This is a genomic window from Caldanaerobacter subterraneus subsp. tengcongensis MB4, from assembly GCF_000007085.1.
Taxonomy (GTDB): Bacteria; Bacillota; Thermoanaerobacteria; order Thermoanaerobacterales; family Thermoanaerobacteraceae; genus Thermoanaerobacter; species Thermoanaerobacter subterraneus.
In genome coordinates this window covers 2,066,716-2,124,386 of the sequence record NC_003869.1, presented here as the reverse complement: position 1 = coordinate 2,124,386, position 57,671 = coordinate 2,066,716, and the positions used below count along the sequence as shown (strand labels likewise).

Sequence of the window (57,671 nt, the reverse complement as noted above, 5' to 3'; positions counted from 1 at the left end):
TTGCAAAGTCTATAAATGCAAGCTTTAGGAGGATTCAATTTACTCCTGATTTGGTACCTTCAGACGTAGTGGGAGTGACAGTTTACAATCAGCAAAAAAGGGAATTTGAATTTAAGCCAGGCCCTATAATGAGCAATATAGTCTTAGCAGATGAGATAAACAGGACTTCTCCTAAGACGCAGTCAAGTTTGCTTGAAGCTATGGAGGAAAAGCAGATTACTGTGGATGGAGTCACATATCCTTTGCCGAAACCTTTTATGGTACTGGCTACACAAAATCCGATTGAGTACGAGGGGACTTTTAAGTTGCCGGAGGCCCAGCTTGATAGATTTATGATAAAAATAGAGATAGGCTATCCAAGTGAAGCAGAGGAGCTAGAGATTTTGGCGAATTTTGAAGAAAAAAATCCCTTGGAGGAGCTTAAGCCTGTTGTAAACGCTGAGGAAGTAATAAAAATGCAGGAGGAAGTAAAGAAGGTTTACGTAGAAGACATTGTCAGAAATTATATAGTGAATTTGGTATCGAGCACCAGAAAGAGCAAAGCCATAAGGTTGGGAGCTAGTCCAAGAGCTACTTTGAATCTGATGAGATCAGCTCAGGCAAGAGCTTACTGTCAAGGAAGAGATTATGTACTGCCAGATGATGTAAAAGCTTTAGCGGTTCCAGTGCTATCTCATCGAATCATATTGAGGAATGAGGAAAAGTTTGAAGGGCTTGATGAGAGGATGTTCATAAAAAATATAGTGGATACTACAAAAGTGCCGGTGGTAAGAAGATATGCGTAGTAAATTGATGATTTTTTTCCTTTTGCTTTTGACGCTTACTTTTGCAGTCTTTACTGCAGGTAAAATAATTTTTTTATTGACCTACGAATTTGCTATTTTCATTCTTTTAAATTATCTTTATTTGCGTTATGTTAAAAATTCCCTTGATTTATATATAATAGCTCACGAAGAGAAATTCACTGTAGGAGAAGAGGCGGAATATGAGATAAATCTCATAAATAATAGCTTTTTGCCGGTATTTAATGTAGAAATAAGGGATTACTCTACTGTAAGTGGTAAGTTTGGACTGATGGAGGGCTATTTGGCAAGCTTCAAAAATAAAAAGTTTAAGAAAAAGTTTACACTCCCCAGAAGGGGAATATATTTTGTAGGGCCTTTTGAGTTAAAAATTCAGGACCCTTTTGGAATTTTTACTAGAGTGAAATTTTACGATTTCAAAATAAAATTAAAGGTTTTCCCTAAGGTGAGGGATATAAAGCCTAGTTTAAAGGCGGCCCAACAGCTGGGGATTGTTGAGGCAAAAAACAGAGCCTTTGAAGATTATACCAACATGCTGCAGCTCAGGAAATATGTCCCGGGAGATAGCATTAAAAGAATTCATTGGAAGGTGTCGGCTAAGAAAGGTGAGCTTTACGCTAAAGAGTTTCAGATATCCGCCATGAGTGAGGTTTATTTGCTGTGGGACCTCAATAAAGGCCATTTTTTAGACGATGTAGATGGCAAGCTGGATGAGGAATGTGCTGAATGCATGGTTTCTGTAGCTAAATACTGCCTTCTTGCTGGAATTCCCGTGAATTTGCTTGATTATCCTTCAGGGCAAGTTCAGGTGAGAGGGCGGACTATAAGGGATTTTGGAGCTTTTATGGAAGCGAGTATTAAGAATTTTCCTGTCTACGATAAGGGCATATTAGATTTTGAAGGATTAGATGTGGTTATCCCTAAGGATGCAACTCTTGTCTTAATAACGCCCTATCTTGACAGCTTTGTTTTAAATAAGTTACATGAACTTCAAGATACAGGAGTAGAAGTGCTCATTTACTATGTAAATGATTATGGAAAAATTAAGGACAAGATTGATAAGATAAGAGTAGGAATGGTATTTTGGAGGCATAAAAATGGGGAGAAGGTTAAAGGAAGTTTTGTATGAATATTCCATTAATATAGCTTTGTCTTTAGTCGTGGTTTTTTCAGCTCTTGAGGGGTTTAAATTTCATTTTCCTTGGTTTTATGTCTTTCTGCTGACAGCAGTTTCTACGATCTTTTTCCTTTTTTTGTTAAAAAGGCCTTTGCTCATAGTCCTTTTGCTGATTATAATTCTTATAGGAGATTTTGCCCTCTTTTTCGGTTATAGGGATATTTTGGTGAGTATATTTCTTTACATTGAAGGTTTTGTCAAATGGATAAACGCATACATGAATTACGCGCCTTCTTCACCTGCTTTTAGCGCCCTTACAGAGAAGTACAAAGTCTTTACATTATTTGTAACTGTAGGAATTGTGACTTTTTTAATAAGCGCGATGAATGGTTTGATGAGAAGCTGGTTTTTAACGTTGCTTTCAGGTATGATATTTTTTGTAGTTCAATGGTACAACTATGTGGATAAAGCCTATTTTTACTTGATGGTTTATGTGCTCCTTTGCTTTACTGACATAGGGGTTAAAAATTATTTCAGGAAAAACGGCTTGAGGGGTCCTCTTTCTGCTTTTTTGGCTATTGTGATGCTTTTCTCTTCCATAAGCGCTTTTGGCGCTGAACTTATGCCAAAGGCCTTTAGCCCTTTGAAATGGGATAGATTAGAAAACTGGTTTTACGATACTTTTCCGTTTACAAGGGAATGGAGGAATGGGGAGGGAAAACCCAAAGGGACTCCTGCAGAAGATGTTTTTGTGTCTTTTGCAAGTGACTTAGGGGGAGCCGCAAAAGTTTCAAACTCTGTAGTGATGGAAGTGGAGACAAAAGAAAGCACTTATTTGAGGGGGATGGTGTATGACCAGTATGTCACCTCTCCTTCAGGGAAAAGCAGATGGACAAATTATGTTCAGCAGTATCGCTATGAGAATGTAGGTGGTGTGATTCCAGTTACTTTTAGCAGGAATGTCAAGTACCAAATAAAGAGTCTAAAAATTATTCCTGTAAATATCAAATCGGACATTCTGTTTTCTCCATGGCAACCTTATAAATTGAGCGACAGTTTTTACTATGAAGAAGAAAATCTTAATTTAAAGGCAAAAACTTCCCATGCCACAGGAGAGCCTTACTTTGTAATATATTTGACTCCATCGATAGATTTAAAAGACTTAAAAGAAAAAGGAAGTACGAGTTTGAGTGAGGAAGAAAGGAAAAGATATCTTTCTTATCCTTCTAATCTTCCTGAAAGAGTGAAAGAACTGGCTTATTCCCTCACGAAGGATAAGCAAAATCAGTACGATAAAGTAAAGGCGGTAGAAGAGTATTTGAGGAAATTTCCATATTCTCTCGATGTTCCCCCTACGCCGCCAGGCAGAGACTTTGTGGATTATTTTCTCTTTGACCTCAAAAAAGGCTACTGCACTCACTACGCTACGGCTATGGCTGTTATGCTGAGAACCGTAGGAATTCCTACAAGATATGTAGTAGGGTTTAAACTGCCGCCTGCTCCAGATAAAAATGGGAAATATATAGTGACAACAGCAGATGCGCATGCGTGGGTAGAAGTCTATTTTGATGACTACGGATGGGTTACTTTTGAGCCAACGCCTCATTATCCTTCTATCGAATTTCCTATCTTTTTATCCTCTACATCTTCTGATTTGCCTAAAGAGGATATTTTGCCTGACAACAGAAGGGAAGAGGACTTTAAAAATATTGAGGAAGGGATGAGCCAGAGCGAGAAGGTGACAGGTAGTGAAAATGCACCAGTAGATAAAAAGAAAGAGATTAAATTGATAGAAGTTTTAGGGGCTTTTCTATTGATAATGGCATCTAGTATATTTGCATTGTACTTTAAAAAGAAAAAAACTCTGGATAAGGACGAAAAGTATCTCGTTATATATTACTATGACAAAATAGTAAGAAAGCTTTCTAAAAGAGGATTCACAATGAGGGATTCGGAGACGACTTTGGAGTATCAGGAGCGCGTTGCAAAAGAAGGGTATAAAGATTTTGAGCAAATTACCAGAATATACAATAAAACCGTGTACGGTTCTAAGAGACCGAGTTTAGAAGAAATAAAAAGAATGAAGGAGTTTTTTGACAGTTTAAAGAAGGAACATAGTGTAAAATTATCGTAGGATTTTTAAAGTGAAAAAACAAGAGACAACCCCTGTGATAAAATAGATTGTGGAAAACAAAAAACACGAAAGGGGTGTCTCTTGTGAAAAAACATATTTTTGAGGATATTATACTACAAAATGCTCTAAATTTCACTAGGGAAATGATGAATGTTTTTGAGGATTTATTAAAGAATGGAATGAATATTACAGAGCTTGTAGCAAGGATAAAAGAACTTACGGACAAACTAGGTAGAGAGGCAATAGAAGCAATTATTGAGGAGTTAGATAGGATAATAAAAGAAGACAAGAGAAGGAAAGAAAAATGGGTAGTAGAGAGGAAAGATAAAAAGAGATTAACGACAGTCCTTGGGGATATTGAATATGAGAGGACATATTACAAATCAAGGGAGGATGGTAGATATACATATTTAGTGGATGATGCATTAGAGATAGGACGGCACGAGAGGATAGAAAAGGGAGTAAAAATAAAGTTAGTAGAAAATGCGATAGAAGAATCATACGAGAAAAGTAGCGAGAAAGCATGTCCAGAGAAAATAAGTAAACAGACGGTATTAAACGCAATAAGGGAAATAGGAGAAGTAGAGGTGAAGAGAGAAATAAAAGAGAAGAAGGAAGTAAGGGTTTTATACATAGAAGCAGATGAAGACCATGTACCTTTACAAGATGGCAGCAGTGAAACACCGCGATTGATATACATACATGAAGGTAGGGAAGAGAAAAACGGAAGGAACGTACTGAAGAATGTGTATTACAAGGCATACGTAGGAGAGAAAGCAGAAGACATATGGATAGATGTAGCGAATTACATAGAAGAAAATTACAAGGAAGAGAAGATAGAGAAGATATACATAGCAGGAGATGGAGCACCATGGATAAAAGAGGGATTAGAATGGATAGTAAAATCAAGGTTTGTGTTAGACAGATATCATTTAAACAAATACGTATTAAAAGCAACATCAAAAGAGCCAAAGTATAGGGATAAGATATGGAGAGCAATAAATGAAGGGGATAAAGAAGGAGTGAAGAAAATATTTGGTGAGTTAATAAAGATAGCAAAAGAAGAGAAAGAAAAAGAAAAGATAAAGGAAGCGAAGAGATACATACTAAACAATTGGGAAGGGATAAAGATATACAGTGAAGACGAAGATGTAATAGGGTGCAGTGCAGAAGGGCATATAAGCCATGTATTTTCTGCAAGACTTAGCAGGAATCCATTAGGGTGGAGCAGAGAAGGATTAAAGTTAATGGCGAAATTAAGGGTATTTAGCAAGAATGGAGGAGACTTAAGAGAAGTAGAGTGGGGCAAGAAAAAGAATATAAATGCAGGAAGTTACAAATTAACAGAGAAGCAAATAAAAGAGGCAGTAAGGAGAGTTAAAACGTCTACAAATGAAAAAATAAACAATATTACGGTTTTGAATATAGGGAAAGTAACGCCAATATATAGGGTTTTAAGAGCATTAAAATATGCACAAGTTATATAAAGAACATGATAAAACGAAGCCCTGAATTAATTAAGTTTCAGGGGTTGTCTTAAAAAAATCCTACAGTATCTTGACACTATCAAGAAGGAAAGGAAATTTGACATAAAGAGAATCCTTCGCATATAATTAATTATAGAAGGGCAAATATGTGCCTGAAAGGGGTTTTTTAAAGATGGTACTTAGTTACGAGCCTAGCGTGAAGAGCAGAATCATGGTGTGTATAACACCTCAGAAGAGCTCACGCAGGCTTGTGGAAAGAGGTGCCCAGAGGGCAAAAGAGACCAATGGTGAGTTTTGCGTTGTATACGTTAACAAAAACAGCGATATCTCACAGGATTTAAAAGAAAATGAAGTCTTACTTGAGCTTTTTGATATGGCTCAAAAACTCGGAGGAAGAGTGTCAATTCTAGTTGGAAAGAAAATTTCAAAAACTCTTGCGGAATTTGCAAGAGAGAATAACATAACTGAGATAATAGTCGGAAAGTCCTTAAGGTCTGCACTGGATGTGATACTACATGGGGATGTCGTAAATCCCTTAAAAAAAGAAGCAATGAAAAATAACATAAGGGTAGAAGTCATAGAATAGCTTCTATGACTTCTACCTGATTTTTACTTCATCAATTACTTTTTTTACTCCTTCTACGCTCTCTGCAATTTGACTGAGCAATTTTTTCTCCTCTAAATTTTTTACATATCCTTCCAAGGTTATGACACCGTTGTTTGCTGTTATGATTAGATCTGGAAGATTTAGGTCATAGCGGGAAAGCTTTTGTATTACAGAATTTACAAGAAGGTCATCTTTTCCTCCTTTGCTTGAGTTCATCCTTACCCTCCTCTTTTCCCTTTAAAATAATTTTCCCAGCTAAATTATTTTTTATCCAAATTTGTTGTATAATTAATATGAGTAGCTCATTACAAAAGCTTTGTGAGGTGAATTTTTTGTTCACTGGACTTATAGATATAATCAAGACAATGAGGATTAACGATATAGTGGATATATTGATAATAGCCTATGTCCTTTACCGGCTTATACTTGTCATCCACAAGACAAGAGCGGAGCAACTTTTGAAAGGGCTTGCTGTTTTGATAATAATTACAAAATTAAGTGAGTGGTTACAGCTTCGAACAGTGAATTACATCTTGAGAAATGCTATGACTGTCGGAGTCATTGCTCTTTTGATTGTGTTTCAGCCTGAGCTCAGAAGAGGGCTGGAGTCTTTGGGTAGGAGCGGCTTTTTAGGAAAGAATTTTTTCTTTTTCAATGAGGACGAGAAGGACATGTCTGAGGTAATAGGGGAAATATGCGATGCGGTTCAGTACCTTTCCAGGTCTAAAATAGGAGCTCTTATTGTGATTGAAAGGGAGACAGGGCTTAATGAGATAATTGAGACTGGAATAGCGATGGATTCTAAAATTTCCAGTGAGCTTCTGATAAATACTTTTATTCCAAATACTCCCTTGCACGATGGAGCAGTTATTATAAGAGGAGACAGGATTATGGCAGCGGGATGTTTTCTGCCTCTTACGGACAACCAGAATTTGAGCAGTGAACTGGGGACAAGGCACAGGGCTGGTTTAGGCGTTACAGAAATTTCTGATGCCATTGCCATAATTGTGTCTGAAGAAACAGGCATTATTTCACTTGCTCAAAACGGAAGGCTTTCTCGCCATCTGGACCCGAAGACTTTAAAAGAGGTTTTGTCTAGCATTTTGGACGTGAAGGAAAATAAGAAGCCTGTTTGGAGAAAATGGGGGAACAAACATGCTGACTAAAAATTTTACTATAAAGCTCCTGTCGCTGATACTGGCTTTTTTATTATGGCTTTATGTGATGGGGGAAGAAAATCCGGAAATTCCTTATGAGATTAGCAATGTCCCTGTAAAGTTAGTAAATGTGGATACTCTTGAGAAAAAGGGTTTGACTTTGCTTGAGGAAAAGGGATATACGGTGAATGTGAAGGTGAGAGGGAGAAGAAGCGACGTATTAAACATAGCCGCTCAAAATATAAGTGCTTATGCGGATTTGAGCCGTGTGACCTCTAAAGGAATAAATGTAATCCCTGTGAGGATAGAGGGGCTTCCCAAAAATGTCTCTTTAGTTTCTGTAATTCCTCCCGAGATAAAAGTAGATGTGGACACTATTGCCAAAATTCAGATGCCTGTTACGGTAAAGATAGTGGGAAATGTGATGGATGGATATGCTATGCAGCCGGCGGTTCCGACTCCTGGCGAAGTGATGGTGGTAGGACCAGAGAGCAAAGTAAATCTTGTAAAAAATGTGATTGCACAGGTGAATGTCTCCTACAAAAAAGAGGATATTAAGATATCTGTCCCAGCTGTGGCTGTAGATAGGGAAGGCAAGGAGATAAAAGGGGTTACAGTTACACCAAATCTTGTGGAAGTTTACATTCCGGTAAACAAATCAATAAGAGTTCCAGTGACTCCTAAAATATTTGGCAAACCTCAGGAGGGCTATGTAGTTGCTTCTGTAAATGTTCTTCCAGAGTATGTATACATCACTGGAGATGAGGATGTCCTTAATACCATAAAGTCCATAAGCACAAAACAGATAGATATAACGGGTCTGACAGGACCTGTCACTGAGACGGTGCCTTTTGATTTGCCTGATGGAGTAAAGCTTGTAAAGAGTGACATAACTGCTAAAGTATATATAGATATACAAAAATTGGCTACAAAAGATGTGACTATAACCAATGTAGAAGTGAAAGGGGCAGAGGGTAAGAGTGTAACAGTCCAGAATCCAGAAGTAGTTGTTACAATTTCAGGGCCTGAAAGTGTTGTTGCAGGAGCTACTTCTACAGATTTCACGGCTTACGTCGATGCTTCAAATTTATCTCCTGGTAATTATACTCTGACAGTTAATGTAAATACTAAGCTGAATGTCAATATAATTAAAATTCGCCCTGAAAAAGTTAGTGTGACAATTCAGTAGGCGGGAGTTCCCCGCCTATCAATTTTTCCAAAAATCTATCAATTCCACAAAATATAAAGTTGTTATAAAAAAATTTTAATCAAAAAGAAGGATTTTTGACAAATGTGTAGAATTAAAATATTGTAAGGATAAAAATTTTTTAAGACACTCAAAAAATGTTTGGCGAAAGGGCGGGTGAAGCCTGTTGTTCAAGGTATTGGTCATCAATCCAGGTTCTACTTCCACCAAAGTAGCTCTTTATGAAGACGAGAAGGAAATAGTGCGTTCTGACATCACCCATGATGTAGAAACTCTCAAGAACTATAAAAGTGTGATTGAGCAGCTGGATTTGAGGTTAGAAGCGATAAACAAATGGCTAAGTGAGAATGGCATTAAAGTTCTGGAATTATCTGCTATTGTGGTGAGGGGTGGTTTGATAAAGCCAGTCCAAAGTGGTACCTACGTTGTAAACGATATTATGCTGGAAGATTTAAGAAAAGGGGTAGGAGGGGAACATCCTTCAAATCTAGGCGGAATAATTGGAAGGGCTCTGGCAGACCCATACGGGATACCTGTTTATACTCTCGACCCTGTGGCAGTAGACGAAATGGAAGATGTGGCGAGAATTTCAGGTCTCCCAGAGCTTCCCAGAAAGAGCCAATCTCATGCTCTAAACATTAAAGCCTGCATACACAGGTATGCGAGGGAAAACAATTTAAAAGAAGAGGAACTTAATATGATTGTGGCTCACATGGGAGGAGGAATTTCTGTAGCAGCTATAAAGGGAGGTAGGATTGTTGATGTAAACAATGCAAATCAAATGGGGCCTTTTTCACCTGAGAGGACTGGAAGTTTGCCTTCCATGAAGGTCGTAGAGATGTGTTATTCAGGAAAATACACTTTGGAAGAGATGAAGAAAAAAATTGTCGGAATGGGAGGACTCGTGGCGCATCTTGGTACCAACGATGCCAGAGAAGTGGTAAAAAGAATAGAAGCTGGGGATAAAAAAGCTAAGCTAGTTTTTGAAGCTATGGCTTATCAGATTGCGAAAGAGATTGGCAGGATGGCTGCGGTGTTAAAAGGAGATGTTAAGACAATTATTTTAACTGGGGGGCTTGCTTATTCCAAACCCTTGATAGAGATAATAATTGACATGGTAGGCTTTATCGCTCCAATCACTTTATATCCCGGTGGAGACGAGATGGAGGCTTTAAGAGATGGAGCTTTAAGAGTGTTAAGAGGGCAGGAAACTCCAAAAATTTATGGCTGATGGGGTGTTGGTATGAGGACCTTTGCTGAACTTTACGAGCATGTGAAAAATTTGCCGCCAAAAGTTATAGCTGTGGCTCAGGCAGCTGATGAAGATGTGTTGGAAGCGATTAAAGAGGCTCATGAAAAGGGAATAGTGAGGGCTATTTTGGTTGGAGACAAGGAAAAGATTGAAAGAATTGCTTCCTCTATAGGGATGTCTTTGAAAGACCATGAAATAGTCGAGGCGAAAAGCAACTTAGATGCCTGCCGCGAAGCAGTGAGGCTTGTGAGCGAAGGCAAAGCTGATATACTGATGAAGGGACTTGTGCAGACAGCAGAAATACTGAGGGTAGTTCTGGATAAAGAAATAGGTCTGAGGACAGGCAGGACTTTAAGCCATGTAGCTGTGTTTGAGTCGCCCTACAACAGGCTTATACTTCTTACAGATGCGGCAATGAACATTGCACCGGACTTAAAAGTCAAGATAGACATAATTTTGAATGCTATAGATGTTGCAAGGCAGATTGGAATTGATGCGCCAAGAGTCGCTATATTGGGAGCTGTAGAAACTGTAAACCCAGATATGCAGGCAACACTTGATGCGGCTATACTGTCAAAGATGAGCGAAAGAGGGCAAATAAAAGGGGCTATAATAGATGGACCGTTGGCTTTAGATAATGCTCTGTCTGTTGAGGCTGCCCGCCATAAAGGCATAGTGAGTCCTGTTGCTGGAAATGCTGACATACTGGTAGTTCCTGATATAGAAGCAGGGAATATACTTTATAAGGCTATCACTTATATAGCTCAAAGAAAGATAGCAGGAATAATAATGGGTGCAAAGAAGCCTATTGTACTGACTTCAAGAGCTGATTCCAGCGATGCAAAATTTAATTCCATAATGCTGGCTTCTCTCGCTTCTAATGTTTAAAAAATTTACTGGGGGGTTATTTATGAAAATTTTTGAGCGGATGGAAGTCAAGGATTATGAAAACGTAATTTTTTGTCATGATAAAGCGTCGGGTTTAAAAGCAATAATTGTAATTCACGATACAACTTTAGGCCCAGCTCTTGGCGGAACTAGGATGTGGATGTACAATACAGAAGAAGAGGCACTGGAAGATGCTTTAAGGCTTGCAAGGGGAATGACATATAAAAACGCTGCCGCCGGCTTAAACTACGGAGGAGGGAAGGCAGTAATAATAGGCGATCCTAGAAAAGATAAATCAGAAGCCCTCTTTAGAAGTTTTGGAAGGTATATAGAAGCTCTGAAAGGACGCTTTATAACAGGTGAGGACGTGGGGATCACTGTCCAGGACGTTGAATACATGAGGTATGAGACAAAGCACGTGGTTGGCCTTGCTGAGACCAGCGGAGACCCGTCGCCTGTCACTGCTTACGGAGTGTACAGAGGTATGCAGGCAGCTGCTGAAGAAGTGTTTGGGACTTCCGACTTAAAAGGCAAAAAAGTAGCCATACAGGGTGTTGGAAAAGTTGGCTATACTCTTGCTAAATATCTTAATGAAGCTGGAGCGAAAATAATTGTCACTGATATATTTGAAGATAATGTAAAGAGGGTTGTGGAAGACTTCGGAGCAGAATATGTGAAGCCAGAGGAAATATACGGAGTAGACTGCGATATTTTTGCTCCTTGCGCATTGGGCGGAGTCATAAACGATGAAACAATACCGCAGCTCAAGTGCAAAATCATAGCAGGTTCTGCCAACAATCAATTGAAAGAAGAAAGGCATGGGGACATACTGCAGGAAAAAGGTATTCTTTACGTGCCTGACTATATAATAAACGCGGGCGGAGTTATAAACGTGGCTGATGAGTTAGAACCCTCAGGCTACAACAGGGAAAGGGCTTTGAGGAAGGCTTCCATGATATACGACACGATAAAGAGCGTAATTAAAAAGTCAAAAGAAGAAAACATACCCACCTACAAAGCTGCCGATAGAGTAGCAGAAGATAGGATTAAAGCGATTGCTGCAATAAAGACCAATTACATTTTGAAATAATTTAAATTTAAAATTAAAAATAAAGGCAAGGAGGAGATTTTATGGAGATTTTCAAAATAATGGAGAAATATGATTACGAGAATGTAGTGCTCTGCTATGACAAAACATCAGGGCTTAAAGCCATCATCGCCATTCACGACACTACTTTAGGGCCTGCTTTGGGCGGTTGCAGGATGTGGACTTATGATTCAGAGGAAGACGCTATAAATGATGCTTTAAGACTTGCAAGAGGCATGACGTACAAAAACGCTGCTGCAGGACTTAATCTAGGCGGAGGAAAAGCTGTAATAATAGGAAATCCAAGGACTGACAAGTCAGAGGCTTTGTTTAGAAGCTTTGGAAGGTATGTAGAATCTTTGAAGGGAAGGTACATCACTGCTGAAGATGTGGGGACAAACGTGAAAGACATGGAGTATATAAGGTATGAGACAAAATACGTAGCAGGGCTTCCTGAGACGAGTGGAGACCCATCACCTTTCACAGCCTATGGAGTTTACAGGGGGATGCAGGCAGCTGCTGAAGAAATTTTTGGCACTTCAGATTTGAGAGGTAGAGTCGTTGCAATTCAGGGCATAGGAAATGTGGGATATCACCTTGCTAAATATCTCTATGAGGCAGGTGCTAAGCTCATTGTGACAGATATATTTGAAGAAAATGCAAAAAGAGCTGTGGAAGAGTTTGGAGCAGAGTATGTAAAACCAGATGAAATATATGGCGTGGAGTGCGATATATTTGCTCCTTGCGCACTAGGTGCCATAATAAATGATGAGACAATACCGCAGCTTAAATGCAAGATTGTCGCTGGTTCAGCTAATAACCAGTTGAAGGAAGAAAGGCACGGAGATATCCTCCAGCAAAAGGGAATTCTCTATGTTCCTGACTATATAATAAATGCCGGTGGAGTTATAAACGTAGCTGATGAGCTCAATCCTTCAGGCTACAACAGGGAAAGGGCTATGAGGAAAGTCTCCATGATATACGATACAGTGAAAAAGGTCATTGAAAAGGCTAAAAAGGAAAATGTTCCCACCTATGTGGCAGCTGACAGGGTAGCAGAAGAGAGAATAAAGACTATAGCTGCTGTAAAAGACAACTATATCGTAAGATAATGTTAATCTGAGGAAAGGCAAGAATTCCTTGCCTTTCCTCAGATTTGGATAAAGAAGCCATGTGTACTATAATAGTATTAGAGGCGGAGGGATGGGGTTGGCTTTAATTTTAGTAATAAACCCTGGTTCTACTTCAACGAAAGTGGCAGTTTTTAGGGACAAAGAGCCTGTCTTTACAGAGACTTTGAGGCATTCGACAGAGGAATTGAGCAAATACAAGAGAATAATTGACCAGTTTGAATTCAGGACACAAGCTATCCTTGATATGTTGAAAGAAAAAGGTATTTCTCTATCTCAAATTGATGCAATTGTAGGAAGAGGAGGACTTTTAAAGCCCATAGAGAGTGGGACCTACATTGTGAATGAAAAAATGCTGGAAGATTTGAAAAAGGCTGAAAGAGGTGAACACGCTTCTAATTTGGGAGCTATTATCGCCTACACTTTGGCAAAAGAGCACAACATCCCTGCCTATATAGTGGACCCTGTAGTGGTGGATGAGCTTGAAGATGTAGCGAGAATTACTGGTTTGCCGGAGATTGAGAAACAGAGCATTTTCCACGCCTTAAACCAAAAGGCAATTGCTCGCCGCTTGGCATCTGATTTGGGCAAAAGGTACGATGAGGTAAACCTTATAATAGCGCACCTTGGGGGTGGTATTTCAGTAGGTGCCCATAGAAAAGGAAGGGTAATAGACGTGAATGACGCTCTAAACGGAGAAGGGCCATTTTCCCCCGAAAGGGCAGGGGGGTTACCTGTTCTAGATCTAGTCAAACTTTGCTACAGTGGGAAGTACACTTTTGAGGAGATGAAGAAAAAGCTTATAGGAAAAGGCGGAATAGTGGCACATTTGGGTACAAATGATGTGAGAGAAGTTTACAAAATGATTGAGAATGGGGATAAAAATGCTGAACTCATTTTGGACGCCATGGCGTATCAGACGGCAAAAGAAATAGGGTCAATGGCTGTCGTTTTAAAAGGGAAAGTGGATGCCATAGGGATTACTGGCGGAATTGCTCATAATGAGGATTTTGTGAGGAGGATAAGGGAAAGGGTGGAGTTTATAGCGCCTGTGTATGTATACCCTGGAGAGGACGAAATGCTGGCTTTGGCAGAGGGAGCATACAGGGTTTTGACAGGCGAAGAGAATCCAAAAACATACAGTTAAAGGATGAGGTCAGATGGATTTTAAAAGGCTGACGATTGTAGTAGGGCACTACGGCAGTGGTAAGACTGAGATTTCGATAAACTATGCTGTTTACATCAGGCAAATGGGAAAAGAAGTTGAGATTGTCGATTTGGATGTAGTGAATCCCTATTTTAGGTCGAGAGAAGTGAGGAAAGAGCTTTTAGAAAAATGGGGAATTAAGGTAGTAGGAGTTGAGGAGAAGTACGTAAATGCTGATGTCCCGGTGATTTCGCGCACTGTCTATGGTGCCTTATACAGCACAGAAAAACATGCTGTGTTTGACGTGGGAGGAGATGATGTAGGGGCAATGCCTCTGGGGCAGTACAGGCACATAATATATGAACAGGACCCCGAAGTCTTGTTGGTAGTGAATGTAAACAGACCCTTTACAAAAGATGCTGATTCAGTCATTAAGTATTTAAAGGCGATAGAAGAGGCTTCAAAGATTAAGGTGACCCATTTAGTGAACAATACTCATATGTCTTATGAGACGACAGTTGATGATGTCTTGAAAGGATTAGAGGTTGTGGAAGAGGTCTCTAGTAAGACAGGCATTCCTATAAAAATGGTAACTGTAAAAAGAGACCTGGTAAATCTTCTTCCGCAGATTGATTATCCTGTCTTTCCTTTAGACCTTTATATGAAAACTCCATGGGATAAAATGTGAGAGGAGGAATTTATGTGGCAAAGGTTATTTTCAACGAGGATTTGTGCAAGGGCTGTGAGCTCTGTGTAAATGCTTGTCCCAAAAAGATAATTGAGATGGACTTGAGCAAGATAAACACAAAAGGGTATCATCCTGCCACTATAAAACCAGAAAACATGGACAAATGTATAGCTTGTGGCTTTTGCGCTATGATGTGCCCTGATGTAGTGATAACAGTTATAAAGTAAATGGAGGGGAGAGAAGATGGCAAAGGTTTTAATGAAGGGTAATGAAGCTATGGCAGAAGCTGCTATTCAGGCGGGGTGTAGGTATTATTTTGGATACCCCATAACTCCGCAGAACGAAGTCACAGAGTACATGTCAAAGAGAATGCCGGAGGTTGGCGGAGTATTTTTGCAGGCAGAGAGCGAAGTGTCTGCTATAAACATGGTTTACGGCGCAGGTGGAGCAGGAGCTCGCGTTATGACTTCTACCAGCGGACCTGGACTTAGCCTTATGCAGGAGGGAATTTCATATCTAGCCGGCGCTCAGATACCTTGTGTGATAGTCAATATAATGAGAGGCGGTCCTGGACTTGGAAATATTCAGGGAGCACAGAGTGACTATTTTCAGTCTGTAAAAGGTGGTGGACATGGAGACTACAAGTTAATAGTTCTTGCACCTTCTACCATTCAAGAGATGGCAGACCTCGTGCAAGAGGCATTTGACATAGCGGATGACTACAGGAATCCCGTTGTAATTCTCGGAGACGGAATGCTGGGACAGATGATGGAACCAGTTGATTTTGACAATGTGAAAAAGGCGAGAAGAAATCTTCCGGAAAAGACATGGGCGACTACAGGAAGAGGGAACAGGGAACACAGGAATGTGATAAATTCCCTCTATATAGACCCACCTGTTTTAGAGAAACACAATTATGTGCTTTTTGAAAAGTATGCAAGAGCCGAACAGAATGAAGTCAGATATGAAATGATAGGATGCGAAGACGCAGAAGTTATTTTAGTTGCTTACGGTACTATGGCAAGGGTTGCTAAAAACGTGATGAACATTGCAAGGCGCGAAGGGTATAAAGTAGGGCTCATAAGGCCGATTTCCTTGTGGCCTTTCCCGAAGGAACCTTTCAAAAAGACAGTAGATCAGGTAAAAGGTTATCTGGTAGTTGAGATGAGTATGGGACAGATGGTAGAAGATGTTCAACTGGCTACTGAGTGCAAGAAGCCTGTACACTTCTACGGAAGACCTGCAGGAATGATACCAGAGCCTTCCGTAATGCTTGAGAAAATTAAACAGATTGCAGGAGGTGCAAGATAAATGGCAGTGGTATTTGAAAAAACAAAGGGATTGACAGATGTTCCTTTTTCCTATTGTCCGGGCTGTACTCACGGGATAATTCACAGGTTAGTGGCTGAAGCAATGGAAGAATTGGGGGTTTTGGATAAAGCGATAGGGGTTGCCTCAGTAGGGTGTTCTGTGTTTGCATATGAATTTTTCAACTGCGACATGCAGCAGGCAGCTCACGGGAGAGCTCCAGCTGTTGCTACTGGAATAAAGAGAGTTCATCCCGACAAAGTGGTGTTTACCTATCAAGGGGATGGAGACCTAGCAGCAATTGGTACAGCAGAAATAGTTCACGCCGCTGCCAGAGGAGAGAAAATAACAGTTATTTTTGTGAATAATGCCAATTATGGAATGACAGGAGGGCAGATGGCTCCTACGACATTGGTAGGACAGAGGACTACCACTACTCCATACGGCAGAAAGCCAGAGGTAAACGGTTATCCAATAAGAGTGAGTGAAATGCTCTCAACTTTAGATGGCGCAGCTTATATAGAGAGAGTGGCTGTGTATGATGTAAAACACATCATGCAGGCAAAGAAGGCTATAAAGAACGCATTCTTGGCTCAGATTCAGAACAAGGGATTTTCACTGGTGGAAGTGCTTTCTACCTGCCCTACTAACTGGGGAATGACTCCTGTAGAGGCTTTAAAATGGGTGAAAGACCATATGGAACCTTATTATCCGTTAGGTGTTTACAAGAACACCTTAGAGGAGGTTAAATAAAATGGAAGAAAGAATAATTTTTGCTGGTTTTGGAGGGCAAGGAGTCCTTACAATGGGGCTCATAATAACCTATGCTGGAATGTTAGAAGGAAAAAATGTCTCATGGACTCCTTCCTACGGACCTGAGATGAGAGGCGGTACAGCTAACTGTAACGTTACTGTTTCTGACGATGAAGTGGGTTCACCCGTAATTATAGAAGCTACTTCTGTGGTAGTGATGAACAGACCTTCCTTGGACAAATACGAGTCCTATGTAGTACCTGGGGGAAAACTTTTTGTGAACACTTCTCTGGTAGATAGGAAGCCCCAGAGAAAAGATATAGAGGTTTATGAAGTGCCTGCTAATGAGATTGCAAGCGAGCTAGGCAATCTGAAAGTGGCCAACATGGTGATGCTCGGAGCATTTGTGGAAGCTACAAAGGTTGTAAAGATGGAAACAGTTCTTAAGGCTTTGCCGGAAGTCTTTGGAAAAGGGAAAGAACATATGATGGCTATCAACGAGAAAGCTCTGGAAAAAGGAGCAGAATTGATAAGAAACATGGTTTCCACAAAATAGAGTATTTTAGGCAGGGGACTTCCCCTGCCTAAAGGCTTATTCTAGCAAAGGGGTGGGAATTTGAAGAAGCTCAGTGAAATTTTTGAAAAAGCAAGAGGGGCAAATAAAAAGTTTAGCGTTGCTGGAGCAGAGGATGTGGAAGTGCTTTTAGCCTGTGATGCCGCTAAAAAAGAAGGAATAGGTATTCCTGTTTTAGTAGGAGATAAAGAAAAAATTATTAAAATTTCAAAGGAAGCTAACATATCCCTTGAGGGTTATGAAATAATAGATGAAAAGGACGAAGCAGAAAAGTGTAAAAAAGCAGTTTTGGAAGTAAGAGAAGGCAGAGCTTCTTTTGTCATGAAAGGACTTGTACCTACTGCTACTCTTTTAAAAGCTGTGCTTGACAGTGAAACTGGTATAAGAGGAGAGGGACTTTTAAGCCATGTGATGGTGTATGAAATTCCAGCATATCACAAATTGCTTCTTTTGACAGATGGAGGAATGAACATAAGTCCAACTCTAGAGGAGAAAGTTGCGATATTGAAAAATGCCATCAAAGTGGCAAAAACTTTGGGTATAGAAAATCCAAAGACTGCTTGTCTTTCTGCTGTAGAAGTAGTAAATCCCAAAATGCCATCAACTGTTGAGGCTGCAAAGTTAAAAGAGCTAAATCAAAAGGGAGAGATAGAAGGCATAGTAGATGGGCCTTTAGCTTTTGACCTTGCTGTAAGCAAAGAAGCGGCAGAACACAAAGGGGTAAAGAGTGAGGTTGCAGGGGATGCTGATATTTTGCTTGTGCCTTTTATAGAAGTCGGCAACGCTTTAGGGAAAAGCTTTACTTACTTTGCGAAAGCTAGAAGTGCGGGAATTGTGGTGGGAGCTAAAGCGCCTATTGTATTGGTTTCCAGAGCTGATTCTCATGAAGACAAGTTAAATTCTATAGCTTTGGCTTGCAGTGTCTCTATTTAAAAATTAGATTTTGGGGGGAAATAGATGAAAAAAGTAATGTTAGGAGATGAAGCGGTAGCAAGGGGTGCCTACGAGTATGGAGTTACTTTTGCTGCTGCGTATCCAGGGACTCCTAGCACAGAAATACTGGAAAATATAGCCCAGTACAAAGAAATCTACTCTGAGTGGGCTCCCAATGAAAAAGTCGCAGTAGAAGCGGCTATTGGAGCTTCTATAGCTGGTGCTAGAAGCCTTGCTGCCATGAAACATGTGGGGCTTAATGTGGCCGCAGATCCGCTTTTTACTTTTGCTTATACAGGAGTAAACGGTGGCTGTGTGATCGTAACTGCTGATGACCCAGGTATGCACTCTTCTCAGAATGAGCAGGACAACAGATATTACGCTAAATTTGCCAAAATCCCTATGCTAGAGCCTTCAGACAGTCAGGAATGCAAAGACTTTGTTGGTATCGCCCTGGATATAAGCGAAAAGTATGACACACCTGTGCTTTTAAGGCTCACCACTAGGGTTGCTCACGGTAAAGGAGTTGTGGAATTAGGAGAAAGAAAGCCTGTTGAAATGAAGCCTTATAAAAAAGACATTCCGAAGTACGTTATGGTTCCTGCAAATGCTCAAAAAAGACATGTGGTAGTAGAAGAGAGATTAAAAGTCTTAGAGGAACTGACTGAAAAAATTGAAATAAATAGAATTGAGTGGGGCGGAAGGGATATAGGCATAATAACAAGTGGCATAAGCTATCTTTACGTAAAAGAAGTCTTTGGAGACGAAGTATCTGTTTTAAAACTGGGAATGACTTATCCTCTTCCTTCAAAGCTTATAAGAAAGTTTGCTGAAAGTGTAAAAAAATTGTACGTAGTAGAAGAGCTGGAACCTTATATAGAAGAGCATGTCAGGGCTTTGGGCATTGAAGTAATAGGAAAAGAATTGATTCCCAGGATTGGAGAATTAAATCCTGGCATTATAAGAAAGGCAATAAAAAAAGAAGAGCTTCCTCATGTATCAGTGGAGGTTAAAGTACCAGGCAGACCTCCTATGCTTTGTGCGGGATGCCCTCACAGGGGAGTATTCTACGTTTTAAGAAAGAAAAGAGTTCCTGTTTTAGGGGACATAGGCTGTTATACTCTGGGAGCAGCGCCGCCATTGGAAGCTATAGATACCTGCATATGCATGGGGGCTAGCATTTCAGGTTCTCACGGCTTCCAGAAAGCTATTGAACACAGTGGCAGAAAGCAAAAAATCTTCAGCGTAATTGGTGACTCCACCTTCTTCCACTCTGGTATCACAGGGCTTATTGATATTGTCTACAACAAAGGCAATGCTGTTCCTATAATACTCGATAACCGCATAACTGCTATGACAGGACACCAGCACAACCCCGGTACAGGAAAGACATTGATGGGAGAAGATGCGCCTGAAATAGATATAGCTAAATTGAGCGAAGCTATAGGAGTAAAGAGGGTAAGAGTAGTAAATCCGTTTAAATTAAAGGAAATAGAAGATGCCGTAGATGAAGCTATGAATACAGATGATACGATGGTTATAATAGCGAAAGGTCCATGTGCCTTGATTCCTCCTAAGCCGCAGGGAGAATGCAAGATAGACCAGGAAAAATGCAAAAAATGTGGCATGTGCCTTAGAATAGGATGCCCAGCTATAAGTAAAAAAGATGGCATTTTCAGCATAGACCCTGACCAGTGCACGGGCTGTACTGTTTGCCAGCAGGTATGTCCTTTTGATGCGATAGAATGTGTTTCACATAGGGGCGAGGTGAAATAAAATGGCAGAGGTAAAAAGCGTATTGATGGTAGGGGTAGGAGGTCAGGGCACAATTCTTGCGAGCAATGTACTGTCAGAAGGATTACTTAAAAGTGGCTATGATGTCAAAATGTCAGAAGTGCATGGAATGTCCCAGAGGGGAGGAAGTGTCAACACACAGATAAGGTTTGGGGAAAAAGTCTATTCGCCGGTGATTGAGATGGGAGCTGCTGATGTAATAGTGGCCTTCGAAAAAATGGAAGCTGTAAGGTGGCTCAATTACCTCAAAAAAGGCGGCACGGTGATTGTAAATACAGTTGAGATTCCTCCTCTCTCAGTATTAATAGGGAAAGAAGAATATCCAAAGGATTTGTTGGAAATACTAAAGAGCAATGCCCACACAATTGCAGTGGAGGCTGATAAAATAGCTGAAGGCCTCGGGAATGTGAGGGCCCAGAATATAGTGCTTTTAGGAGTTTTAGTAAAACACTTGGGGCTTATGAACATTGACTGGGAAGAAGTGATAAGAAACAATGTACCTAAAAAATATATAGACCTTAACATACAGGCTTTTAGAAAGGGGCTTGAACTAAATTAAGGGGGCAAAGCCCCTTTTTATTATTTCACAGGAGATGTATAATAGTAATTGAAAAATCCAAAGGGAGAGAAGGGAATGTTTTTACTCTACAGAGTCTTGCGACTGATTGGAATTGCACTTCTCAAGATATTTTACTCCTTTAAAGTGGAAAGAGATGGTAACCTCTCAAAGGGCCCTTACATTTTTGTTTCAAATCATCAAAGTTTGCTTGACCCTGTAGCAGTAGCATGTGCCATCAAAACGCCAATTATATTTTTAGCAAGCTCGGAACTTTTTAATATTTATCTTTTGAAACCTTTTCTTTTGATAGATAAAGCGATACCTATTAAAAAGGAGTCAGCTGACTTAAAAGCCATAAAAAAGGCTTTGGAGAGATTAAAGGAAGGGTATTCAATTGGCATATTTCCAGAAGGAGGCATATCTCCTAAAGGAGTTATAGAAAAAATTTATGAAGGTGCCATGTACCTTGCTTATAAATCGGGTAAACCTCTTGTGCCTGTAGTCGTTCAGGGCACAAAGGAAGTTTTGCCTTTAGGGAAGTATGTACCTAAATTGAGAGGGAAAATAAAAGTTAGAGTAGGAGAACCTATCTCCCCTGATTTGAATAAAGATATAAAAGCAGAAATTGCAGAATTAAAAGAAAAAATAAAAGCCAGAATGAAGGAAATGCTTGCAGAATAAAAAAGGTTTTTTTGCACAATAAAGACAACTGTGATAAAATATTATCGTACGTTTTACAGAAAGGGGATAGAGAATGGGAAGGCTTTTTGGGACTGACGGTGTGAGGGGAATAGCGAACAAGGAATTAACTCCACAACTGGCTTTTGAGTTGGGGCGGGCAGGAGCTTATGTCCTTACAGAGGGAAGTCACAGGCCAAAGGTTGTGGTGGGAAAGGACAGCAGGATTTCAAGCGATATGTTGGAATGTGCTCTTATTGCTGGGCTTACATCTCTTGGAGCAGAAGTGGTAAGTGTAGGAATAATTCCTACGCCGGCAGTAGCTTATTTGACTAGGCTATATAAGGCAGATGCTGGAGTTATGATTTCAGCTTCTCACAATCCGATTGAGTATAATGGAATAAAATTCTTTGATAAGTTTGGCTACAAATTGCCTGATAAGCTGGAAGACAGGATAGAGGAAATTATAAATGAAAAAAAAGAACTTCCTGTTCCTACTGGCATTGGAATAGGCAGAAGAAAAGAAAGCTTGACTTCTCACAGGGATTATATAGAATTTTTAAAGTCTACCATTGATACAGACTTAAAAGGGCTTAAAATAGTGATTGACTGTGCTTATGGGGCAAGCAGCACAGTAGCTCCTATTTTGTTTAAAGAATTAGGAGCAGAGGTAATTGCTTATGCGGCAGAGCTTTTAGGAGAAAAAATCAATGTAGGCTGTGGATCCACGCACCCTGAGAAATTGCAGCAGCTTGTAGTAGAACATAAAGCGGACCTGGGGCTTGCTTTTGATGGAGATGCGGACAGATTAATTGCAGTTGACGAAAAAGGGAATATAGTAGACGGAGACCATATAATGGCTATATGTGCTATTGATATGAAAAGCAAAGGGAAATTAAAACACAATACTGTGGTAGCGACAGTCATGAGTAACATAGGATTTGAAATTGCTTTAAAGGAGCATGGAATTAAGCTTATAAGGACAAAGGTAGGAGATAGATATGTATTAGAGGAAATGATAAAAGGTGGATATTCTATTGGAGGAGAACAGTCAGGACATATAATTTTCATAGATGACAATACTACAGGAGATGGAGAGATAACAGCTTTAAAACTTTGTTCAATAATGAAACATACAGGTAAAAAACTGTCTGAACTTGCTTCTTGCATGACTACCTATCCTCAGGTACTTGTAAATGCCAAAGTGAAAAATGAGCTTAAAGAAAAATATCTAGAAGATGAAGACATAAAGAGAGAAATTGAAAAGCTAGAAAAAGAAATGGAAGGGAAAGGAAGAGTTCTCATAAGACCATCTGGCACAGAACCTCTCATAAGAGTTATGGTAGAGGGTGAAGATTACGCTAAAATCAGCCAGATGGCAAAAGAGCTGGCTGATTTGATAGAAAGAAAATTGAACTGATTTTTTGAAAGGAGGGATGCCTATAGAGGAAGATGTAGAGTCGAGATTTAATGTAAGCTTTAATTTAGAAGCGCCTGGACTTAAAGCCTTAAGGCTTTAAGTTGACGAGGGCAGGGTTTATCGAGACATCGGCGGGTGCCCTGCGGTCTTCCTGCGACCGTTAGAGGACTGGTAAAACCACAGGCGACTGTGGCATAGAGCAGTCCGGGCAGGAAAATTTTATAAACTCACAGTGAGAGGAGACGCAATATGTGTGGGATTGTAGGATATATAGGAGATAAACAAGCAACACCTATACTGCTGGAAGGTTTGACAAGATTAGAGTATAGGGGATATGATTCGGCAGGAATTGCCATTTTACACAATGGCAATATAAATATAAAGAAAGCTAAAGGAAGGCTCAATGTCTTAAGAGAACTGGTTGAAAAAGACTATATGGAAGGTACAATAGGTATAGGGCATACCAGATGGGCAACCCACGGAGAACCTTCTGATACCAATTCGCATCCTCACCTATCCCAGTCAGGCTTAATTGCAGTTGTTCACAACGGGATTATTGAAAACTATCTTCCTCTGAAGAAATGGCTGATAGAAGAGGGTTATAATTTTATATCAGAAACAGATACGGAAGTGGTTGCAAACTTACTCGAATATTACTACAATGGCGATATAGTTGAAGCGCTTAGAAAAGTGCTGGATAGGATTGAGGGGTCTTATGCTCTGGGGGTTTTGTGCAAGGACAATCCGGATATGATAGTAGCAGCAAGAAAAGAAGCTCCTCTTATAGTAGGTATAGGAAATGGTGAGAATTTCATTGCTTCAGATATACCTGCAATTTTAAAATACACAAGAAATGTATATTTCCTCGATGACCACGAAATTGCCATAATCAAAAAAGACAGTGTAGAATTTATAGATGTTTTTGGAAGGAAGATAGGCAAATCTCTCTTTGAAGTGAAATGGGACGTAGAAGCAGCTGAAAAGGGCGGCTATGAGCACTTCATGATAAAAGAGATTCATGAGCAGCCTGCCGCAATAAAAGATACTTTGAGGGGAAGGATAATTAACGATTCCCAGATAGTCCTTGACAATATAAACATCACAAAGGAAGACCTTGAAAAAATAGAAAAAATCTTTATAGTAGCTTGTGGAACTGCATATCACGCAGGAGTTGTAGGGAAATACGTGATAGAGAGTTTTGCACGAATACCTGTTGAGGTAGATGTGGCTTCTGAGTTTAGATACAGGAATCCGATTGTGAATGAAAGAATTCTCACAATTGTTATAAGCCAGTCAGGGGAGACGGCTGACACAATTGCTGCATTAAAAGAAGCTAAAAGGAAAGGCTCGAGAGTCATAGCTATAACAAATGTGGTAGGAAGTTCTGTATCAAGGGAAGCAGATGAAGTCTTGTATACTTGGGCAGGACCTGAAATAGCCGTTGCATCTACAAAAGCTTATACTACACAGCTCATAGCTTTATACCTAATTGCGCTGGACTTTGCCTTAAAGAAGGGGACTATGAGCAGTACAAAGGTTGTAGAGATTATCTCTGAACTTAAAAAACTACCTGACAAAGTTCAATACCTCTTGGACAACAAAGAAGTGATACAAAAATTTGCCTCTGAACATTACAATGTGAAAGACGTATTCTATATTGGTAGAGGTCTGGATTACGCTGTTGCCATGGAAGGGTCTTTAAAGCTCAAAGAGATATCTTACATCCACTCAGAAGCATACCCAGCTGGAGAGTTAAAGCACGGAACGTTAGCATTGGTAGAAGAAGGTACTTTGATAATTGCACTGGCTACACAGGATGACCTCTTCGAAAAAATGTTGAGCAATATAAAAGAGGTAAAGGCCAGAGGAGGATATGTGGTTGCTTTTGCAAAGCAAGGAAACCTGCAGCTGGAAGGAGTAGTGGACAAAGTCATATACATCCCCGACACCTTAAAAGAACTCACTCCTGTGTTGACAGTGGTCCCTCTCCAGCTTCTGGCATATTACATGGCTGTAGAAAAAGGCTGTGACGTGGATAAACCGAGGAACCTTGCAAAATCTGTTACTGTGGAGTAAAATTTAAAGGGATAGGCAGTCTTATACTGCTTGTCCCTTTTTAGTTTATAAAGGCAGTTCTTCCTTCAATAATAAAAAATGCAATAAATTTAATTGGTAGATAAAGGAGGCGTATCTGGATGCAGAGTGTGTATATAAATACACCATTGAGAGAAGTCATGATAGATATTACAAAAGAGGTGGAAGAAGAAGTTAAAAAATCAGGAGTAAAAGAAGGAATTTGTGTAGTTTTTGTGCCCCATACAACAGCTGGCATTACAATAAATGAAAATGCAGACCCAACAGTAAAAGAAGATATTTTATCTGCTCTTGACAAAATAATACCCAATATTTCTTTTAAGCACCTTGAAGGAAATTCTGATGCTCATATAAAAGCTTCATTGGTAGGGAGTTCTGTAACTGTGCTTATAGAAAACGGTGAGCTTGTCTTGGGAACTTGGCAGGGAATTTATTTTTGCGAATTTGATGGGCCGCGAAGAAGAAAAGTGTATATTAAAATTATCCCCTCTTAACCCCTTCGGAGGGGTTTTTATTTTATGGCAATTTCATATATACGCTGGTACATATAGAAATATATATTCATTGAAATAAAGGAATATATATGGTACAATGGGGATGGCAAGGGGGATAAAGATGTTAAAATTTAGGAGAATAATTTTGTGGATTGTGATTCTTTTTTTAGTAATCACAATACCTCTTTTGTCATATGCAAAAAGTTTGCCTAAATTTTCTTTTGGGTCAAGACTTTTGTACACAGGAACTATGGTGTATGACTTCCAGAACAAGTAAAAAAGTTTAAGCCGGATTTCCGGCTTAAACTTTTTTATAGCACAAGTACCAGTCTGTGCAAGTGTACCCTTCGACGTTTTTAAGCCTTTGTTTAAGTTCGGGATAAGTTTTTGGAGGAGGTACAATTACAGGCATTCCAGGATACCAATTAGCAGGAGCCAAAACTTTGTATTTATCCACTGTTTGGAGAGCATCTATTATTCGTATTATTTCCTGTATATTTCTTCCTATTTCTAGCGGATAGTAGAGGATGAGGCGGAGTATTTGCTTATCATCTATTATAAATACTGCTCTGACAGCGCTTGTAGAAGTTTCTGCAGGAGATATCATTCCGTATAGTTTTGCAATTCTCATGTCTTTGTCTTCAATTATAGGGAAGGGAATTTCTACACCTGTGGTTTTATATATATTTTCAACCCAAGCAAGATGAGAAGGATTGCTGTCCACGCTTAAGCCTATTAACTGTACGTTTCTTTCTACAAAACTAGTATAAACCTGTGTGAAGGCTATGAATTCTGTAGTACATACAGGTGTAAAATCCCCCGGGTGAGAAAAAAGCACTACCCATTTTCCGCGGTAATCGGAAAGTTTAATAGGACCAAACGTGCTGTTGGCTTTAAAGTCGGGAGCCGGAGCTCCTATCTGAGGGAGACAGACTCTTGGTATATTTTCTATTGCTTCTGTTTCCATATAATCACCTCTTAGCTTTTACTTGACTACTACATTATATTCGCAAATCAAAAGATATGTTATTGCTAAAACAGCGCTTTATAGGCTATGATAAGTAGAATTATTCCGCTTATTACAGTGCCAAATTGTCCTATTGTAAAAGACCCAATCTTTATGTTGGCAACTTTTGAACCTAGTTTTACTCCTCCCCACACCGATATAAAACTTCCTATTGCTGTAGTAAAGGATATTGCAAAAGGGGAAAAACCTAAAAGCCCTGCTCCTAAACCGTTTGTCAGAGCATTTGCAGAAAGAGCAATTCCTAAAAGGATGGCTTCACCTACACCTATCTCTCCAGATTTGTCTAAATCGGCAATTTCGGGATTTTCTAAAATGCTTTTTATAGATTTTGGGTTAGTACAATCTTTTGAAGGTATTGAATTTGTCCCTTTTCGAGGAAGAGCCATCAGAATAATTCTAAGGCCTATTATGAAAAGCAAGAAGGCTCCAACTATTACAGGTAGAGTCCCGGGAAGAATTTTATTCAGCCATTTGCCAAAAAGTATTCCGGAGAGGCTAAAAAGGAAGGCGATTACAGCTATTATTGTGTTTGAAAAAATGTTTATTTGTATTTTTCTTATGCCATATGAAATCCCTACGCCAAAATTGTCTATACTGGCTGATACTGCAAATCCGAGGATGATCAACCATTCCATATACTTTCACCCCTTTTCTCTAACGCTCTATTTATAATACGCGCTAGAAGGAAAAGGGGTGAATCTAAATAAAGGAATAAATAAGATTTTTCCTAGTTTTTTCTAAGCAAAAGTGTTGTTTTTATAATTTTTAATTGTCAGTAAAGAAAGGATTATACAATATAGCAACACAGAAAAAATTGTGGTTAATATATTTTCTGTAGTAAAAGAATTTGCAAGTGAGATAAGGTTGTAAGGAATGAACTTGGCTATTTTATCAATATTTACTAATAGCGCTGATATTATGTGAAGCATTAATACCAGTAATGCGGCTAATACGCCTTTTTTAAAAATGCTGCTTAAAAACATGAGTAATATTATAACGAAAAAGTAATAAATTGAAATTAATGCGGCTGATATCAATACATTTTTAAAAGCGATGATGTTTTCACTAAAAAGTGTAACTGCATAATAATAATTTATGATAAAACCGGTTATTATAAAAATTGATATTGTAATTGTGTAATGAAATGTCTTCGCTATTATAACAAATGATAGGTTGGCACCTTTAGAATAAGGCAATACCAATTTTTGTGAAGATATTTCATCACTTACAGTTCCCATGAGTGTTAAAAGCACTATTAACAATGATATTTGGTTTAAGTCTTTTATGTAATTTTGTACAGCAGATTTCATGTCGATTTGTATTAGAGAAGCCAAATCACCGTTTATTTTACTTTTAAGTATTTCTGGAAGCAATTTAAGGAGTATGGGGTCAAGTATGGCAAAGAGAATAATCCCAATAAAAAGTAGTAGATACTTGTACTGTCTCCACGATTCTAGCATTTCTTTTTTTAAATACGCTTTAAATGTATTCATTTTGCTTCACCAGCCTTATAAATATATCTTCAAGTGTATTTTCTCTTTGCTGTAGTGAAATAACAGGTATATCAAGCTTTGATAGTTCACTGAGGATATTCTTTTTTGCTAATTCAATGTCATTTATGTAAATACTTACAGTATCATTTTTTATTTTAATGTCAGCAATCCATTTTACATTATTAAGCTTTTTTTTGATGTTATGAGGCAAATTTTCGAAGACAATATCGTATATGGGTAGAGCATATTTTTGTTTTAATTCTTTGATTTTTCCTGAAAAAATAATTTTACCTTTATCGAGTATACCGATATAATCACAGACTCTTTCTGCATCGCTCAGGATATGAGTGGATAATAAAATCGTTTTTCCATTTTTCTTCATTTCCAAAATTTGATTAAATATATCATATCTGCTTTCTGGATCTAAAGCGGATGTTGGTTCGTCTAAAAAAATTATTTCAGGATTATCTAAAAGAGCTACTGCAAGTCCTAATTTTTGTTTCATTCCTCTTGAATAAGTTTGTATTTTTTTATTAGCGGCTTCTTTTAATTTAACTAGATCAAGGAGTTTATCTATTTCTTTTTTAGCTTTTTTGTAAGGAATACCTCTTATTTTACTTATAAAGAGAAGATATTCGCTTCCAGTCATATAGGTATAAAAAGTAGGGCTTTCAGGCAAATAACCTATTTCTTCAAGTGGTTTTCTTTTATTTTTGTCTAACATTTTGCCATTGATGTATATCTCGCCCCTATTATAATCAATAAGTCCTGTTAAAATATTCATTGTGGTAGTTTTGCCAGCGCCATTACGCCCTAATAAGCCGTATATGGTTCCTTTTTCAATTTCAAAACTTATTCCCTTTAAAACTTCATAATTTCCATATTTTTTTGTTAGATTAAAAACTTTTATCATGCTATTCTCTCTCCCTGCCTATAGTTAAAAATATAATGCAACCTAGTATCTCTCCAAAGATTATAATTAAAAGCCACGCCCATTTTGGGAGATATTTAACTTTGTCTTTTGAAAGTCTGTAAATTGAAAATACCGTAAGTCCCAATTGGATTATAAATAAAGGAAGAATGAGTTTTATTAATTCAGGGTTGCTTAATTTATTTAACATGATTTTGCCCTCCTCAAATTATTTTAATTTTGTTGAGCATTCGGGACAGTATGTCCAATCCTCTTTTATTTCGGTTCCACATTTCGGGCATGTTTTCTTTAAAGAAGCACCGCAATAGGGGCAGAATTTGTAATCATTTTTTACTGTTTTTCCACAATTAGGGCATTTGAAATGTCCATACCTCGTTACAAAAAGGTATATGATTAAAGAGGAAGGTATATTTAGAAGTCCGAAAAGTCCCCATGCCCAGTAGTATTTTTCACCACGTTTTTTTGCATCTATAAAAATCCATAAAGCTTGAAGAAATAATAAGGGTATTACAATTATTAGAAAAATTAATGTGTTTTTAGATATTGACATTTTATCATCTCCTTGGAGTTTTTAATTTGTAAAAAGGTATTAAGATTAATGGTAAATTAAGGTACAGGAATATTTGTAGATAAAAGTATATCCGTATATCCAAGTTTGTTATAAACAAGATTGATGATATTAAAAAGACTATTGATGCGGCAATGAAAATAAGGAGTTCGAATTTTTCTTTTCTTTTATTTTCTGTTTGATAAGCTTTTTCTATAATTTTTGTAATGTCTATTTCTAAGGCTGAGGTGTCAACTTGTGTATTTAAAATTTTCATATAATCTAATGCCAGCTCTAATTTTTCTTTGAATCTATTGCAATCATTGCAATTTTCAATATGTGAAATAATTTCTATATTTTCGTCAATTTCACCGTAATGCATATCGATTATTTTGTTTTGTATTTCTTTACACTTTTTTTTCACAGCAAATCCCTTCTTTCCATTTCCTTCATTATCTCTTTTATAGCATTGTGTAAACGCGAACGCACCGTTCCTACAGGACAATCTAGTATTTGTGCAATTTCTTCGTATTTGTAACCATAATAGTGTTTTAAAATAAAAGTTGCTCTTTTCTCATAAGGAAGTTTCATTAAAATGTTCATTAGTTCCTTATATTGAAGGTTTGAAATAGCGGTTTCTTCTATGTTTTCCGTGTTATTTGTAGACATTTCTTCAACAAGTTCAACATTTTTATGTTTTCTTAAATAATCTTTAAATGTATTAGTGGCAATTTTTAAAAGCCATGTAGAGAATTTAGCTTCAGGGGCAAATTTTTTAATATTTAAAATAGCTTTAAGCATTGTATCCTGTGCAATATCTTGGGCAAGTGTAGGATTGCCTGTCATTTTAATGCAATATCCCAGTAAAGTATTATAGTTTTGTAAGAGGAGTTCATTTAGAGCGTGTTTATTGCCATTTTTGGCTTTATATATCAATTCTTTCTCTTCCATCACCTGCCCACCTTTCCTTAAATTAAACGCTAAAAAAAGAAAAAAGTTCACGAATTTATTCTATCAAAAATAAATCCTTGGAAATTAATTTTTATAGTGTATAATTGTATTAGATTTTCATTGTTGTGCAAAGTCTTGGAGGCATTTTAAATGAGTCGATTTCTAAAATTGGTTGTTGTTTTAATTTTTGCATTGTTTAGCATTATTGCAATATTGGCATACCAGATAATTTCCTTTGGGTTTACAGAAAAACCGAAAAAGTCTGATGCGATAATAGTTTTAGGGTGTGCAGTGTATGGGGATGCGCCGAGTCCATTTTTTAAGGAGAGACTTGAAGAGGCTTTAAAGCTATATAAAGAAGGGTATGGCCGTTATATAATAATTTCTGGAGGAAAAGGACCAGGAGAGAGCATTTCAGAGGCGGAAGCTGGAAAGAGGTATTTTCTTGAAAAGGGGGTTGCTTCTAAAAATATTTTGCTTGACAATAAATCTTTTTCTACCTATGAGAATTTACTTTTTTCCAAGGAAATTATGGAGAAAAATTCATTAAAAACTGCAATAATCGTTTCAAATAAATTCCATTTAAAGAGAGCGAGCGTAATAGCAAAGAGGATTGGAATAGATGCGAGTTTTTCGGGAGTTTTTGTAAAAGAATATGTTGGAGATGAGGTTTATGGTTTTTTAAGGGAAGTACTGGCATTGCTGTATACCTACTTAAGGGGATGGTAGTGATGGTTGTGTCCTATTGCAAGCTTTACTTAAGAGCTAACTGGGTGCATTCTTTAAAGGAAAAAAGGATGATTACAAAGAGCATTATAGGAAAAGTGAAAAGTCACTACAATGTGTCTATTTCAGAAGTGGAAAATCAAGACGCCCATAAGTCAATTGTAATAGGTTTTTCTGTATGCGGAAGTGATGCTTTGCTGACTAATAAGATAGTGCAAGAGGTAATAGATTATATTGAGCAGAGCACGGATGCGTATATAGAAGATATAGAAATGGATACCATAAAAGTGTAAAATATAAGTGGCATTTTGTGTCAGTGATTTAGAGTGATAAAGGACACAAAATGCCACTTTTTTTGAAAAGAAATGATTAATAATTAATCTAATTTTTTTCTTCAAAGTATTTTTCTAGGTCAGTTGTGTTAAGACACACCTTTACGTATCCTTCTATGTCCCTTTTCCTTTCTTCGGGGAGTTCTTTTATAGCTTTTAGGAGAAGATCTTCACTTTTGTCTACAGAATATTTCTCTTCTTCTTCCTTTACTTCTGAAGGCATTTCACCGGTCAAAAGCCAGTCAATAGAGACGTTTAATGCGTTTTTTAGTTTGATTAAAGCGTTTGAGGAAGGCATTGACTTATTGTTTTCAAGGTCGCTTAAATTTCCTGGGGATAATCCTGTCAATTTGCTAAGAGCAGGTATTGTCAAGTTGTTTTTCTTTCGGGCGTATCGTATTCTTTCTCCTACAGAATTCATCCCAAATCCTCCTTTGTATCTGAATTACGATATTAGTATTGACAATTTCGCAATTCAGATATATATTTAATGTAGTGTTAATTCTTAATCATAATTAATTTTATCACAAATATTTTGACTTTTACACTGTTCTTTCAAGGGGGTGAAAAAGTGAAAAAGAGAAAGCTTACCGAGTTTGGAAAGCTAGTAAATGATAGATTAGCAGAGCTTAACATGACGCAAAAGGAACTTTCACAGCTTATAGGGACGAGTGAGCCGTATCTTAGCATGATCTTAAGAGGAGCAAGGTCAGGCAAGAAGTACAAAGAAAAGATAAAAAAGATATTAAAACTCTAAAAAATTTTTTCGACATTTTTGATTACATATTTGGATGTAAATAAGATTTTTTCCAATATTCGACTTTATAAAAAGAGGTATAAAAGCAAAAGACAGTCTGACAATTGGCTATTGGCGTAAAAAAGAGATATATTCTGTCGATAAAAAATTTTCGAAAAAATAAAGGATTTTTTAGAAAAAAATAGAATATAATAATATGGATTGTGAGTTAAGAATTAATCCTAAAAAATAAGGCGGAGGGGGTAGTAAAATGTATTACAGGAAAGTGAACGGGTACATATCGACAAGGGAGGCTGAGGACAGGACTATTTTTACACGTTATTCAGTGATTGTGTCTGAAGTAGAGGTTTTTAACGGAAAAGAACAAGTGAAATTGCCGTCTTACGGCATTGAAGTTCTAGAGGAGGTTTTTGAAGGAGAAAAAAGGGTGGAAGTGGTAGAGGAAAAAGTAGCCAATGTAAGTCCTTACTTTGAAAAAGTGGACAAGCTGGCTCAGTTGTTTAAAGAGATGCAGGTTTCTCCAATTCACCTGCCGGAGATTTTGGACGATATGTGGGAGGACTTGATTAGAGATTACGACATACAGGTAAAATTGCACAAGGTGGCGATTTAAAAGAAGGTGTTACGCCTTCTTTTTTTTTGAAGGAATTTGCGAAATAAAAGAGAATAATATTATTGGAGATTTACTGTTGGAGGGATGAGATGGAAATTTTTGTTGGAACAGACATAATGGAAGTAGAAAGGATAAAAAAAATATTGGAGAAAAGGCCGCATTTTCTTGAAAGAATTTTTACGGAAAAGGAAAGGGAGTTTTTAAGGAAAAAGAAAAACCCATGGCCCCACTTAGCAGGATTTTTTTCAGCAAAAGAGAGCGTTTCAAAAGTTTTGGGGACGGGGATAAGAGGATTTAGTTGGCAGGACATAGAGATAATACACAATGAGTACGGTAAGCCCGAAGTCGTACTAAAAGGAAAGGCTAAGGCTATAGCAGCAGAAAAAGGGATAAAAGAGATAAAATTGTCCATTTCTCATACCTCTGATTATGCGATGAGCGTTGCTATTGCAGTAGGAGGTGAAAACAGTTGATAGTGTTAACATCGCAACAGATGAGGGAAGTTGAGAGGATAGCTATAGAAAAGATGGGGATTCCTTCTATATGCTTGATGGAAAATGCCGGAAAAGAAGTGGCCTGGGAAGTGAAACGGGTGATGGAGGAAAATGGATTAAGCAGTGCAGTTGTGATCGCAGGGAGAGGGAATAATGGTGGAGATGGCTATGTAGTAGCTAGGAATCTTTATAATTGGGGGATAGACGTAAAAGTATTTGTGATAGGAAGCATTGGTTCAATTTCCGGAGATGCGAGAGTTAACCTTGAAGCTATACGGAATCTGGGAATCTATGTAGCTGAAGTGACGCAAAAAGAGCATTTGAAGTTTTTAGAAAAGACCCTCAAAGATTCTGATTTAGTTGTGGATGCTATCTATGGTACAGGGTTAAGAGGAGAAGTCACTGGGCTTGCAAAAGAAGTAATAGAGCTTATAAACCAGTCAGAGAAGTTTGTGGTAGCAGTAGATATCCCTTCAGGGCTTAATGCTGATACTGGGAGAGTAGAGGGAGCTGCTGTAAAGGCTCGTATTACTATCACCATGCACTTTTTAAAGCCTGGCCTTTTAATATATCCTGGAATTGAATATGCTGGAGAGGTAAAAATTGCCGATATAGGGATTCCTTCTCGTCTTGCTGCAGAGGTCAGACCATCGTATCACTATGTTGTTTCCCAGGATGTGGCTCTAAAGAGCAGAAACCCGGATACGCACAAGGGAGATTACGGAAAAGTCCTTATAGTTGCTGGGTCGAGAAGTATGACCGGGGCAGCTTTTATGGCAGCTAAAAGCGCTGTTAAGACAGGCAGTGGCCTTGTGCGATTAGCTGTGCCTTTAAGCATCCAACCTGTTATTCAAAGTGCCCTATATGAAGCTATAATTTATGGTCTTAATGAAGAGGGAGGAGTTATTTCTTATAAGTCTTTATCTCAGATATTTGAACTTATAGAACAGAGCGATGCTGTAGCTATTGGCCCAGGATTGACTCATGAGGGAGAGGTTTCTAAGCTTATAGAAGATGTTATAAGAAATACGGAAAAGCCATTGGTGCTGGATGCTGATGCTTTAAATGCGCTGGTAGGGCGATTGGAGGTGGTAAAAGGCAAGAGAGTGATCCTGACACCTCATTACGGAGAGATGGCAAGACTTACTGGTCTTAAAGTTGAAGATATAAAAAACAACATATTTGAAGTGGCAAGGTCTTTTGTGAGGAGATATGAGGTTACACTCGTGCTAAAGGGTGCTAGAACTGTAATAGCTACTCGGGATGGGAGCATATATATAAATAGCACTGGAAATGCTGGAATGGCAACAGGAGGAAGTGGAGATGTGCTGACAGGCATGATTGTTTCTCTTTTGGGGCAGGGCTTTGAAGAGGAAAAAGCAGCAGTTTATGGGGTATTTTATCATGGGAAAGCAGGGGATGTAGCGAAAAAGTCAAAAGGCGAATATGGGATGACAGCAGTGGATATACTAGAGAGTATTCCTGAGGCGTTAAGTGAAGGTTTAAAAGGGTGATAGGTATTGAAAAAAAGGGCATTTGTGCTAATTTTGCTTATGTTATTTTTACTTGCCTCCTGTTCAAGAGAAGAAAAGAAGATAAGAGACCCTTTTGAGAGCATAAAGAGTAAACTTTCAAAAATGGAGAGCTATACTGCAGAGGCTACAGTAGAGTTATATCACAACAAATTTGATACCAGTTTTACTGTATTTCAATTTTACAGCAAAGGGAAATTTCGGCTAGAAGTTTTTGAAAAAGAAGAACAGCCGGACAAGATTGTGGTGTACGATGGCAAAAGAAGCTACGTATATTTTAGAAAAGTGGACCAGATTTTTGTAGCAGAAAATGAAAAAGAAATTCCTCTTTTTTCAATGATTTCGTCTTTTGCAAAAAATTATTTTGAAGCGGGAGGGGAGATAGAGAAAAAGGTTTTAGACAACTCTTACTTAGTTACAGTTCCTATACCAGAAAGAAATGTCGTTATGTACAAAGAGGAGATGATTTTTTCAAAAAAAGATTTAATACCTGTGGAGCTGCGTATTTTTGATATAAACAATGAGCTTTTTGCTAAAATTACCTATAAGGATTTTCAGTATAATCTTAAGCTTCAGGATGACCTGTTTTCTGAAGGAACGATTAAAGAGTCGATGAGATGAACAAGAGGGGGATTTTTGATGTTTGATGAGATAAGGCCCACAAGGGTAGAGGTAAATTTGGACAGTATAGTCCATAATTTTAGGGAAATAAAGAGGGTGGTTGGAGATAGGGTTAAAGTGATGGGGGTTGTAAAGGCCAATGCGTATGGCCATGGGGCGTATCACGTTGCGAAAGCATTAGTAGAAAATGGTGTTGATTATCTTGCTGTTGCTACAGTAGAAGAGGCATTGGAATTGAGAAGCTACGGGATTACTGCCCCTGTCCTAATTTTGGGTTACACCCCTTTAAGCCAGGCAGGAGAGGCTGTGGAGAAAGATGTGACTTTTACCGCCTTTGATTTAAAGTATGTAAAGGAGTTAGGGGAAATAGCCAGTAGGAAAGGAAAAAAAGCAAAAATTCATGTAAAAATTGATACAGGGATGGGACGGATAGGGTATACTGATTTTGATTTAGCAGAAAGAGAAATTGAAGAGATGTCAAAGCTTGAAGGGATTGAATTGGAAGGCATATTTAGTCATTTTGCTACTTCCGACGAAAAAGATAAGGACTATGCGAGGGAACAGTTTGAAAGATTTGCGGATATGCTAAAGCGTTTAGAAAAAAGAGGAGTAAATATCACTTTGAAGCATATTGCTAACAGCGGAGCTATAACTGATTTAAATTATGCATATCTTGACATGGTAAGGCCCGGAATAACTCTTTACGGCAGTTACCCTTCTAATGATGTTAATAAAATTTTAGACTTAAGACCTGCCATGAACTTTAAGACCAAAATAGTCTACATAAAAGAAGTGCCGGAAAATACTTCTATAAGCTATGGAAGAACTTTTATAACTAAAAGGCCTAGCAAAATAGCTACTCTACCGATAGGATATGCGGATGGACTCAACAGACTTCTTTCAAATAACCATGAAGTGCTGGTTAGAGGTAAATATGTGCCGATAGTAGGTAGAGTATGCATGGACCAGACCATGATAGATGTGACAGAAGTAGAGGGAGTAGAGGTAGGAGACGAGGTGGTCATATTTGGAGAGCAGGAAGGAAAGAGGATAACGGCAGATGATATAGCTAAAAAACTTCGCACTATTCCTCACGAAGTATATTGTGGAATATCTAGAAGGGTACCTAGAATATATATTTACAGAGGAGAAGTTTTCGATGTAAAAAATTATTTAAAAATTTAACTTTTATAGTATAAAATTTACAAATCGTTGACATCATATATATGGTGGTATATAATGAATTATATAGGTGCGTAAGGAGGTCCTGAAAGTGGGCGAAACAAAGCGGATTCTCGTCAGTTTGCCTCAAAGCCTGCTGGAAGAAGTTGATGTTCTTGCCGCTATGGAAAACAGAAATCGCAGTGAGTTTATAAGGGAAGCGATGAAATTGTATATACGTGAGAGGAAAAAAGCGCAGATACGAGAAAGCATGAAAAAGGGTTATATGGAGATGGCAGCTATAAATTCTGAACTTGCGGAAATGGGCCTAACCGCAGAAAATGAATGTTTTGCAGGTTATGAAATGAAACTGAAAAAGTGTGATTGATTATGGTAGTGAAAAGAGGAGACTTGTTTTATGCCGATTTAAGCCCTGTGATAGGCTCTGAACAGGGTGGAATTCGGCCTGTACTTATAATTCAAAATGATATAGGGAATAAGTATAGTCCCACTGTGATCGTAGCGGCAATAACATCACAGATCAATAAAGCAAAGCTGCCCACCCATGTAGAGATAAATGGGGCTGAATACGGCCTTCAGAAAGATTCTGTGATTCTTTTGGAACAGATAAGGACTATTGATAAAAAGCGTTTGAGGGAGAAAATAGGACATCTTGATCAGGAAATGATGGAAAAGGTCAATGAGGCTTTACAAATAAGCTTGGGATTGATTGATTTTTAGGGGAACTTGCTCCATTCAAGTTCCTCTTTTTTTGTTGTTGTGATATAATATGAATGGTTATGTATTTATCCTTTCCGTTAAGAGAAAAGGGGAGTGGAAACTTGAATCTTAAAAGGGTGCTTATTTTCACAATAATTTTTTCTTTAATTGTATCTTTAATAGTAGATTTTGGAAGAACGAGGGCTGAAAATGAATACGATACCGTAGAATTTGTGGGGGATTTGAAAAGCCTTAAAGATTTTGCTTCTTTTACGGGAGAAGATTTAAAGTCTATATTGACTAAAATGAAGGAAGCAGGTATGGATGGAGTCGCTGTGAATGAAGTGACTCTGGAGAGCCTCCAGCAGGCAGGGAAAATATCTGTAAGCCTCTTAAAAGATGTTGAAAATCTATATCTTCTTTCTGGCAATCTGGGAAATTTGGCTTTAGAGGACTACCTCAAGGGACTTTCAACTAAAGATATAGAAAAGTATAGCAATTACATTGTAGTGAGTACAAAAAATGCAAATACTTTTAAGTTTTTAAAAGAAGCTTTAACTAAAAGAGTGTCACCGAAAGACTTAATAATCCTTTCAAAAGGGAATGATTTTGCTTTTATAATAAACAAGCCTAAAGAGGTATTTGTGACAAAGGGTTTGGGATTTGATGAAAATGAGCTTTTTTACATAAAATCCCTTGGCTTTGACTTAATACCTCGCGTTGAAAATTTCACGGGAATAAAGGATAGGGATATAACAGAATATGTAAGTATTTTAAAAAAATACGGAGTTAGAACGGTTATTTTCAACGGGACAGATGTGCTTGGAAATCCAGAGAAAATTTCGTATGCAGCTTCACTGTTCAAGGAAAACGGGATAAATGTGGGGATTATTGATGTTCCCATGGGCAAAAAGCTGCAGGAAGGTATGAGTAAATTTGCAAAATTTACCGGTTATAGGGGTATAAAGGTATACGGCCTTTCAGAAAAGGAGACTCAAAAATACGATTGGGAAGAAATTGTAAACAAATGGTTTAGAGGTATCATAGAAAGGAATGTGAGAATTATATATGTGAGAGCTAAGATAGATGATTCTAAAAGCCATCAATACAATATTAAAGAGAATATAGCGATGATTAAGGATGCTACTGACTACATAAAAAGAGCAGGTTTGAAAGTTGGCATTGCCAAGCCACTTCCTGAAGTGCATCAAGGGAAATTCATAGAAGTTCTTATCAGCTTGGGAGTTGTTGCAGCTGGGCTTTTAATTCTAGAATTATTTGGTGTGAGTATAAGGTTATTAGCGATCTTAGGGATAATAGGTGTAATTGGCGTTTCAGGGATTTTGATGAGCAGATTCAACGATTTGGGTGTAAAAACAGTTGCTTTGGCTTATTCTATAGTATTTCCCTCTTTAGGGATAGCTTATTATGTAAACAGGTTAGATGAGTTTTTAAAAGGTAAAGGAGAAAATAATTTTGTTTGGCATGCTTTAAAGATATTTTTTATTTCCCTTGCGATATCCTTTGCTGGAGCTTTGTCCATAGGAGCTATAATGGCAGACAGCAAGTACATGTTAAAAATTGACTATTTTAGAGGTGTGAAATTTTCATTTATACTACCGCTTATATTCTATGTTTTTTACTACATATGGAGAGTGTATGAGACTCACAATTTTAAGGCTTTCTGGAGCAAAATTAAGGAGTTTTTGGATTTGGACTTGAAAGTATGGCATGTGATGGCTTTTGTGATAGCTGCGGTAGCAGGAATTCTCTACATATCTAGAACTGGCAATGAGCCAATAATAAAACCTACTGAACTTGAGCTTAAATTCAGAGACTTTCTTGAACATACTCTAATTGCTAGGCCTCGCACAAAAGAATTTTTAATCGGAGACCCTGCGCTTTTAATTGGCCTTTACACTGTTTTGAAAAAATTCAATGGCTGGGCTTTTGTAGCAGGACTTTTGGGCTCTATTGGTATTTTGTCCATAACCAATACCTTCAGTCATGTGGAAAGTGTGCTTATCATCGCTATAGAGAGGACTTTGTTTGCATGGGTTCTGGGGGCTTTAATTGGATTGATTGGCATCTGGCTGTTAAGCAAGATTTTAAAAAATACAAAAAAGGAGTATTGATATGAAAGCTGTTATATCAGGGTATTACGGGTTTGACAACATAGGTGACGAAGCAGTTTTGAAATGCATTGTGTATGGGTTAAAGCAAAGAGGGGTAGAGGATATAACAGTTCTGTCTAATAAACCTATCGAAACCAGCAGGAAGTACAAAGTCAAAGCTGCGAACAGAAATTCTCTTAAAGAGATTTTCCGGGCAATAAAAAGAGCAGACGTAGTGTTAAGCGGTGGTGGAAGTCTTATCCAGGATAAAACTAGTAGCAGAAGTCTGTGGTATTATCTTGGGATAATGATATTGGGCAAACTTTTAAGGAAGAAAGTGTATGTAGTAGGGCAGGGAATAGGTCCTGTAGAGAAAAAATTTGATAGATGGCTTGCTAGTATTGTTTTGAATAAAGTAGATGGGATAACAGTGAGAGATCAGCTCTCTTATGAGTTTTTGCTGAAGGAATTAGGGATTAAAAGGGAAGTTGAAATTGCAGCTGATTTTGCGATAAATTTTCCTCTTGAAGAAGTTGACGACAGGGTGTTTGAAAAAATTCTTGAAAAAGAGGGAATAGACCTTCTTTCTCAAGAATACCTTTTGATATGCCCAAGGGAATGGGGGAATTTCGAGCTTTCAAGAGTAGAACTGGCGAGGGCGGCAGATTTCATATCGGAGGAATACGGATACAGAATCGTTTTTTTGCCTTTTTATCATGAAGATATAGAAGAAAGCGACAGGATTGCCACTTACATGAAAATGCCTTCTGATATTTTAACAGAAAAGTATGATGTAGAAGAAATTCTGGCTATTATAAAAAGGAGCGAGTTTTTAATCGGCATAAGGCTTCATTCTCTGATTTTCGCTTTTATATCGCTAGTTCCTTTTGTAGGAATATCTTATGACCCAAAAATAGACGGTTTTCTTCATTCTATAGGAGAAAAGAGCGTAGGGGATGTAAATTCATTTACAGCAGAGTCTATTTTAGAAAGAGTGGGGGACATTTTGAAAAACAGAGAAGATTACGTGAAAAAGATGGCTGATTATCTGGAGGAATTAAAGAAAAAAGCAGAAATGAATTTTGAAATACTGTTTAAGTGAAGGTGTAATAATATGGATAAGTTGTATATATTTGGAGTACCAATACATAGGGTTACAATGATCGAAGCAGTTGAAATTTTAAAAGGTTATCTTAAAGAGGATAGGATTCACATAGTGGCAACTCCTAATGCAGAGATCATAATGATGGCTCAGAAGGACGAAGAGTATAAAAAAATCTTGAATGAGACTGACCTTAATGTGCCAGATGGCAGTGGAGTAGTGTTTGCTTCAAGGGTCTTCAATAAGCCTTTAAAAGAGAGGGTTGCTGGGTTTGACCTGATGATGGAATTTGTAAAATGGGCATCTCATAAAGATGTTTCGATATATCTTTTAGGAGCAAAACCGGAAGTTGTTGAAAAAGCACAAAGTAATTTAAAAAATCTTTACCCTTCTCTTAAAATAGTTGGATTTCATCACGGTTATTTTAATGAAAAAGAAGAAGAAAACATCATTGAAGACATAAATAAAAGGGCTGCACAGGTGCTTTTTGTGGCATTAGGAGCTCCTAAGCAGGAGAAGTGGATATATAAAAATAAGGAGAAGCTTAAAGTGAAGATAGCCATGGGGGTTGGAGGAAGCTTTGATGTTATTGCAGGCAAAGCAAAAAGAGCACCAGAAATTTATAGAAAGCTTGGACTTGAGTGGCTATATCGTCTGATACAAGAGCCCTGGCGCTATAAAAGGATGTCAGCACTTCCCAAATTTGCTTTTAAAGTGCTTTTAGCTAGATTAAAAGGAGATTTTTAAGCAAAGGAGGTTCAAAACAGTTAAAATTAATAGTAAAAATGATACAATTTTAATTAGATGATAATAAAAGTTACTAACTATAAAAAAAGTTAAAGAGTTATACGATATAAGTAGAATTAGATTAATAAATTGGGAAAAAGAAGGATTAATAACTCCAGTAAGAACACCAAAAGGGAGAAGAAGGTACAAGAAAGAGGATATAATGAAGTTATTAGGTATACTAGAAGAAAAACCAAAACCAAAAGTAGTTTTGTATGCAAGAGTATCTACAAATAAACAGGAAGAATATCTTAAGAATCAGATTAGAAGGCTAGAAGAATATGCCAATTCAAAAGGATGGCAGTATGAAGTTATATCCGAAATAGCAAGTGGAGTAAATGAAAATAGAAGGGGGTTATTAAAGTTTTTGAACAAGATAAAAAGAGGAGAAGTTGAAAAAGTTGTAATAGAATATCCTGATAGGCTAGTGAGATTTGGCTTTAAATACTTTAAATATCTTAATAGCAATAGTAACATCTTTCGCAGCAAGAATTTACGGACAAAGGGGCGATAAAAAACATGATAGTGATACAGGCTAAACTCATTTTTTTAAATCAACAAGACAAACAAATAGTATTAGACTTAATGAGAAGATGGTCATCATGTATGAAATTTGCATACAAGAGGCTTCTAGAAGGTTATGATAGAAAAACATTAAAAAGAGATCTTCAGGGAACATTTGACTTAAACTCAAGATATGTAGATGATGCAATAATGAAAGCAAGAGGTGTATTAGAATCATCTAGACAATTAGACAACAATCCAAAGAAAGTCATTTTTGGAGGAAGAGACTTATTTAAAAAACTTCAAAATCGCCATATAAATGGGAAGGAATATCAAAAATTAAAAACAAAGTGGCAAGAAAAATGAAAAGGAAATCTATATTCAAGAGGGGATAAGAGCAAAAAAGGAAATCTCAACACAAGGATAAAAGTAAAAGAAAATGGCACTTTCTTAAGGATAAACGTGGGAGAAAGAAAATATGTATATGCAAAAATAGAAGCGGGATGGAAAAAGAATAAAGACAGAGAAGAACTCCTTCAGAAAATTGCGGAATCAAATATACCCTACTCTGTAGAATTAAAACTTAAAAATGGCAATATATACGCCTATTTTGCTATAGAAGAAGAATATCCGAAAATAAAAATAACAACTGACAAAGGAGTCATAGGAATAGATGTAAATGCATATCCAGACAACATATCATGGGCAGAAGTAGATGAAAAAGGTAATTTAATAAGCTATGGGAATATACCAATGCCAGAACTATCAAGTGGCAGTAAAGACAAAAGAGAATACTTCAGATGGCAGTATGCTCATGAGATAGTAAAAATAGCAAAAGAGAAAAGAAAGGCAATAGTGATTGAAGAATTAGACATAAAAGAAAAAGGCAAAAGAGGAGACTTTTCAGGGAGGAAATCAAGAAGGATAAGGCACAGCTTTAGCTATAAATCCCTTCTTTCAAAAATAAAAACTCTGGCAAAAAGAGAAGGGATAGAAGTAATAGAAGTAGACCCTTCTTACACATCAATAATAGGGATGTTAAAATATGCACCGCAGTACATGGTAACAAAAGATATATCAGCAGCCTATGTAATAGCAAGAAGAGGGTTGGGCAAAGAAGAAAAAATACCGAATAACTATATAAACTTTCTCAACACATTGACTGTAGAAGAATTAGAAGAATTAAAAAAGCATGTAAAAAATACTGTCAAAAACAAGTATTTGAAGAAAAGGCACTTAAAAGAGATAAACAGAGCAATAAAATTTTTACAAAGCCTTGAGAGTGAGTCAGGAAAGGTGCTAAGACCTCTGTATGGAACAAGTTTTAGTGCCAATGATTTCTGGCAAGTTCTCAAGGTAGCGGTGGTAACACCACTCTCTCCTGAGAAGGTAAAAAGAGACTTCTCTACCCTGAAAGGATTGATAATTCAGGGTAAGTGGAGAGACCCGTAAGGGGCGCAAGTTCCTGCTTCTTGGGGCAGGGGCTATGGCTTTCCCAAATACCGCCTGCTGGGGCTGGGAAAGTCTGAAGGGCGGACTATAAATACCCCAGCTGTCTAAACTGTAGATTTTTGTACAGTTTGGGTAACCAGGAAAATATGAGGAAGATTACTGCAAAAAAAGTAATAATAGATTTTTTCTGGGTGACAGTAGGTACAATTCTTGTGGCCCTTTCTTTAGATTTATTTCTGGCGCCTAATAAGATTGCACCTGGAGGAGTTAGTGGCCTTGCAGTAGTATTGCAGCACTTGTTTGGATGGCCCATAGGAGCTGTGACCTTGGCTATTAATATTCCCCTTTTTTTAATTGCTACAAAAGTTTTAGGGACAGGGTTTGGAGCGAAAACCCTTTATTCTACGATTTTGCTGGGGGTTTCTATAGATGCTCTCGCTTTTTTGAAGCCTTTGACCCATGATACAATGCTGGCAGCAGTTTACGGCGGAATAATAATGGGGGTTGGACTTGGCATTGTCATAAAATATGGCGCTACTACTGGTGGCACTGACATGGCGGCAATGACTTTACACAAGTACATTCATTTTTTGAGCGTAGGAAGAATCTTACTCATCATAGACTTTATAATAATTACCATGGCAGGGATAGTTTTTAGCCCTGAGCTAGCTTTGTATGCTCTTGCTACAGAGTTTATCACTATCAAAGTAATTGACCTAATCCAGGAAGGCAGTGGGGACGAAAGAATAGCCATAATAATTTCTGACAAGTATGAGGAAATCACAAAGTCTATACTTGAGGAGATGGAAAGAGGTGTTACAGAGCTTAAAGGGAGAGGAGGATATTCCAAGCAAGAGAAAAATGTGCTGCTTTGTGTAGTTACCCGGAGAGAGGTTACTACACTGAGAAATTTGGTAAAAAGCATTGACCCCTCTGCTTTTGTAATACTCTCTACTGCCCATGAGGTGTTGGGTGAGGGGTTCAAAAATATGTGAGAAAAAATTCCCCTTTTCGAGAGGGGAATTTTTATCTGTCGAAATATATGTTTTTGCCTGTAGCAGAAAGAGGTATTCCCACTACAATTTCGCCTTCAATCATTTTAAGCCTTTTGGCGCTCACCCCAATTCTGTACATGATTCTGTTGTCCACATTTAAAATGCTTGCAGTTTTTACAGCAGAACCTATTGCTATTCCAAGGTCGATTAACCTCCAGGCGCATATGGGACCGTCAAATTCCGCGCCTTTTCTAAAATCTGGCATGTCGTTGCAAAAATCGTATCCGCAGGCTCCACAGTTTAAACCTACCTTTTGTGCGTTGCTTAAAGATATGAGCAGGACAGCGCCGGATTTTGCTACGTTATTTCCGTCCCTGTCAAAATTTCTTTTACCTGTCTCTTCACCGTATTTTATCATGTCTTCTGCAAGTCGAATCAAATCGTCTCCTGTTACAACTTTTGTTTTGATAAAATCTTTTCCTGTGGCTTTAGGAGCTGTTCGAGCTGATAAAGCCATTAAATGAGCAGCTAGTTCTATTACATCTACCATAGCCTTTTATTCCCCCCTGTTTTTAAACTTTACATATTTAATTTTGCAATAAATTTCTCCCCTTTTCAACAAATTTTTGATAAAATTTTATCAACTCATTTGCGTCTTTTGCAAAAACAAAAGCTATTGATAAGAGGGGAAATAAAAGGTTTAGGTATGCATAGGGCAAATATTCAGTTACTTTTACTCCTAATACTGCAGCAGGTAGCATGGCTGCCAAATTCCAGGGTATTATTCCCGCCAGTATCATTCCAGAATCTGCTATGGCTCTTACCATTTCTTCTCTTGCAATTTCTAATCTTTCATATACGTTTATCATTATTCGCGAGGGCAAAATTACGGATAAAGCTTGGTTGCAGGTTATTACTGCCATGAGAGTACTTAAAAGCATAGTGATTAAATAGGCAAGTTTGAAATTTTTAATTTTATCTATGCTTTGAAATACACTTTTTATTATTCCTGCATCTTCTAATATTCCTGCCAAAGCAGTAGCAAAGGTTACTACTCCTATCATTGGGAGGATTGAAACCATTCCGCCACCGCTAAAAATGGACTTAAATTCGGGAGAATAAAAGGTATTTCCTATAAGAATTACTTTTAATGAGTCAAGAGGAGAGTACCCCAAAATTATTGAACTTAAGAAGGAAATTGATACAGCAATTGCAAGATTTGTCTTTGTAGGGATTCTAAAAAGGGCCAATATTATTATTGTGAGCGGTGCGATGAATAATATTGCACTTAATCGATAGCTCTGTACTATTATTGTGAAGAGATTGCTAATGTCATATTTGGCAGAAAAATTTAAATGATAGTCAAAGAGGTAGTACAAAAAAGCTGTAATTGTAAATACAGGAATTGCCGTTTTAAACAGAGATTTTAATACATTGTACTGCTGTATTTCTCCCATATCGGAAAGAAGAGCTACATTTCCTGCCAAAGGGGATGTTCTGTCTCCTATGAAAGAACCCGAAATTACAGCACCAGCCACTACAGGGAGAGGGTATCCAAAGGCATGAGCAAGTCCAATTATTACTATTCCAATGGTGCTGGCTGTTCCCACAGCGGTTCCCAGAATCATGGATATTGTTGAGGTGATGACAAAAGAGGTCAAAAGGAATCCATGTGGCTTTAAAAAGCGGGAAAAGTAGTATATAAGGGCTGGAAGTGTTCCATTTTGCTTCCAGAGTGCGACTAGTGCTCCTATAAGAAGCAGTATTATCATCACGTTTATCCCTCTTTTTACACCTTTTAGGGACATGTTTAGTAGTTCCTTGGCGGAGAAGTATTTTAATAAAGCAAAAAATGTAAACATATAGCTTATAAAAAGAGGAATATAAGGTGGTTTATGGAAAAATAGAACCATTGTCATGGTGAGAATTAATGTGAACAGAAAAATTGAAAGGGAAAATCCAAATTTGTTCTGCATTTTTCATTACCCCTTGAGCTTTTATTTTGTGTAAGGAATTACGTGTATCTCGATATTTTTAGCTTTTTTAATCAATTTTATTACAGTAGAGCCTCTAAACAAGGTCTGAAGCCATGACCTCTGAGAGTGTCCGATTATTATTTGGGTTATGTGCATTTTTTTAGCAAACTTCAAAAGTTCATCGGAGACGCTCTTTCCTCTTAAGGTATAAACTTCTGCACCTAATTGCTTTGCGAGCATAAAATGACTTTCTAAAACTTCTTTGTCTTTTTCAGTAAGTTTTGGTGCCAAAAAATGAGTGCAGTCCACGTATACGACAACCCAGTCACACTTAAATCTTCTCGCCCTTCTTGCACCTCTTCGTATGAGTTTTTTAGATAGAGGATTTGGCGTTATGCATACCATTATTTTCTCATTTGTTTCCCATGTATCCTCTATTCCGTGCTCTTTCATGTATTCTTCTAACTCCAGGTCTACTTCTTCAGCGGTGAGTCTTAACATTAATTCTCTTAAAGCACTTAAATTGCCTTTTCTGAAAAAATTAGAAAGACATTCATCCAGTTTACTTAAGGGGTATACATCCCCTCTTTTTAGTCTGTTTATCAGAGCATCTGGAGTTAAATCTACTGCTACAATTTCATCTGCGTTATCTATTATGCTGTCAGGTACTGTTTCTCTTACTGCTATTCCTGTGATCTGCTGAATTATATCGTTTAAGCTTTCTATATGCTGTATATTTAGGGTAGTGAGCACGTTTATTCCGTGTTCCAGAATTTCTTGGACATCCTCATACCTCTTTTTGTGTTTTGAACCAGGAGCGTTGGTATGGGCTAGCTCGTCAATTAGAACTACTTCGGGTTTTCGTGCTATTATAGCATCTACGTCCATTTCTTCCAATATCATACCGTGATATTCAATTTTTTTCCGAGGTATTATTTCTAAATTTCCTATTTGAGCTTCTGTGTCCTTTCTTCCATGGGTTTCTACATAGCCTATTACGACATCCTGCCCCCTTTTGAGACGCCTATTTCCTTCGTTTAACATAGCATAAGTTTTTCCAACGCCAGGAGCGTATCCCAAGAATATTTTCAGTTTTCCTCTTTGCTCTTTTTTTACAATTTCCAAGGCTTCTTCAGGAGTAAGCCTCCTATAACCTCCACTCATTAAGAATAAACACCCTCCAAGAATTTTACTTAGAGTAACTGCATAAAATTATAATCACATTTTCACAAAAAATCAACAAAAATAGGGAGCAACTGCTCCCTACATCTTTTCAAACAGGTCTTTTCCTGCCCCGCAGTCCGGACAAACCCAATCATCTGGCAGTTCTTCAAAAGGAGTGCCTGGTGGAATCCCCTGTGATGGGTCTCCTTTCTCAGGGTCGTATATGTATCCGCATACTGTGCATTGCCACTTCTCCATAAAAATTCCCCCTCAATCTTTTGCTTTATTATAACAGAAATTAGTAATAAAAGCAAGGGAAAATTTTTTCTTGACTTTAAAATTTCAAAGTGATAATATAGATTACAACGCATAAAATTTAATAAAATGGCTCAATCCTCTTATCAAGAGTGGTGGAGGGACTGGCCCGATGAAACCCGGCAACCGGCACGTAAGTGCTTGGTGCCAATTCCTGCAGGTTGGGGTTACCCAGCCTGAGAGATGAGAGGAGAGGCCGAGTAATTGTGATTACTAGGCCCTCTTCTCATTGAAGAGGGCCTAAGAATTTTTCTGGAGGTGCAAAATGAGGGTAAAGATTGGGTTGATGGGACTTGGAACTGTTGGGACAGGAGTATTTAAAATAGTTAATTCTAGAGGGAGATATATCAAGGAGAGTACGGGATTTTATCCGGAGATAAAGAAAGTGCTTGTGAAGGATTTGCACAAAAAGAGAAAAGTCGATGCAGCAGGGCTTTTGACTAATGATCCTCGGGAGATTTTGGAGGATGAAGAGATAAAGGTGGTGATAGAGGCTATAGGCGGAATTTCTCCTGCTTATGAGTACGTCAAAAAGGCACTTCTCTCTGGCAAGCATGTGATTACGGCAAATAAAGAGCTTATCGCAAAGTACGGAGAAGAGCTTGGGAGCATTGCAGCAGAAAAAGGGGTGTACTTAAGGTGCGAAGCCAGTGTAGGTGGAGCCATACCTATACTTCATCAGATAGACAGGCTAAAAATTACAGATGAGATGGATTTCATTGGTGGCATTGTAAACGGGACTACTAATTACATTCTAACAAAGATGGGAGAAGGCAAAAGCTATAAGGAAGCTCTTAATGAAGCCCAGGAATTGGGCTATGCTGAGGCTAACCCTGATTACGATGTGAAAGGCTTTGACGCAACTTTTAAGCTTGGCATACTTGTAAAAAGAGTCTTTGGCGTAAGTGTCCCGGTAGAAATTATACCTCGGAAGGGGATAGAGGAAATCAAAGAGGAAGACGTAGAAAGAGCAAAAGAATGGGGGTATGAGTTTAAACTTTTTGCATGGGCAAAGAAATTTAAAAATTATATTTCGGCAGGAGTGGAGCCTACTTTAATTCCGGAAAATAGTTTGCTTTCAAAAGTGAAAGGGGTCAATAACGCAATAATACTGAGGGGAAGTAGCTTCGGGGAATATGTCTTTATAGGAAGAGGGGCAGGAGAACTTCCCACTGGAGATGCAATAGTTGCTGATTTGATAGATATACTCATCAATTATAAACTGGGCAGTAAATCTGAAGTTACAGGAGTCAATTTTAGAGAAGAAAGTTTTACTGATACCTTTTATATAAGGCTGAAGCTCAAAAAAGACAATGTATGTGGCTTAAAAGAGGTTTTAAAGCTTATAAAAAGGAATTGGGTATCTATTGAAAAGTCATCATTTGGTGGGAATGGTTTTACCGCTATAGTGAAAGTAAACGGGACAGTGGAAGGGTTAAAAGAGCAATTAGAAAAAGTAGCTGTACTGGAGGCTGTTTTTAAGGTTTTGCCTGAAGAAAATTTAAAAGAGAGAAGCGAGTTTGAAAACTTGGTAGAAGTAATGTAAAAATTTAGGAAAGAGGAGAGGAAGAATGAGGAGAAAATACGGTTTTTCTACTATAGCAATTCATGAGGGATGGGAACCTGACCCTACTACTGGTGCAGTAGCGCTGCCAATCTACCAAACTACCTCCTTTGCCTTTAAGAGCACGCAGCATGCAGCAGACTTATTTTCTCTAAAGGAAGACGGATATATTTACACGAGGATGATGAATCCCACTGTAGACGCTTTTGAAAGGAAAATGGCTGCATTAGAAGGGGGAGTAGGAGCGCTGGCAGTAGCTTCAGGGCAGGCTGCTATAACTATAGCTGTTACAAATATTGCAGGGGCTGGAGATGAGATTGTAGCTTCTACGAATCTCTACGGCGGGACTTATAACCTTTTTGCCTCTACCCTTAAGAAATTTGGTATAAATGTGAAGTTTGCAGATCCAAGTGACCCTGAAAATTTTAGAGAAAAAATAACGGAGAAGACCAAAGCTTTATACGTAGAGACAATTGGCAATCCCAAAATTGATGTGGCTGATATAGAAAAAATAGCATCAGTTGCTCACAATGCAGGTATACCCCTTATTGTAGATAATACTTTTGCAACTCCATATCTTTCAAGGCCTATAGAATTTGGGGCAGACATAGTAGTCCACTCAACCACAAAGTTTATAGGAGGGCATGGTACTTCTATCGGAGGTGTAATTGTGGACTCTGGAAAATTTAATTGGGCGAATGGCAAGTTTCCAGAGCTTACAGAACCTGACCCCTCTTACCACGGGATAAGGTATGTGAAAGAGTTTGGAGAGAGGGCTTATATAGTCAAAGCGAGAGTGCAGCTTTTAAGAGACTTGGGGGCGGCTCTTTCGCCTTTTAACGCTTTCTTGTTCGTTCAAGGGCTTGAGACACTTGCACTCAGAATGGAAAGGCATAGTTATAATGCACTTCGCGTGGCAGAATTTCTGGCTTCTCATCCTCTTGTGAGCTGGGTAAACTATCCTGGCCTTAAGTCAAGCCCTTATTATGAGCTTGCTCAAAAATATCTTCCAAAAGGGCAGGGTGGAGTTTTGACTTTTGGAATAAAAGGAGGCTTTGAGGCAGGGGTAAAGTTTATAGAGAACTTAAGATTATTCACCCATCTTGCAAATATAGGAGATGTAAGGTCTTTGGTCATACATCCTGCTAGCACCACCCATCAGCAGCTTTCAAAAGAAGAACAATTGGCTTCAGGCGTTACTGAGGATATGATTAGGCTTTCTATTGGCCTTGAAGATATAGAGGATATTCTTGAAGACCTGGATTTTGCACTTTACAGTTCTCAAAAGTAAGGGGGGATGGGAATGATAGTAGAAGAGAAAAAAGTTACTTTAAAAGGGGATCCTGTTTTTACTACGGAAAGCGGTTATGGCTTTAAAGAGCTTACAATTGTGTATGAAACTTACGGGCAATTGAATGAAAAAAAGGACAATGTAATACTTGTAGAACACGCTTTAAGTGGCAGTGCCCATGCAGCTGGAGTGCATCCGGGGAAGAACAATCCTGGTTGGTGGGACGGTTTGATTGGCCCGGGGAAGTATATAGATACAGAGAGATACTTTGTAATATGTTCTAATTTTCTCGGAAGCTGCTATGGCACAACAGGACCCTCATCTATAGATCCTTCTACAGGAAAACCGTATGGGCTTAAGTTTCCTAAAATTAATATAAGGGATATGGTAAGAGTGCAGAAATTGCTTTTGGACTATCTAGGGATAGATGAAGTAAAGGTTGTGATAGGGGGTCTATGGGGGGAATGCAGGCACTGGAATGGGCAGTGACATATCCAGATATTGTTAAAAAAGCTGTTGTAATTGCTGCGGATTATAAGTTAACGCCTCTTAACATAGCCTATAATTACGTTGGCATACAATCTGTTTTGAATGACCCGCATTTTTACGGAGGAGATTATTACGATAAACCTGAAAAACCTCATAAAGGTTTGAGCACTGCTAGAATGCTGGGAATGATTACTTATAAAAGCGGTGAACTTTTTGACGTGAGATTTGGAAGGGCAAAAAATGGAATGAATTTTGAGGTAGAGAATTATCTGGATTACCACGGCATTTCCTTTATAAACCGCTTTGATGCTAACTCATATCTTTACATCCTGTGGGCTATGAATGAGCACGACATAACAAAACCCTACGGGAGCTTGAAAGCTGCTTTAAAAAGAATTAAGGCAGAGGTATTGATGATTGGGATAGATACGGATATGATTTTTCCCTCAAAATATATGATTGAGTTTATTAAGAAGCTAAATGCAGTAGGGGGCAGAGGAAGCTTTGAAGAGATTTCTTCTATTCAGGGGCATGACGCTTTTCTGGTGGATATAGACAAGATTGGGCCGATAATTTCTGAGTTTATAGAAAAAAGTGAAGAAGATAAAAAAGAGGCAGCCTGTATATAGGAAAGGTAGACTGAGAAACTCTATAAGTCTAAAGGTAGCGTTAGAAGCTACCTTTTAAATATTTTAGTGCTATAATTATTTTGTAGATTTTATAGAAAATAAGGAGTGATTGTGTGAGCAAAAAAATGATAAAACTCGGATTTGCTGGACTTGGGTTTATTGGATCAATTCACGCTATTGCCTGCTTTTCAATGCCACTTATATTTAAAAATCTTCCTTTTGAAGTTAAACTGGGAAGAGTTTATAAAAACAACCTCAATGACATACCTCATTTTTTTGAAAAAGGGGCAAAGAGCTTAGAGGAAGTTTTAGAAAATTCAGATGCTGTTGATATATGTACTCCCAATTACCTTCATTATGAACAAGCCATGAAGACCATAGAAAGAGGTATACCTTTGTATCTTGAAAAGCCTATAGGGGTAAACAGTAAGGAAGCCTATGATATAATGGAGAGTGCAAAAAAGAAAGGACTAATACATCAGACAGCTTTGATGTACAGGTTTATGCCTGCTATAACACAGGCAAGGGATATGATTAAAAATGGGGAAATAGGAGAAATTTTAAATTTTAAGGCTTTGATGCTTCACTCTGGATATATGGACCCTAAAAGGCCTATTTCGTGGAAATTGAAAAAGTCCACTTCTGGTGGTGGAGCTATACTGGATATGGGGATACACCTTGTAGATGCAGTAAGGTTCATGCTGGGGGAGATAAAATCTTTGAGGGCGATTTCTAAAACTTATTTTAAAGAAAGACCCGTGGAGAAAGGTTCAGAAATTTACGATTGCGTAGATGTGGATGACTGGACAAGTGTAGAGGTAGAACTGGAGGGAGGAGGCTGGGGAACCATGGAAGCTTCTAGAATATCTCCTGATATTGAGGAAGAGACGAAATTTGAAATTTATGGTACTAAAGGGTCGATAAAAATATCTACAAAGCACCCGAGATATGCTATTTTGTACAAAAAGCAAGAGAATAAAGAGATAACAGGGGATTATGATAATAAAAGTGAATTTAGCAAATATGTGAATTCAATTTATCCCCCCGAAAAATACTCACTGGGTTGGATGGTAGATATGCACATGGCAAGCCTTATAAACTTTTTTACAAACATTGTAGAAAGTGAAATTGTATTTGAGGAGACACCTACATTTGAAGAGGCTTATAAAGACCAAGTTGTACTGGATAAAATAATTTTATCTGCTGAAAATAATGGTGAAACTATAAAGTTTTAAAAATAGGGGTAATAAGAGATGAAAGTACCGGTCAAAGAAGAGTTTTTAAAGAGGATGAAGGAGCTTTTAAAGGAAGAGTACGAAGCCTTTTTGAAGGAGTATGAGAAAAAGCCTCAAAAGGGATTGAGAGTAAATACTTTGAAAATTGATGTGGAAAATTTTAAAAAAATTGCGCCTTTTGAGATAGAACCCATTCCGTGGTGTCCAACAGGGTTTTACTATGAAAAAGAAGAAAAAGCAGGGAATCACTTGTACCATGTGTTAGGACTTTATTACATACAAGAGCCTACGGCAATGGCTGTAGTGGAGGTATTAGATCCCAAGCCTGGTGAGAAAATTTTGGATGTGAGCGCTGCCCCGGGAGGAAAGACTACTCACATTGCATCTAAAATTGGGGATGAAGGCCTTATTGTGGCAAATGAGATAGATAGAAAGAGGATAAGGGCTTTAGAAGAAAATGTGGCTAGAATGGGAATAAGAAATATAGTTCTCTTAAATGAAAGGCCGGAGAGGTTAATTCAAGCTTTTGAAGGGTATTTTGACAAAATAGTAGTAGATGCGCCTTGTTCTGGAGAGGGAATGTTTAGAAAAGACCCTGCTGCTAGGAGAATATGGTCTTTAAATAATGTATTGAGCTGTTCTATAACTCAGAGAAATATCTTGAGAAGCGTAGCACCTTTGCTTAAAAGAGGGGGGGTATTGGTATATTCTACCTGCACTTTTTCGCCGGAAGAAAACGAAGGGGTCATAAAGAAGTTTTTAGAAGAAAACCCGGAATTTGAGGTAGTAGAAAGCGAGTTAAGTCACTTTTTTGATAAAGGGCATCCCGAGTGGGTGGACGGCCCTAAAGAACTTGAAAAATGCATGAGGCTATGGCCTCACAAGGTAAGGGGAGAGGGACATTTCATCGCAAAGCTCAAAAAGAATGGAGAAGATGTGAATGTAAATTTTAAGAGAAAAGTTGAGAAAAAGAAACATCAAAAAGAATTAGAGCTTTTTTATCAGTTTGCAGATAAATATCTCGATTTAGATTTGGAGATACTAAATCTTCAAGTAGACAATAACTTTGTGTATCATGTGCCTTTGGATCTGCCGGAATTAAAAGGCATAAGGATTTACAGGCATGGCTGGCTTATGGGAGAGCTCAAAAAAAATCGATTTGAACCTTCTCACTGGTTGGCTATGGGATTAAAGCCAAGCCAGATTAAAAGGGTATTAGAGCTTGACAAATTTCAGAGAGAAAAATATCTAAATGGAGAGACCTTTGAACTTGACGAAGAAGATGGATGGATACTTTTTACAGCAGAAAATTTCCCAGCTGGCTGGGGCAGAGTTGCAAAGGGAGTAGTTAAAAATTATTTTCCGAAATGGCTAAGAGATATAGAAGTATGGGAGGAATGAAAAGCCCTACTAAAGGGGCTTTTATTTTTTGCTTTAAAAAGTTAATTTTGGGGGAATAATATTTTTAGCATAAAAACTGCGATGTAGGAGGAGTTGACGGGCCTTGTGGTATGCGGTATTTGTTTTGATACTACTTCTGGCAGGGATTTACTTAAAAAGTAAAAAGATTGAAGTAGATGATTCAATGAGAGAGTTTGACGATATAATCTTAAGTTCAGAAGAAATGGAAAAGCACGCTGAGGAATTAGCTCAGAATCACGTAATAGCAAATAGAAACAGAGCTTCCTTTCTTTTAATTCCTAGAATGAATAAAAATTATGAGTACATAAAAAGTGTGTACAGGAGTTTGAACAATCTTTTAAAAGAGAAAGATACATATATTTCTCAAGAAGAAGAATGGCTTTTGGACAATTTCTATATAATTGAAGAACAGGTGAAAGAGATAAGGAAAAGCCTCAGCAAAAAATACTATGCCGGGCTCCCAGTTCTCAAAAACGGGGCTTTTAGAGGATATCCTAGAGTGTATGCTTTGGCTTTTGAGCTTGTTTTGCACACAGATGGAAAGATTGAGGAAAAGGGAATTATCAATTTCATAAAGGCATATCAGAAAAAGGCTTTGCTCACTACTTCTGAGTTGTGGGCTTTAAGCCTTATGATACGTATTGCTTTGATTGAAAAGATAAAAAAAGTGTGCGAGGAAATTGTTGAATCAAGACTTCAAAGGGAAAAGGCAGAAAAAATGTTATCAGCATTGATGGAAAAAGAGATGTCTTATGAAGAGGTAAAGAAGCTAATAAAGAGCAATATAAAAGTTGTGGACAGATTTCCTCTTCAGTTTGTAGAATATCTTGTGAGCAGGATAAAGAGAGAAGGAAGCAATTCTTCAGACATTCTAAAAACCTTAGAGAAAATTCTCATGGAATATGATTCTAGCATAAACGATATTGCTGAAAAGGCGCACTATTTCCAGGCAAAAAGGCAGGTATCAATAGGTAATGCTATTGTAAGTTTAAAAACAGTCTCCTCATTGGACTGGGCTGAGATTTTTGAGACATTAAGCCCTGTAGAACAGGTTTTAAAACAGGACCCTGATGGTACTTATCCAAAAATGGATTTCGAATCAAAAGATTACTACAGGCATGAAATAGAGAAGTTGGCTAGGTATTACAACGTGTCAGAGACATACGTGGCCAAAAAGGCAGTTGAATGCGCAAGGGAAGTCGCTGACCAGGGGGAAAACCTGGGTTACATAAATCACGTAGGATTTTATCTCATAGGAAAAGGAAGAAGCATATTAGAGAGCAAGCTTAACAATAAAAAGAGGAGATTTTTTGATTTTTACAGGATAAGGCAGAAAAATCCGGCAACTGTCTACTTTGGGTTGATAATTCTTTTCTTTGCATTGGGCGAGATAATTAGTCTTGGTTATTTGCGCCATTTTACGGGTAGCTTTTGGAACTTATTTGCATCTTCTTTGGTTTTGGCTATTCCTTTAAGTGAAATTTCTATTCAGATGACTAACTGGGTGTTAATGCACATTTTTAAGCCAGTAATGCTGCCGAAAATTGAATTAAAAGATGGAATACCGGATGATGCCAAGACCTTTGTCGTCATATCTTCTCTTTTGCCGGATGAGAAGAAGGCAAAAGAGCTTGTGGAGAACTTGGAGGTGTATTATCACGCAAACAGGGAAAGAAATCTATACTTTGGAATTTTAGGGGATTTCAAAGATGCTCCCCTTGAAGTGATGCCTGAAGATGAAAAGATAGTGAAAGCGACCTTAGAAGAGATTGAAAAATTGAATGAGAAGTATGCCGAAAATGGTGAGAAGGTATTTTACTATTTTCACAGAAAAAGAATTTACAACGAAATGCAGAAGAGCTGGATGGGATGGGAGAGAAAAAGAGGAGCTTTAATGGAATTTGTTGACCTTTTAAGAGGGGAGAAGGATACCACATTTTACATAGTAAGCGATGATGTGTCTAAACTTGGAATCAAATATGTAATAACGCTGGACGCTGATACAAATTTGCCTATAGATACGGCTAAGAAGTTAGTGGGAGCAATGCTGCATCCTCTAAACAGAGCCATAATTGACAGAGACGAGGGAATTGTAGTGGAGGGGTATGGTCTACTTCAGCCCAGAATTGGCGTTGATATAGAAAGCGCTAACGCCTCTTTATTTTCTAAGATATACGGTGGAGAAGGAGGTATAGACCCATACACCACAGCGACTTCTGACATATACCAGGATTTATTCGGTGAAGGAATTTACACGGGCAAAGGCATATTTGATGTCGACGTATTTAGAGAGCTTTTGAAGGACACTATACCGGATAATTCCATATTAAGCCATGACCTTCTAGAAGGGTCTTTTGTGAGGACCGGTTTGGTGACAGATATTGAATTGATAGATGGATTTCCTGCAAAGTACAATTCTTACATGATGAGGCTGCACAGATGGGTAAGAGGCGACTGGCAACTTTTGCCTTATTTGAGGTCGAAAATAAGGAACAGGAGAGGAGAACTGATAAGAAACCCTCTTTCTTTGATAACTAAATGGAAAATTATGGATAATCTGAGGAGGAGTTTAATTTCAATTTCTCTGATCGTAATGCTTTTTCTTGGATTTTCAGCTTTGCCAGCAAGTGCTCTATTCTGGGTAGCGGTTGCTGCTTTAACTGTGTTTTTTCCTGTAATGCCTGCTTTGTTTGATTTGATTTTTAGAGGTCAGTTAAGGCAGTATTTAGAAAAAAGGCATAGGGCAGTTATAACGGGAGTTGAGGTAGCTTTTTACCAAGCACTGCTTAATTTTATCTTTTTGCCATATAATGCCTATATTATGGCAGATGCCATAATAAGAACTATTAGCAGGATGTACATAACTAAGAGGAATCTTTTGGAATGGGTAACAGCTGCAGATATGGAAAAGAGGCTGAAAAATGATTTTATAAGCTTTGTAAAGAGAATGTGGGTGGTATTGCTAAAAGGAGTGGTATTAATCCTTTTAACAGCTTACTTTAAACCTGGGGCTCTGATTTTTGCAGTGGGAGTATTTTTCCTCTGGGCTTTTTCACCCTATGTAGCTTTTTACATAAGTCAACCTGTCCTTCTCAAAATAAAATTTATTTTGGATGAGGATATAGAAGAGGTGAGATTGATTGCGCGAAAGACATGGAAATTTTTTGAAGATACAGTTACAGAAGCTCAAAATTACCTGCCGCCTGATAATTTTCAGGAAGACCCTCCAAACGGCATAGCAGAAAGGACGTCTCCTACCAATATTGGTCTTTACCTTGTTTCAACTGTTGGTGCAAGGGATTTGGGGTACATAACCACCAGTGAAATGGTAGATCGTATTGAAAACACTATAAATACCATAAAAAAGATGGAAAAATGGAATGGACACCTTTTTAACTGGTACGACACGCGCACACT

At 38.0% G+C, this 57,671-nt stretch carries 58 protein-coding genes, 3 pseudogenes and 1 riboswitch (2 of these 62 only partly in view); of the genes and pseudogenes, 47 read left to right on the top strand and 14 right to left on the bottom strand.

The features are described 5' to 3' along the window. The 5 genes from TTE_RS10545 to TTE_RS10525 all read left to right on the top strand — a co-directional run. Positions 1-785 carry the 3' portion of an AAA family ATPase gene (locus TTE_RS10545; protein ID WP_011026280.1) on the top strand. 163 nt of this gene lie to the left of the window's left edge, so only the last 785 of its 948 coding nucleotides appear in the window; its start codon lies off the left edge, out of view; the stop codon is at positions 783-785. After that, positions 778-1,932 (top strand): DUF58 domain-containing protein, encoded by a 1,155-nt coding sequence (locus TTE_RS10540; protein ID WP_009610623.1) that lies wholly within the window; start codon positions 778-780, stop codon positions 1,930-1,932. Before TTE_RS10545 ends, TTE_RS10540 begins: the two co-directional genes overlap by 8 nt. Beyond that, positions 1,901-4,054 carry a transglutaminase TgpA family protein gene (locus tag TTE_RS10535; protein ID WP_011026279.1) on the top strand — a complete coding sequence of 718 codons (2,154 nt, stop codon included), beginning with the start codon at positions 1,901-1,903 and terminating at the stop codon, positions 4,052-4,054. The genes TTE_RS10540 and TTE_RS10535 overlap by 32 nt, the downstream gene beginning before the upstream one ends. Before the next feature lie 83 nt (positions 4,055-4,137). Beyond that, on the top strand, positions 4,138-5,541 hold the full coding sequence (locus TTE_RS10530) for an ISLre2-like element ISTte3 family transposase (RefSeq protein WP_011024560.1): 1,404 nt from the start codon (positions 4,138-4,140) through the stop codon (positions 5,539-5,541). Between the two features lie 172 nt (positions 5,542-5,713). Next, on the top strand, positions 5,714-6,127 hold the full coding sequence (locus tag TTE_RS10525) for a universal stress protein (protein ID WP_011026278.1): 414 nt from the start codon (positions 5,714-5,716) through the stop codon (positions 6,125-6,127). Positions 6,128-6,139: 12 nt separating this feature from the next. On the opposite strand, the gene TTE_RS10520 is transcribed toward TTE_RS10525, so the two are convergent. Beyond that, positions 6,140-6,364: a BON domain-containing protein gene (locus TTE_RS10520; RefSeq protein ID WP_022587973.1), complete on the bottom strand. Its 225-nt coding sequence runs from the start codon at positions 6,362-6,364 to the stop codon at positions 6,140-6,142. Between the two features lie 116 nt (positions 6,365-6,480). On the opposite strand from TTE_RS10520, the gene cdaA reads away from it, so the two are divergent. From cdaA to TTE_RS13960, 20 genes are all read left to right on the top strand, one after another. Continuing rightward, positions 6,481-7,314, top strand: coding sequence for a diadenylate cyclase CdaA (cdaA, locus tag TTE_RS10515; RefSeq protein ID WP_009610622.1), 834 nt, complete (start codon positions 6,481-6,483; stop codon positions 7,312-7,314). Next, positions 7,304-8,494, top strand: a complete 1,191-nt coding sequence (locus TTE_RS10510) for a CdaR family protein (RefSeq protein ID WP_009610636.1) — start codon at positions 7,304-7,306, stop codon at positions 8,492-8,494. The genes cdaA and TTE_RS10510 overlap by 11 nt, the downstream gene beginning before the upstream one ends. A 184-nt stretch (positions 8,495-8,678) precedes the next feature. Further along, positions 8,679-9,743 carry a butyrate kinase gene (gene buk, locus TTE_RS10505; protein WP_009610633.1) on the top strand — a complete coding sequence of 355 codons (1,065 nt, stop codon included), beginning with the start codon at positions 8,679-8,681 and terminating at the stop codon, positions 9,741-9,743. Positions 9,744-9,755: 12 nt separating this feature from the next. Beyond that, positions 9,756-10,652 carry a phosphate butyryltransferase gene (ptb, locus tag TTE_RS10500; protein ID WP_009610630.1) on the top strand — a complete coding sequence of 299 codons (897 nt, stop codon included), beginning with the start codon at positions 9,756-9,758 and terminating at the stop codon, positions 10,650-10,652. Positions 10,653-10,674: 22 nt separating this feature from the next. Then, positions 10,675-11,742 (top strand): Glu/Leu/Phe/Val family dehydrogenase, encoded by a 1,068-nt coding sequence (locus tag TTE_RS10495; protein ID WP_011026276.1) that lies wholly within the window; start codon positions 10,675-10,677, stop codon positions 11,740-11,742. Positions 11,743-11,783: 41 nt separating this feature from the next. After that, on the top strand, positions 11,784-12,851 hold the full coding sequence (locus TTE_RS10490) for a Glu/Leu/Phe/Val family dehydrogenase (protein ID WP_009610640.1): 1,068 nt from the start codon (positions 11,784-11,786) through the stop codon (positions 12,849-12,851). A gap of 91 nt (positions 12,852-12,942) precedes the next feature. Next, complete coding sequence (gene buk / locus TTE_RS10485; protein ID WP_009610628.1) at positions 12,943-14,016, top strand: butyrate kinase; 1,074 nt, start codon at positions 12,943-12,945, stop codon at positions 14,014-14,016. 13 nt (positions 14,017-14,029) lie between these two features. After that, the gene (locus TTE_RS10480; RefSeq protein WP_009610638.1) at positions 14,030-14,704 is read left to right on the top strand and encodes a hypothetical protein; all 675 of its coding nucleotides are present in this window, start codon (positions 14,030-14,032) and stop codon (positions 14,702-14,704) included. 14 nt (positions 14,705-14,718) lie between these two features. Continuing rightward, the gene (locus tag TTE_RS10475; protein WP_011026275.1) at positions 14,719-14,931 is read left to right on the top strand and encodes a 4Fe-4S dicluster domain-containing protein; all 213 of its coding nucleotides are present in this window, start codon (positions 14,719-14,721) and stop codon (positions 14,929-14,931) included. A gap of 16 nt (positions 14,932-14,947) precedes the next feature. Next, positions 14,948-16,015: a 3-methyl-2-oxobutanoate dehydrogenase subunit VorB gene (locus TTE_RS10470; RefSeq protein ID WP_011026274.1), complete on the top strand. Its 1,068-nt coding sequence runs from the start codon at positions 14,948-14,950 to the stop codon at positions 16,013-16,015. Next, positions 16,016-16,765, top strand: a complete 750-nt coding sequence (locus TTE_RS10465) for a thiamine pyrophosphate-dependent enzyme (RefSeq protein WP_022587965.1) — start codon at positions 16,016-16,018, stop codon at positions 16,763-16,765. A gap of 1 nt (position 16,766) precedes the next feature. Beyond that, positions 16,767-17,321, top strand: coding sequence for a 2-oxoacid:acceptor oxidoreductase family protein (locus TTE_RS10460; RefSeq protein WP_009611237.1), 555 nt, complete (start codon positions 16,767-16,769; stop codon positions 17,319-17,321). 60 nt (positions 17,322-17,381) lie between these two features. Further along, positions 17,382-18,272, top strand: coding sequence for a bifunctional enoyl-CoA hydratase/phosphate acetyltransferase (locus TTE_RS10455; protein ID WP_011026273.1), 891 nt, complete (start codon positions 17,382-17,384; stop codon positions 18,270-18,272). 24 nt (positions 18,273-18,296) lie between these two features. Continuing rightward, the gene (gene iorA / locus TTE_RS10450; protein WP_009611238.1) at positions 18,297-20,048 is read left to right on the top strand and encodes an indolepyruvate ferredoxin oxidoreductase subunit alpha; all 1,752 of its coding nucleotides are present in this window, start codon (positions 18,297-18,299) and stop codon (positions 20,046-20,048) included. A 1-nt stretch (position 20,049) separates the two neighbouring features. After that, positions 20,050-20,625: an indolepyruvate oxidoreductase subunit beta gene (locus TTE_RS10445; protein ID WP_009611239.1), complete on the top strand. Its 576-nt coding sequence runs from the start codon at positions 20,050-20,052 to the stop codon at positions 20,623-20,625. Between the two features lie 75 nt (positions 20,626-20,700). Next, positions 20,701-21,306, top strand: coding sequence for a lysophospholipid acyltransferase family protein (locus TTE_RS10440; protein WP_009611242.1), 606 nt, complete (start codon positions 20,701-20,703; stop codon positions 21,304-21,306). 73 nt (positions 21,307-21,379) lie between these two features. After that, a complete protein-coding gene (gene glmM, locus TTE_RS10435) occupies positions 21,380-22,723 on the top strand; it encodes a phosphoglucosamine mutase (protein WP_011026272.1) in 1,344 nt (447 codons plus the stop codon). 249 nt (positions 22,724-22,972) lie between these two features. After that, positions 22,973-24,799 (top strand): glutamine--fructose-6-phosphate transaminase (isomerizing), encoded by a 1,827-nt coding sequence (glmS, locus tag TTE_RS10430; RefSeq protein ID WP_011026271.1) that lies wholly within the window; start codon positions 22,973-22,975, stop codon positions 24,797-24,799. Positions 24,800-24,918: 119 nt separating this feature from the next. Further along, the gene (locus TTE_RS10425) at positions 24,919-25,311 is read left to right on the top strand and encodes a secondary thiamine-phosphate synthase enzyme YjbQ (protein WP_011026270.1); all 393 of its coding nucleotides are present in this window, start codon (positions 24,919-24,921) and stop codon (positions 25,309-25,311) included. A gap of 121 nt (positions 25,312-25,432) precedes the next feature. After that, entirely contained in the window at positions 25,433-25,588 is a 156-nt protein-coding gene (locus TTE_RS13960) for a hypothetical protein (protein WP_157795015.1), read from the top strand. Positions 25,589-25,612: 24 nt separating this feature from the next. Here TTE_RS13960 and TTE_RS10420 read toward each other — a convergent pair whose 3' ends face one another. The 8 genes from TTE_RS10420 to sigY form a co-directional block, all read right to left on the bottom strand. Continuing rightward, positions 25,613-26,278: a peroxiredoxin gene (locus tag TTE_RS10420; protein WP_009610659.1), complete on the bottom strand. Its 666-nt coding sequence runs from the start codon at positions 26,276-26,278 to the stop codon at positions 25,613-25,615. Positions 26,279-26,343: 65 nt separating this feature from the next. Continuing rightward, positions 26,344-26,973, bottom strand: coding sequence for a sporulation membrane protein YtaF (gene ytaF, locus TTE_RS10415; protein ID WP_009610642.1), 630 nt, complete (start codon positions 26,971-26,973; stop codon positions 26,344-26,346). 102 nt (positions 26,974-27,075) lie between these two features. Next, the gene (locus TTE_RS10410) at positions 27,076-27,831 is read right to left on the bottom strand and encodes a hypothetical protein (protein ID WP_009610641.1); all 756 of its coding nucleotides are present in this window, start codon (positions 27,829-27,831) and stop codon (positions 27,076-27,078) included. Continuing rightward, complete coding sequence (locus TTE_RS10405; RefSeq protein ID WP_011026268.1) at positions 27,818-28,744, bottom strand: ABC transporter ATP-binding protein; 927 nt, start codon at positions 28,742-28,744, stop codon at positions 27,818-27,820. Before TTE_RS10405 ends, TTE_RS10410 begins: the two co-directional genes overlap by 14 nt. 1 nt (position 28,745) lies before the next feature. Further along, on the bottom strand, positions 28,746-28,952 hold the full coding sequence (locus tag TTE_RS10400; protein WP_011026267.1) for a PLDc N-terminal domain-containing protein: 207 nt from the start codon (positions 28,950-28,952) through the stop codon (positions 28,746-28,748). A gap of 18 nt (positions 28,953-28,970) precedes the next feature. Continuing rightward, complete coding sequence (locus TTE_RS10395; protein ID WP_011026266.1) at positions 28,971-29,312, bottom strand: zinc ribbon domain-containing protein; 342 nt, start codon at positions 29,310-29,312, stop codon at positions 28,971-28,973. 4 nt (positions 29,313-29,316) lie between these two features. Beyond that, positions 29,317-29,733, bottom strand: coding sequence for a hypothetical protein (locus TTE_RS10390; protein ID WP_011026265.1), 417 nt, complete (start codon positions 29,731-29,733; stop codon positions 29,317-29,319). Continuing rightward, on the bottom strand, positions 29,730-30,260 hold the full coding sequence (sigY, locus tag TTE_RS10385; RefSeq protein ID WP_011026264.1) for an RNA polymerase sigma factor SigY: 531 nt from the start codon (positions 30,258-30,260) through the stop codon (positions 29,730-29,732). The genes TTE_RS10390 and sigY overlap by 4 nt, the downstream gene beginning before the upstream one ends. A gap of 150 nt (positions 30,261-30,410) precedes the next feature. Here sigY and TTE_RS10380 point away from each other — a divergent pair, with 150 nt between their 5' ends. Then, complete coding sequence (locus tag TTE_RS10380; protein WP_011026263.1) at positions 30,411-30,989, top strand: YdcF family protein; 579 nt, start codon at positions 30,411-30,413, stop codon at positions 30,987-30,989. Between the two features lie 2 nt (positions 30,990-30,991). Then, positions 30,992-31,279, top strand: a complete 288-nt coding sequence (locus TTE_RS10375) for a DUF503 domain-containing protein (RefSeq protein ID WP_011026262.1) — start codon at positions 30,992-30,994, stop codon at positions 31,277-31,279. Between the two features lie 88 nt (positions 31,280-31,367). On the opposite strand, the gene TTE_RS10370 is transcribed toward TTE_RS10375, so the two are convergent. Continuing rightward, positions 31,368-31,739: a helix-turn-helix domain-containing protein gene (locus tag TTE_RS10370; protein ID WP_011026261.1), complete on the bottom strand. Its 372-nt coding sequence runs from the start codon at positions 31,737-31,739 to the stop codon at positions 31,368-31,370. 150 nt (positions 31,740-31,889) lie between these two features. On the opposite strand from TTE_RS10370, the gene TTE_RS10365 reads away from it, so the two are divergent. From TTE_RS10365 to TTE_RS10300, 14 genes and pseudogenes are all read left to right on the top strand, one after another. Continuing rightward, the gene (locus TTE_RS10365; RefSeq protein ID WP_011026259.1) at positions 31,890-32,075 is read left to right on the top strand and encodes a helix-turn-helix domain-containing protein; all 186 of its coding nucleotides are present in this window, start codon (positions 31,890-31,892) and stop codon (positions 32,073-32,075) included. A 250-nt stretch (positions 32,076-32,325) separates the two neighbouring features. Further along, positions 32,326-32,688 carry a DUF6514 family protein gene (locus TTE_RS10360; protein ID WP_011026258.1) on the top strand — a complete coding sequence of 121 codons (363 nt, stop codon included), beginning with the start codon at positions 32,326-32,328 and terminating at the stop codon, positions 32,686-32,688. 89 nt (positions 32,689-32,777) lie between these two features. Further along, positions 32,778-33,161 carry a holo-ACP synthase gene (gene acpS / locus TTE_RS10355; RefSeq protein ID WP_011026257.1) on the top strand — a complete coding sequence of 128 codons (384 nt, stop codon included), beginning with the start codon at positions 32,778-32,780 and terminating at the stop codon, positions 33,159-33,161. Further along, a complete protein-coding gene (locus TTE_RS10350) occupies positions 33,158-34,696 on the top strand; it encodes a bifunctional ADP-dependent NAD(P)H-hydrate dehydratase/NAD(P)H-hydrate epimerase (RefSeq protein ID WP_011026256.1) in 1,539 nt (512 codons plus the stop codon). The genes acpS and TTE_RS10350 overlap by 4 nt, the downstream gene beginning before the upstream one ends. Positions 34,697-34,702: 6 nt before the next feature. Then, complete coding sequence (locus tag TTE_RS10345; protein WP_011026255.1) at positions 34,703-35,335, top strand: LolA family protein; 633 nt, start codon at positions 34,703-34,705, stop codon at positions 35,333-35,335. Between the two features lie 18 nt (positions 35,336-35,353). Further along, entirely contained in the window at positions 35,354-36,520 is a 1,167-nt protein-coding gene (gene alr / locus TTE_RS10340; RefSeq protein ID WP_011026254.1) for an alanine racemase, read from the top strand. A gap of 88 nt (positions 36,521-36,608) precedes the next feature. Beyond that, positions 36,609-36,884, top strand: coding sequence for a CopG family ribbon-helix-helix protein (locus TTE_RS10335; RefSeq protein WP_011026253.1), 276 nt, complete (start codon positions 36,609-36,611; stop codon positions 36,882-36,884). A gap of 2 nt (positions 36,885-36,886) precedes the next feature. Further along, complete coding sequence (locus TTE_RS10330) at positions 36,887-37,237, top strand: type II toxin-antitoxin system PemK/MazF family toxin (RefSeq protein ID WP_031314082.1); 351 nt, start codon at positions 36,887-36,889, stop codon at positions 37,235-37,237. A 101-nt stretch (positions 37,238-37,338) separates the two neighbouring features. Beyond that, entirely contained in the window at positions 37,339-39,351 is a 2,013-nt protein-coding gene (locus TTE_RS10325) for a DUF5693 family protein (protein WP_011026251.1), read from the top strand. Between the two features lies 1 nt (position 39,352). Next, positions 39,353-40,432 carry a polysaccharide pyruvyl transferase CsaB gene (csaB, locus tag TTE_RS10320; RefSeq protein ID WP_009610643.1) on the top strand — a complete coding sequence of 360 codons (1,080 nt, stop codon included), beginning with the start codon at positions 39,353-39,355 and terminating at the stop codon, positions 40,430-40,432. Positions 40,433-40,444: 12 nt separating this feature from the next. Continuing rightward, positions 40,445-41,179 (top strand): WecB/TagA/CpsF family glycosyltransferase, encoded by a 735-nt coding sequence (locus TTE_RS10315; protein ID WP_011026250.1) that lies wholly within the window; start codon positions 40,445-40,447, stop codon positions 41,177-41,179. 79 nt (positions 41,180-41,258) lie between these two features. Further along, positions 41,259-41,757 (top strand): annotated as a pseudogene (locus TTE_RS10310) (IS607 family transposase). Next, positions 41,738-43,174: pseudogene (locus TTE_RS10305) on the top strand (IS200/IS605 family accessory protein TnpB-related protein). Before TTE_RS10310 ends, TTE_RS10305 begins: the two co-directional pseudogenes overlap by 20 nt. 146 nt (positions 43,175-43,320) lie before the next feature. Beyond that, the gene (locus TTE_RS10300) at positions 43,321-44,169 is read left to right on the top strand and encodes a YitT family protein (RefSeq protein WP_009610656.1); all 849 of its coding nucleotides are present in this window, start codon (positions 43,321-43,323) and stop codon (positions 44,167-44,169) included. 31 nt (positions 44,170-44,200) lie between these two features. Here TTE_RS10300 and TTE_RS10295 read toward each other — a convergent pair whose 3' ends face one another. The 4 genes from TTE_RS10295 to rd all read right to left on the bottom strand — a co-directional run bounded on the left by TTE_RS10295 (position 44,201) and on the right by rd (position 47,567). Next, entirely contained in the window at positions 44,201-44,719 is a 519-nt protein-coding gene (locus tag TTE_RS10295) for a ferredoxin domain-containing protein (protein ID WP_009610651.1), read from the bottom strand. Positions 44,720-44,756: 37 nt separating this feature from the next. Then, on the bottom strand, positions 44,757-46,145 hold the full coding sequence (locus TTE_RS10290; RefSeq protein WP_011026247.1) for a Na+/H+ antiporter NhaC family protein: 1,389 nt from the start codon (positions 46,143-46,145) through the stop codon (positions 44,757-44,759). A gap of 21 nt (positions 46,146-46,166) precedes the next feature. Further along, on the bottom strand, positions 46,167-47,309 hold the full coding sequence (locus TTE_RS10285) for a universal stress protein (protein WP_009610646.1): 1,143 nt from the start codon (positions 47,307-47,309) through the stop codon (positions 46,167-46,169). 99 nt (positions 47,310-47,408) lie between these two features. Then, positions 47,409-47,567, bottom strand: a complete 159-nt coding sequence (rd, locus tag TTE_RS10280; RefSeq protein ID WP_011026246.1) for a rubredoxin — start codon at positions 47,565-47,567, stop codon at positions 47,409-47,411. Between the two features lie 137 nt (positions 47,568-47,704). Further along, positions 47,705-47,814, top strand: a riboswitch (SAM riboswitch). 75 nt (positions 47,815-47,889) lie between these two features. Here rd and TTE_RS10275 point away from each other — a divergent pair. From TTE_RS10275 to TTE_RS10250, 6 genes and pseudogenes are all read left to right on the top strand, one after another. Next, positions 47,890-49,170: a homoserine dehydrogenase gene (locus TTE_RS10275; protein ID WP_011026245.1), complete on the top strand. Its 1,281-nt coding sequence runs from the start codon at positions 47,890-47,892 to the stop codon at positions 49,168-49,170. Between the two features lie 25 nt (positions 49,171-49,195). Then, complete coding sequence (locus tag TTE_RS10270; protein ID WP_011026244.1) at positions 49,196-50,479, top strand: homocysteine synthase; 1,284 nt, start codon at positions 49,196-49,198, stop codon at positions 50,477-50,479. Between the two features lie 12 nt (positions 50,480-50,491). Continuing rightward, positions 50,492-51,597 (top strand): annotated as a pseudogene (locus tag TTE_RS14575) (homoserine O-acetyltransferase). A gap of 113 nt (positions 51,598-51,710) precedes the next feature. After that, positions 51,711-52,832 carry a Gfo/Idh/MocA family protein gene (locus tag TTE_RS10260; protein WP_011026243.1) on the top strand — a complete coding sequence of 374 codons (1,122 nt, stop codon included), beginning with the start codon at positions 51,711-51,713 and terminating at the stop codon, positions 52,830-52,832. Between the two features lie 18 nt (positions 52,833-52,850). After that, the gene (locus tag TTE_RS10255) at positions 52,851-54,233 is read left to right on the top strand and encodes an RsmB/NOP family class I SAM-dependent RNA methyltransferase (RefSeq protein ID WP_011026242.1); all 1,383 of its coding nucleotides are present in this window, start codon (positions 52,851-52,853) and stop codon (positions 54,231-54,233) included. Positions 54,234-54,336: 103 nt separating this feature from the next. Beyond that, positions 54,337-57,671, top strand: the start of a protein-coding gene (locus TTE_RS10250) for a GH36-type glycosyl hydrolase domain-containing protein (protein ID WP_011026241.1). It continues 5,254 nt past the right edge of the window; the window shows 3,335 of its 8,589 coding nt (coding positions 1-3,335); the start codon lies at positions 54,337-54,339; the stop codon falls past the right edge of the window.

What these genes read in the sequence shown, in the direction of transcription:
- TTE_RS10290 (WP_011026247.1), bottom strand. Translation starts at nt 46,145, where the DNA reads ATGCAGAACAAATTTGGATTTTCCCTTTCAATTTTTCTGTTCACATTA.
- rd (WP_011026246.1), bottom strand. Translation starts at nt 47,567, where the DNA reads ATGGAGAAGTGGCAATGCACAGTATGCGGATACATATACGACCCTGAG.
- TTE_RS10275 (WP_011026245.1), top strand. Translation starts at nt 47,890, where the DNA reads ATGAGGGTAAAGATTGGGTTGATGGGACTTGGAACTGTTGGGACAGGA.
- TTE_RS10420 (WP_009610659.1), bottom strand. Translation starts at nt 26,278, where the DNA reads ATGGAAACAGAAGCAATAGAAAATATACCAAGAGTCTGTCTCCCTCAG.
- TTE_RS10460 (WP_009611237.1), top strand. Translation starts at nt 16,767, where the DNA reads ATGGAAGAAAGAATAATTTTTGCTGGTTTTGGAGGGCAAGGAGTCCTT.
- iorA (WP_009611238.1), top strand. Translation starts at nt 18,297, where the DNA reads ATGAAAAAAGTAATGTTAGGAGATGAAGCGGTAGCAAGGGGTGCCTAC.
- TTE_RS10510 (WP_009610636.1), top strand. Translation starts at nt 7,304, where the DNA reads ATGCTGACTAAAAATTTTACTATAAAGCTCCTGTCGCTGATACTGGCT.
- TTE_RS10330 (WP_031314082.1), top strand. Translation starts at nt 36,887, where the DNA reads ATGGTAGTGAAAAGAGGAGACTTGTTTTATGCCGATTTAAGCCCTGTG.
- TTE_RS10400 (WP_011026267.1), bottom strand. Translation starts at nt 28,952, where the DNA reads ATGTTAAATAAATTAAGCAACCCTGAATTAATAAAACTCATTCTTCCT.
- TTE_RS10395 (WP_011026266.1), bottom strand. Translation starts at nt 29,312, where the DNA reads ATGTCAATATCTAAAAACACATTAATTTTTCTAATAATTGTAATACCC.
- TTE_RS10495 (WP_011026276.1), top strand. Translation starts at nt 10,675, where the DNA reads ATGAAAATTTTTGAGCGGATGGAAGTCAAGGATTATGAAAACGTAATT.
- TTE_RS10380 (WP_011026263.1), top strand. Translation starts at nt 30,411, where the DNA reads ATGAGTCGATTTCTAAAATTGGTTGTTGTTTTAATTTTTGCATTGTTT.
- TTE_RS10295 (WP_009610651.1), bottom strand. Translation starts at nt 44,719, where the DNA reads ATGGTAGATGTAATAGAACTAGCTGCTCATTTAATGGCTTTATCAGCT.
- TTE_RS13960 (WP_157795015.1), top strand. Translation starts at nt 25,433, where the DNA reads ATGTTAAAATTTAGGAGAATAATTTTGTGGATTGTGATTCTTTTTTTA.
- TTE_RS10360 (WP_011026258.1), top strand. Translation starts at nt 32,326, where the DNA reads ATGTATTACAGGAAAGTGAACGGGTACATATCGACAAGGGAGGCTGAG.
- sigY (WP_011026264.1), bottom strand. Translation starts at nt 30,260, where the DNA reads ATGGAAGAGAAAGAATTGATATATAAAGCCAAAAATGGCAATAAACAC.
- TTE_RS10520 (WP_022587973.1), bottom strand. Translation starts at nt 6,364, where the DNA reads ATGAACTCAAGCAAAGGAGGAAAAGATGACCTTCTTGTAAATTCTGTA.
- TTE_RS10425 (WP_011026270.1), top strand. Translation starts at nt 24,919, where the DNA reads ATGCAGAGTGTGTATATAAATACACCATTGAGAGAAGTCATGATAGAT.
- TTE_RS10490 (WP_009610640.1), top strand. Translation starts at nt 11,784, where the DNA reads ATGGAGATTTTCAAAATAATGGAGAAATATGATTACGAGAATGTAGTG.
- TTE_RS10535 (WP_011026279.1), top strand. Translation starts at nt 1,901, where the DNA reads ATGGGGAGAAGGTTAAAGGAAGTTTTGTATGAATATTCCATTAATATA.
- TTE_RS10285 (WP_009610646.1), bottom strand. Translation starts at nt 47,309, where the DNA reads ATGAGTGGAGGTTATAGGAGGCTTACTCCTGAAGAAGCCTTGGAAATT.
- TTE_RS10300 (WP_009610656.1), top strand. Translation starts at nt 43,321, where the DNA reads ATGAGGAAGATTACTGCAAAAAAAGTAATAATAGATTTTTTCTGGGTG.
- TTE_RS10410 (WP_009610641.1), bottom strand. Translation starts at nt 27,831, where the DNA reads ATGAATACATTTAAAGCGTATTTAAAAAAAGAAATGCTAGAATCGTGG.
- TTE_RS10440 (WP_009611242.1), top strand. Translation starts at nt 20,701, where the DNA reads ATGTTTTTACTCTACAGAGTCTTGCGACTGATTGGAATTGCACTTCTC.
- buk (WP_009610628.1), top strand. Translation starts at nt 12,943, where the DNA reads ATGGGGTTGGCTTTAATTTTAGTAATAAACCCTGGTTCTACTTCAACG.
- ptb (WP_009610630.1), top strand. Translation starts at nt 9,756, where the DNA reads ATGAGGACCTTTGCTGAACTTTACGAGCATGTGAAAAATTTGCCGCCA.
- alr (WP_011026254.1), top strand. Translation starts at nt 35,354, where the DNA reads ATGTTTGATGAGATAAGGCCCACAAGGGTAGAGGTAAATTTGGACAGT.
- TTE_RS10375 (WP_011026262.1), top strand. Translation starts at nt 30,992, where the DNA reads ATGGTTGTGTCCTATTGCAAGCTTTACTTAAGAGCTAACTGGGTGCAT.
- TTE_RS10255 (WP_011026242.1), top strand. Translation starts at nt 52,851, where the DNA reads ATGAAAGTACCGGTCAAAGAAGAGTTTTTAAAGAGGATGAAGGAGCTT.
- TTE_RS10465 (WP_022587965.1), top strand. Translation starts at nt 16,016, where the DNA reads ATGGCAGTGGTATTTGAAAAAACAAAGGGATTGACAGATGTTCCTTTT.
- glmS (WP_011026271.1), top strand. Translation starts at nt 22,973, where the DNA reads ATGTGTGGGATTGTAGGATATATAGGAGATAAACAAGCAACACCTATA.
- TTE_RS10480 (WP_009610638.1), top strand. Translation starts at nt 14,030, where the DNA reads ATGGATTTTAAAAGGCTGACGATTGTAGTAGGGCACTACGGCAGTGGT.
- ytaF (WP_009610642.1), bottom strand. Translation starts at nt 26,973, where the DNA reads ATGGAATGGTTGATCATCCTCGGATTTGCAGTATCAGCCAGTATAGAC.
- TTE_RS10315 (WP_011026250.1), top strand. Translation starts at nt 40,445, where the DNA reads ATGGATAAGTTGTATATATTTGGAGTACCAATACATAGGGTTACAATG.
- TTE_RS10540 (WP_009610623.1), top strand. Translation starts at nt 778, where the DNA reads ATGCGTAGTAAATTGATGATTTTTTTCCTTTTGCTTTTGACGCTTACT.
- acpS (WP_011026257.1), top strand. Translation starts at nt 32,778, where the DNA reads ATGGAAATTTTTGTTGGAACAGACATAATGGAAGTAGAAAGGATAAAA.
- TTE_RS10445 (WP_009611239.1), top strand. Translation starts at nt 20,050, where the DNA reads ATGGCAGAGGTAAAAAGCGTATTGATGGTAGGGGTAGGAGGTCAGGGC.
- TTE_RS10470 (WP_011026274.1), top strand. Translation starts at nt 14,948, where the DNA reads ATGGCAAAGGTTTTAATGAAGGGTAATGAAGCTATGGCAGAAGCTGCT.
- TTE_RS10525 (WP_011026278.1), top strand. Translation starts at nt 5,714, where the DNA reads ATGGTACTTAGTTACGAGCCTAGCGTGAAGAGCAGAATCATGGTGTGT.
- TTE_RS10405 (WP_011026268.1), bottom strand. Translation starts at nt 28,744, where the DNA reads ATGATAAAAGTTTTTAATCTAACAAAAAAATATGGAAATTATGAAGTT.
- glmM (WP_011026272.1), top strand. Translation starts at nt 21,380, where the DNA reads ATGGGAAGGCTTTTTGGGACTGACGGTGTGAGGGGAATAGCGAACAAG.
- TTE_RS10270 (WP_011026244.1), top strand. Translation starts at nt 49,196, where the DNA reads ATGAGGAGAAAATACGGTTTTTCTACTATAGCAATTCATGAGGGATGG.
- csaB (WP_009610643.1), top strand. Translation starts at nt 39,353, where the DNA reads ATGAAAGCTGTTATATCAGGGTATTACGGGTTTGACAACATAGGTGAC.
- TTE_RS10370 (WP_011026261.1), bottom strand. Translation starts at nt 31,739, where the DNA reads ATGAATTCTGTAGGAGAAAGAATACGATACGCCCGAAAGAAAAACAAC.